Source organism: Burkholderia sp. Bp9031 (assembly GCF_003857965.1).
GTDB classification, from domain to species: Bacteria; Pseudomonadota; Gammaproteobacteria; order Burkholderiales; family Burkholderiaceae; genus Burkholderia; species Burkholderia ambifaria_A.
In genome coordinates this window covers 57,148-97,572 of sequence record NZ_QTPW01000029.1, presented here as the reverse complement: position 1 = coordinate 97,572, position 40,425 = coordinate 57,148, and the positions used below count along the sequence as shown (strand labels likewise).

The following is a 40,425-nucleotide window of genomic DNA, read 5'->3' as shown; positions in this document are numbered from 1 at the left end:
CATCAAGGACCCGACGCAGAACATCGTGTGGGTCACGCCGGAAGGCGGCGGCGGGCCGAATTACCCGAACATGTAACGCAAACGCATCCCCGCGCCCACGGGCGCGAACGAACCGGAGTGAGACGATGAGCAATGCAGCGAAGGAAGTCGTGGTGGTGAGCGGTGTCCGTACCGCGATCGGCGATTTCGGCGGGAGCCTGAAGGATTTCTCGCCGACCGATCTCGGTGCGAAGGTGGTCGCCGAAGTGCTGTCGCGCGCGAACGTGCCGGGCGATGCGGTCGGCCATGTCGTGTTCGGCCACGTCGTGAACACCGAGCCGAAGGACATGTATCTCGCGCGCGTCGCGGCGATCAACGGCGGCGTCGCGCAGCACACGCCGGCGCTGACCGTGAACCGTCTGTGCGGCTCGGGCCTGCAGGCGATCGTGTCGGCCGCGCAGACGATCATGCTCGGCGACGCCGACGTCGCGATCGGCGGCGGGTCGGAGAACATGAGCCGCGCACCGTACACCGTGCCGGCCGCGCGTTTCGGCCAGCGCATGGGCGATGCGAAGCTCGTCGACATGATGCTCGGCGCGCTGCACGACCCGTTCCAGACGATCCACATGGGCGTGACGGCCGAGAACGTCGCGCGCAAGTACGGCATTTCGCGTGACGCGCAGGATGCACTTGCACTCGAATCGCATCGTCGCGCGGCGCGCGCGATCGCCGAAGGCCGCTTCAAGGATCAGATCCTGCCGATCTCGATCCGCACGAAGAAGGGCGAGGTCGCGTTCGACACCGACGAGCATGTGCGTCACGACGCCGGCCCGGACGACTTCACGAAGCTGAAGCCGGTGTTCGTGAAGGAAGACGGCACGGTGACGGCCGGCAACGCGTCGGGGATCAACGATGCGGCCGCCGCGGTGCTGATGATGAGCGCGGATGCCGCGCGCGCGCAGGGCGTGAAGCCGCTCGCGCGTCTCGTCGCGTATGCGCATGCGGGCGTCGATCCGGCGTACATGGGCATCGGCCCGGTGCCGGCCACGCAGAAGGCGCTGGAGCGCGCGGGCCTGAAGATCACCGATCTCGACGTGATCGAGGCGAACGAGGCGTTCGCGGCCCAGGCGTGCGCGGTCACGCAGGAACTCGGCCTCGATCCGGCCAAGGTCAACCCGAACGGCTCGGGCATTTCGCTCGGTCACCCGATCGGCGCGACGGGCGCATTGATCACGGTCAAGGCGCTGTACGAGCTCAAGCGCATCGGCGGGCGTTACGCGCTCGTGACGATGTGCATCGGCGGCGGCCAGGGGATTGCGGCGATCTTCGAGAACATCTGATAATCGAACGTTCAGCACCCGAACACACACAGGAATCGTCATGGCTATCGAAACCGTCGGCGTCGTGGGCGCCGGAACCATGGGCAACGGCATTGCGCAGACCGCCGCCGTTGCAGGACTCAACGTCGTGATGATCGACGTCAGCGATGCGGCGCTCGACAAGGGCGTCGCCGCACTGAAGGGCAGCCTCGAGCGGCTCGTATCGAAGGAGAAGCTCGACGCCGGTGCGCGCGATGCCGCGCTCGCGCGCATCACGACGTCGACCGATTACGCGAAGCTCGCCGCGGTCGACATCGTGATCGAAGCCGCGACCGAGAACGTCGAGCTGAAGAGCCGCATCCTGAAGCAGATCGAATCGGTCGCGCGGCCCGACGCGATCATCGCGACCAACACGTCGTCGATCTCGATCACCTCGCTCGCGGCGCTGCTCGCCGATTCGTCGCGCTTCGTCGGCATGCACTTCTTCAACCCGGTGCCGCTGATGCCGCTCGTCGAGATCATCCGCGGGCTGCAGACGAGCGAAGCGACGGCGTCGGCGGTGCGCGCGCTGACCGAGCGTTTCGACAAGTCGCCGATCGGCGTGCGCAACGCGCCGGGCTTCGTCGTGAACCGGATCCTCGTGCCGATGATCAACGAAGCGTTCTTCGTGCTGGCCGAAGGCATCGCGTCGGCCGAGGAGATCGATGCGGGGATGAAGCTCGGCGCGAACCATCCGATCGGGCCGCTCGCGCTGGCCGATCTCGTCGGGCTCGATGTGTGCCTCGCAGTGATGGATGTGTTCCTGAAGGACTTCGGCGACACGAAGTATCGTGCGTGCCCGCTGCTGCGCGAGATGGTGTCGGCCGGGCGGCTGGGGCGCAAGACGGGGCGCGGGGTGTACGACTACAGCAAGTAAGCGGCGCATCGGTGCCTCTTCGCGCGGCCGCCTTCGGGCGGCCGCGTGCTTTGCACGGCCCGCTTGCGCATCCGGCACGGCCAGATCCCGCGGCAACGTCCGCTTGAACATCGCGAGCAGTGGCCGGGCCGTCTTCGGCGGCACGTGATCGCGTGCCGCACGGCCGCCGCGATCTGGCCGCCGCGGCCGTTCGACACGAGCAACGCGTGCCCTTCTGCAACGGGCGGTGCCGATCGCACGGTTCCGCTATGTGCGTCACCGGCGCAAGTTCGATCCGTCCATCGTCGACCGCCGATCCTGCGTGTCCGAGCCGGCTCGATGGCCGCCTGCGCCGTCGCGCGCCGGTTCTCTCGGTAGTTTCCCTCACATACCCCCGTCGGGATTTTCCCCTAGCGCACCCTCCCGCGCACCGCGTGCACCACATTGCGGCAATCATGGCGAAATCCCGCACAGCCGCGCCGGTATTGGCTTTCGTCACGGTCCTGCAGTGCACCGCCAGTCACGCTTTTCCGCACGTTTTCGATGCATTACCAAAGGTATGGAAAAGCGCACAGAAAATGTATCTGGAGCGACGAAATTGGATTGATACGCTGCAATCACTGCATCAGCGCCGTCAACCAAGCGAGCGCGCATCGAGCCCACGCAACAAACGTGGCAGTCGAAGGCGACTCGTGCGAAGTTCGCGGTTTCCATTACCAGCTAGTCGGGATGACAGAATGGCCCCAAATCTGACGTTTGCACCGGGCGATGTACTTCCCCCCGGAGCAATCCACACCGACGGTGCGCCGTCGATCGCCCGGTCGAGTACCGCGACCGGAACCGACATCCTGACCGTCAAGCACCTGTCGAAGATTTTCGGTCCGAAGCCCGAGCGAGCGATCGAGCTGATGAAGCGCGGCGTCGGGCGCAACGAGATCTTCGCCGAAACCGGCAACATGGTGGCGGTCGATGACGTGAGCCTGAGCGTGCGGGCCGGCGAGATCTTCGTGATCATGGGCCTGTCGGGCTCCGGCAAATCGACGCTGGTGCGCCTGCTCAACCGGCTGATCGAGCCGACGTCCGGGCAGGTCGTGCTCGAAGGCCGCGACATCGCACCGATGTCGACGCCGGAACTGCGCGATGTTCGGCGCCAGAAGATGGCGATGGTGTTCCAGTCGTTCGCACTGCTGCCGAACCGGACCGTGATCGACAACATCGCGTACGGTCTCGAGGTCGCGGGGATCAAGAAGGCGCAGCGTTACGAAGTGGCGCGTGCCGCGCTGGAGCGCGTCGGCCTGGGTTCGTACGAGAAGCTGCTGCCGAGCGAGTTGTCCGGCGGTATGCAGCAGCGCGTGGGGCTGGCCCGCGCACTGGCGGTGAATCCGTCGGTCCTGCTGATGGACGAGGCATTCTCCGCGCTCGATCCGCTGATCCGCTTCGAAATGCAGAACGAACTGCTGCGCCTGCAGAAGGAAGAGCAGCGCACGATCGTGTTCATTTCACACGATATCGAGGAAGCGGTGAAGATCGGCGGCCGCATCGGCATCATGAAGGACGGCTGCCTGATCCAGGTCGGCACGCCGGCCGAACTGATCCAGACGCCGGCGGATGCGTACGTGCAGGACTTCTTCCGCAACGTCGACGTGTCGCGCTTCCTGAAGGCATCCAGCATGATGACGAAGGTCGAGCGCGGGCTGCTGCGGTGCGATGCCGGGACGTCGTCCGACCGCTACCTGAACCAGCTGATCGACAGCGGCGCGGAGTGCGGTTACGTGTGCGACGAGGCCGGCCATTATCTGGGCTGCGTCACGGCCGCCACGCTGCACCGCTCCGGCACGCGGCCGATTCGCGAGGCCTTCCTGCATGACTTCAACGCGGTTTCGATCGATACGGATCTGCATCGGCTCGCGTCGATCGCGCTGACCCAGGAGCACGACGTGCCGGTGACGGACGCAGCGGGACAACTGGCGGGCGTCGTGTCCTGCCGGACGATACTCAAGCAGATGATGCAACGGAGGGCAGCATGAATTCGTCGGTAATCGGGAAGTTCGCGGAAAATTTCGTCAATTTCCTGTTTCTGCATTTCCGCGGTGGCTTCGACACCTTCTCGGCGGGGCTCGGCGCGGTCGTGAAGCTGCTCGAAGACGGCCTCGCCGCCGTGCCGTTCATCGCGATGGTCGTGATCCTGGTCGGACTCGCGCTGTGGCGTCGCGGCATCGTGTTCTCGATCTTCGTCGGCTTCGCGCTGCTCGTCATTCACTACATGGGCCTGTGGGCGCAGACGGTCTCGACCCTCGCGCTCGTCACCGCGGCGACGTTCTTCAGCCTGGTGATCGGCGTCCCGCTGGGGATCTGGGGCGCGCGCAACAACCGGATCGGCATGATCCTGCGCTCGCTGCTCGACTTCATGCAGACGATGCCCGCGTTCGTGTACCTGATCCCGGCCGTGATCCTGTTCGGCCTCGGACGCGTGCCGGCCGTGATCGCGACGATCGTGTTCGCGATGCCGCCCGTCGTGCGGCTGACGACGCTCGGCATCCGGCAGGTCCGCGAGGAACTGATCGAAGCCGGCCGCTCGTTCGGCAGCACCGACTGGCAGCTTCTGTGGAAGATCCAGCTGCCGAACGCGCTGCCGTCGATCATGGCCGGCGTGAACCAGACGATCATGATGGCGCTGTCGATGGTGGTGGTCGCGTCGATGATCGGCGCGGGCGGCCTCGGCGAGTACGTGCTGAGCGGCATCCAGCGCCTCGACATCGGGATCGGCTTCGAAGGCGGGCTGGGCGTCGTGCTGCTCGCGATCGTGCTGGATCGCCTGACGGAGAGCTTCGGCGTGAAGGCGAAGAAGAAAAAGGCGCGACCGGCCGCTCGTGCAGGCAAGGCCGGCCCGCGTGGTGCGGCACGTACCTGACGGAAAAGGCAGTCGAAGGCAGTTGAAGGAAGATGAAGCGCCGCGGCCACGGTGCCGCGGCGGAACCGGTGTAGCAGTGCGTGGAGACCAGAAACGCCGATCGAAGGCGTTCCTCATCCTTGAAAGACTCGCGTGATTAACAAGGAGTACTAGATGAATACCCATACGTTCAAGTCGCTTCTGGCGAAACTTGCGGTATCGACGGTGGTTGCCTGCGGCGCAGGTGTGGGCGTGGCATCGGCGGCCGAGCCGGTCAAGATCGCGGTGACCAACTGGGCCGACGTGCTCGCGGTGGCCAACGTCGCGAAGTACGTGCTCGAGACGCAACTCAAGCAGCCGGTGCAGTTCGTCCAGGCCGACATCGGCATCCAGTACCAGGGCGTCGCGCGCGGCGACCTCGACATCATGGTCGGCGGCTGGCTGCCGGTCACGCATGCGACGTACTACGCGAAGTACAAGAACGACCTCGACGACGTCGGCATCATCTACACCGGCGGCAAGAACGGCTGGGCGGTGCCGACCTACATTCCCGAATCGCAGCTGTCGTCGATCGCCGACCTGAACAAGCCGGAGGTCAAGAGCAAGCTGAACGGCACGATCCAGGGCATCGAGCCGGGCGGCGGCCTGATGCAGGCGTCCGAGAAGACCATCAAGGCCTACAACCTGGACGGCTACAACCTGCAGGCGTCGAGCGAGGCAGGCATGCTGGCGAGCGTGTCGCGTGCGTACCAGTCGAAGCAGTGGGTCGTGGCGACGGTGTGGAGCCCGCACTGGCTGTTCCAGAAGTGGCAGATGCGTTACCTGAAGGACCCGAAGGGCACGCTGGGCGGTGAAGAGCAGATCCACGCGTTCGCGTCGAAGAAGTTCGCGGGCAAGTTCCCGCGCGCCGACGTGTTCTTCAAGCACCTGAAGCTGACGCTGGCCGACGTCGAGGCGATCGAGTTCGAAGGGAACAGCACGAACGATTACGCAACGGCCGCGAAGAAGTTCGTCGATGCCCATCCGGAGAAGCTGAAGGCCTGGCTGCAGCAGTGAGGCTGCGCCCCGGTAGCGCGGACGACGCGATTGGCGCCGTTCGCGCGAACCGGCGGCGCATGTCGCGCGATGCCGGCGGCCGGGGCCGCAACGAGGGCGCCGGCCTCGCAGTGTGTGAGGTACACGCAGTCCATGCAGCACGTCATGATTCGCGTTGCGGAGTCACCAAGTGAACGAGAACGCCCGCTTTTTTTCTGAAACGCTCCAGAGCCGGGATCCGGTGATCGCATCGGAGATCGCGCTGGAACTGCGTCGCCAGCAGAGCCAGATCGAACTGATCGCGTCCGAAAACATCGCGTCGGCGGCGGTGCTGGAAGCACAGGGCACCGTGCTGACGAACAAGTACGCGGAAGGCTATCCGTCCCGGCGGTACTACGGCGGTTGCGACCATGTCGACCGGATCGAGTCGCTCGCGATCGACCGTGCGTGCGCCCTGTTCGACGCGGCGCATGCGAACGTCCAGCCGCACTCGGGCGCGCAGGCCAACGGCGCGGTGATGCTCGCGCTCGTCAAGCCCGGCGACACGGTGATGGGCATGTCCCTCGATGCGGGCGGCCATCTCACGCACGGCGCACGGCCCGCGCTGTCGGGGAAGTGGTTCAACGCGGTGCAGTACGGCGTGAGCCCGGACACGCTGCGCATCGATTACGACGACGTGCGCCGGCTCGCCGAGCAGCATCGCCCGAAACTGATCATCGCCGGCTACTCCGCGTATCCGCGCGCGCTCGATTTCGCCGCGTTCCGCGAGATCGCGGACAGCGTCGATGCGAAGCTGATGGTCGACATGGCGCACATCGCCGGCATCGTCGCGGCCGGTCGGCATCAGAACCCGGTGCCGTTCGCCGACGTGGTGACGTCGACCACGCACAAGACGCTGCGCGGCCCGCGCGGCGGCTTCATCCTGACGAATCAGGCCGAGGTCGCGAAGCAGATCGATTCGGCGGTATTTCCGGGGTTGCAGGGCGGCCCGCTGATGCATGTCGTCGCGGGAAAGGCGGTGGCGTTCGCCGAGGCGCTGCGCCCGGAGTTTACGCGCTATATCGACCAGGTGTTGCGCAACGCGCAGACACTCGCCGGCGTGCTGACGGGCGGCGGCCTCTCGCTCGTCACGGGTGGCACGGACAACCACCTGCTGCTGGTCGACCTGCGTTCGCGACGTGTTACCGGCATGCAGGCCGAGAAGGCGCTGGAGCGTGCCGGCATCACCTGCAACAAGAACGGGATTCCGTTCGATAGGGAGAATCCGATGGTCACGTCCGGCATCCGGCTTGGCACGCCGGCGGGCACCACGCGCGGCTTCGGACCCGCGCAGTTCGCGCAGATCGGGGAAATGATCGTCGAAGTGCTGGCGGCGCTCGAGCGCGATCCGGGCGGCGACGAAGCGGTCGAGCGGTCGGTGCGGACCCGCGTGCGCGACCTGTGCAGCCAGTTCCCCATTTATGCGCATGCGGAGGCGTTCGCCTGATCCCGGCATCGGGATGGCCTGGAATATCGTTTTGATTACGTAGTGAATCGATCGGCGTGGCTGCGCGACTGCCGCGACGCGCCGACGATGTTTTGTCGAATTGCCGGTTTCCCGCCCGACGGGCGGAACCTGGCGCACCCATCTGAATGAGGAATCAAAATGAGCTTCGAGGGCGTACACACACCGCTGGTCACCCCGTTCGACGCGGACGGCGAAATCGATCATGCCCTGCTGGGCCGCCACGCGGCCGATCTCGCGGGCCGCGTGTCCGGCCTCGGCATTGGCGGGACGACGGGCGAATACTATGCATTGAGCTTCGACGAACGCGTGCGCACGTTCGACACGGTCGCGGCCGCGGCCGGCGGCAAGACGTTCCTGACCGCGGGCATCAACGCGACGACGACGAAGGAGGTGCTGCGCCTCGGCCGCGAAGCGAAACGCGCGGGACTGAACGCGCTGCTGGTTGCCGCGCCGTACTACGCGCAGCCGACCCAGCAGGAACTGCTCGCGCATCTGCTCGCGGTCGACGACGCGCTCGACATGCCGATCATGCTGTACAACTTCCCGGCCCGCACCGGCACGGAAATCGGCGACGACATTCTCGAGACGCTGCTCGCGCGCAAGAACTTCGTCGCGATGAAGGAAAGCACCGGCGATATCGCGCATCTGCATCATCTGTCGACGCATTTCAGCGGCCGGCTCGTGTTGAGCTGCGGGATGGACGACCAGGCGCTCGAATTCTTCGCATGGGGCGCGCGCAGCTGGGTCGGCGGCGCGTCGAACTTCCTGCCGGAAGCGCACACCGACCTGTTCGACGCCTGCGTGAAGCGCGGCGATTTCGCGACCGGCCGCAAGCTGATGGCGCAACTGCTGCCGGTGCTCGAACTGCTCGAGCGCAGCGGCAAGTTCATTCAGTACGTGCGCTACGGCTGCGAGCTGGCCGGCCTGCCGGTCGGCGTCGCCCGCGCACCGCTCGGCGCGCTGTCGGACGACGAGCGCGATGCGTTCGCGAAGCTCGTGAAACCGCTGCTGCGCGACGCCCGGTAATCCATCATGAGCTCGAACCTGGAATTCGCGCGGTTTCCGGCGCCGGACGGGATGAACGGGTGGTGGGAGAGCCTGCCGCCGGCGCGGGAAGCGAAGACCGTCACATCCGACAGCCGGTTCGACTGGGTCGTCGTCGGGGGCGGCATCACCGGCCTGTGCGCGGCGCGCCGGCTGGCGGAGCTCGCGCCCGACGCGTCCATCGCGCTCGTCGAGGCCGACCGGATCGGCCGCACGACGGCCGGGCGCAATTCCGGATTCTTCGTCGACCTGCCGCACGACATCAGCAGCGAAAGCTACTCGCGCAGCATCGACGAGGATCGCGCCGACGTGCGGTTTCAGCGGCACGGCATCGACTACGTGCGTGACATCGTGCGGCGCTTCGGCATCGATTGCGACTGGCGCGACGACGGCAAATTCCACGCATCGGTGAACAAGAAGGGCGCCGCCGCGCTCGCGCATTTTGCCGATGGCCTGACCCGCATCGGCGAAGCGTTCGAATGGCTCGACCAGGCCGCGATCAAGGCCGTGACCGGCACCGACTTCTACACGGGCGCGCTGTTCACGCCCGGCTGCAGCACGGTGCAGCCGGCCGCGCTGATGCGCGGCCTGGCGGCGACGCAACCGGACAACGTGACGGTGTTCGAGCTCAGCCCGGTGACGCGGATCGAGCAGCGCGGCGACACGCGCGCGCTGCATTTCGCCGGCGGCACGATCGTCGCGAAGCAGGTGATCCTGTGCACGAACGCGTACGCGGCGACCTTCGGCATGCATTCGAACGGCCTGCTGCCGGTCTATACGTTCGCATCGCTCACGCGTCAGATGAACGCCGACGAAGTGGCGAAACTCGGCGGCGCGCGTTCGTGGTCGCTGATTCCGGCCGACCCGATGGGCACCACGGTGCGACGCCTGATCACCGATCGCATTTGCGTGCGCAACCATTTCGCGTTCCGGCCGGACGTGAAGGTGTCGCCGGCCGATCTCGCGAAGTCGCGGCAGTTGCATCAGCGCTCGTTCGAGCGCCGCTTCCCGATGCTCGGCGGCGTCGAGCTGGAATATACGTGGGGCGGGCCGCTGTGCCTGTCCGCCAACAACGGTGCGCTGTTCGGCAGGCGCGACGACGGCCTCTTCGAGGCGATCGGCTGCAACGGCCTCGGCCTGAGCCGCGGGTCGTCCTCCGGCAAGCTGATCGCCGAATACGCGCTCGGCGAATCGAACAGCCTCGTGCAGCAGTTGCTGAAGCAGCCGCATCCGCGTCCGCTGCCGGTTCGGCCGATCGTCGACCTGGCCGTGTCGGCGACGATCTGGGCCAAGGAGTTCTCGGCGGGTGCCGAGCTTTGATGATTGAGGAAACGACATGACGACCCATCAGGATTGGAAACAGAAGGCGAATGCGCTATCGCTCGACGGTCGCGCGTTCATCGCGGGGCAACGCAGCGCGGCGGCGTCGGGCGAGACGTTCGCCACGCTCAACCCCGCGTCCGGCAAGGTGCTCGCCGAAGTGGCGCGATGCAGCGAACGGGACGTCGAGCGGGCGGTTGCGGCCGCGCGCGACGCGTTCGAATCGGGTGTCTGGTCGAAGGCCGCGCCCGCGCACCGCAAGGCGGTGCTGCTGCGCGTCGCGCAACTGATCGACGAGCACGCGGAGGAACTTGCGCTGCTCGAGGCGCTGGAAGCAGGCAAGCCGATCGGTGAATGCCTGGGGCTCGATATTCCCGAGTCGGCCGCGTGCATTCGCTGGCATGCGGAGGTGACCGACAAGCGTTACGACGCGTTGTCGCCGTCCGGCGCGGGCGTCGTGAGCATGATCACGCGCGAGCCGATCGGTGTCGTCGGCGCTGTGCTGCCGTGGAATTTCCCGGCGCTGATGCTCGCGTGGAAAATCGGCCCGGCGCTGTCGGTCGGCAACAGCGTGGTCGTGAAGCCGGCGGAACAGACGTCGCTGTCGACGCTGCGGATCGCCGATCTCGCGCTCGAGGCCGGTGTGCCGCCGGGCGTGTTCAGCGTCGTCACCGGGTTCGGCGCCGAGGCCGGCGAGGCGATCGGCCGCCACCCGGACGTCGATCTCGTCGCGTTCACCGGCTCGACCGCGACCGGCAAGCGGTTCTTGCACTACTCGGCCGATACCAACCTGAAGCGCGTCGTGCTCGAGTGCGGCGGCAAGAATCCGCAGGTGATCCTGCCGGACGTCGCGAACCTCGATGCGGTGGCCGAACAGGCCGTCGCGGCCGCATTCTGGAACATGGGCGAGAACTGCAGCGCCGGTTCGCGGATTCTCGTTCCGGCGAGCCGCAAGGCGGAACTGCTGGAGAAGGTTCAGGCCGTGCTCGCCGGCTGGAAGACCGGCGATCCGCTCGACCCGGACGTGAAGCTCGGTGCGCTGATCGAGCAGAAGCACTACGAGAAGGTGCTCGGCCATATCGAGAAGGCGAAGGCGGAAGGCGCGCGCGTGGCGTGCGGCGGGCATGCGATCCTCGCGGAGACGGGCGGCTGGTTCGTCGAACCGACGATCTTCGATCAGGTGACGCCGGAGATGAGCATCGCGCGCGACGAGGTGTTCGGGCCGGTCGTGTGCTTCATCGAATACGACGACGTCGACGAGGCGGTGCGGATCGCGAACGATACGTGCTACGGGCTGGCCGCGTCGCTGTGGACCGACAACGTGAACAGCGCGCACAAGGTCGCCGCGCGGATTCGCGCGGGGACGGTCACGGTGAACTGCTTCGGCGAAGGCGACCTGTCGACGCCGTTCGGCGGCTTCAAGCAGTCGGGCTTCGGCGGGCGCGACAAGTCCGTCTACGCGCACGATCAATATTGCGAGCTGAAGACCACCTGGCTGAAGCTCGACTGAGCGCGCACGCCGCACGTGCCGCACGCCGGGCCCGCGCGGCCCGGCCGATGGCGTGCGCGCGGCGGCGCCGGCCGCTTCGCGCGTGCCGCGGATCGGCCGCGATGTGGCGCTGCACCATGCCGCACGAGCACGGCCGGAGCTCGATCGGCCGGCGCAGGCCGCGCCAGTTGCCCGTTGCGCGCGACGAACGACGATACGCGCGGCTACCTTGCCGTGACGGCACGGCGCGGCATGTGGTGCACTGCGCAAACGCGCGGCGCGGCGCGGGGTGGCGGCGCGGTCGACGGGCATGCCGATCCGCTGTTCGTCTTGCAGTCCCCCTCATCGCTTCCGATAATGGCGATGCGATGCACAATCGATCGACAATGGCGTCATCGTGACGCCGTTTCAGCGTTCAACGTTGCCAGCCTCCCGGCTGACTCGCAAGCTGCACGATTCGGATGACCGAAAGGTTTGCGATGACATGGCCCGCAGGCAGCCGGCGGGCTGCGGACAACGGGTTCGTCGGCGCCGCGTCCGACCCGCGTTTTGAGAGTGAAAGCCATGTTGAAGAAGCAATTGTTTGCAGACCGACTCCTCGCGCAGATGCCGTCGCTTCGGGCGCTGCGGTGTTTCGTGACGGCGGCGCGCTACGAGAGCTTCACCCAGGCGGCCGAGGTGCTGTGCGTGACGCAGGCCGCGATCAGCCGGCAGATCAAGGAGCTCGAGGATTCGCTCGACGTCGCGCTGTTCGAGCGGACCGGCAGGCATATCGCGCTGACGGATGCGGGGCGGATTCTCTACAACGCGTCGTACCTGTCGATCATGAACATCGCCGAGGCGGCGGAGGCGGTACGCCGCACCGACAAGCATGCGCTGATGATCTGCGTGTCGCACACGTTCTCGGCGCTGTGGCTGTCGTCGCGGCTGCCGGCGTTTCGCGAGCAGTTTCCGGATATCCGGCTGCACGTGATCGTCACCGAGCACTTCATGGAGCTCGACGGGCTCATCGAGCCCGACATCATCATCACGAAGAACCCGCCGCGCGAGCCCGAGTTCGAAGTCGAGCCGCTGTTTCACGACATCGTGTATCCGGTGTGCAGCCCGTCGTTTCACGAACGCCATTTTCATCGCCGGTCGCTGAAGCCGCTGGACCTGCTGTCGTGCCCGACCCTGAACCTGTCGATGCTCGGTCGCGCGCAGGTGTGCGAGCACGTCGACTGGCGCGTGTGGCGCAACTGGTTCCAGCAAAGCGACGGCACCGACACGCTGACCGAGAGCAAGTATCTGGAAAGCAACGACTACCGGCTGCTCGTCGCGCAGGCCGAGGCCGGCGAGGGTACGCTGCTGGGCTGGCATCACCTTGTGCACCGGCAGATCGACCAGGGCATCCTGATGCGGCCGGTGCAGGACGTGCTGGTGTTTCGCGATCGCCATCACTATCTGATCACGCACCGGAATGCGCAGCCGCGCCCGGAATACCAGCTGTTCCGGCAGTGGCTGAACGACGAGGTCGGCGTGATGATGCGCGGCTGGCTCGATGCGGGCGTCGAGATCGAGGGATAGTGCGCTCGACGCCGGAGAGCCGGTGCGGCTGCCGGTCGCGTCATAGCGGATGACGAACGGCCAAGGGGCCGGACGTGCTGCAACGGAGTTGTCGGATTCGCGTGGAGCAGGCATATTGTGCGGGCGATCGGGGCCGGGCCATGCCCGAGCGCGTCGGAAATCAGAACAAACGCACGCACCACTCCACGGGGTTTGCATCATGACCGACTCATTCGATCGCAGGCGCTTCCTCAAGACGGCTTTCGGTTCGGCACTCGGCATCAGCGGCCTGGGCGCGCTGCCCGGTTGCGGCGGCGACACGGTGACGCCGGATCCGCTCGCGCCGGTGTCCGACGCGCAGATCGCGGCGGCGGTCGCGCAACTCGATCCATTCGTGAACGCGCTGCTGCGCAGTTCTGGCGTGCCCGGCATCGCGGTGGCCGTCGTGCACGGCGGCAACACGCTGTTCGCGAAGGGATACGGCGTCTGCAGCACAGTCACCGGCGAGCCCGTCGATGCGGACACGATTTTCCAGCTGGCATCGGTATCGAAGTCGATCGGCGCGACGGTCGTCGCGACCCAGGTCGGCAAGGGGCTCGTGAGCTGGGACACGCGGATGCAGCAACTGATGCCGTCGTTCGCGCTGTCCGACCCGTCGGTCACGCAATCGCTGACGGTCGGCGACCTGTACGCGCATCGTTCCGGCCTGCCCGAGCATGTCGGCGATCAGCTCGAGGAGCTCGGCTTCGATCAGGCGACGATCTTCAACCGGCTGCGCGACATTCCGCTCGACGGCTATCGCAGCCATTACGCGTACACGAACATCGGGCTCACGGCCGCGGCGATCGGCGTGGCCGACGCGGCCGGCATCGATTGGGCGACGCTGTCGGAGCAGGCGGTCTATGCGCCGCTCGGCATGACGCGCACGAGCTCGCGATATGCGGACTACCAGGCGAGCACGAATCATGCAATCGGGCACGTGCCGGCAAACGGCGCGTTCGTTCCCGTCGCCACGCCGCGCGATGCGGACCTGCAGTCGCCCGCCGGCGGTGTGAGCTCGTCGGTCAACGATCTGGCGAAATGGATGTCGATGGTGCTGGCCAACGGACGGGCCGGCACGACGCAGCTGATCCCTGCCGCCGCGTTGCAGCCCGCGTTGTCGCAGCAGATGCTGATCCGCCCGGCCAGCGCGGATGGCGCCGCCGCGTATTACGGCTACGGCTTCAACGTCGGGACGACCGCCGACGGCGGGCGGCCGATGGTCAGCCATTCCGGCGGGTTCCTGCTGGGCGCCAGTACCTTCTTCGTGATCGTGCCGTCGCTCGACATCGGCATCGTCGCGCTGGTCAACACCTGGCCGGTCGGCGTGCCGGAGGCGATCGGCTTCGCGTTCGTCGACCTGGTCCAGTACGGCGCGCAGCGTCGCGACTGGGCGGCCTTCGCGAAAGAGCAGACTGCATCGCTGACCGCGCCGTCCGGCTCGCTGGCCCGCGCGGCCGCGCCCGTGTCGCCGGCACCGCCGCAAGCGCTGAGCGCGTACGCGGGTACCTACGGCAACGATTACTACGGGCCGCTGACGATGAGCGTCGTGAACGGCGCCCTGGTGCTGACGATCGGCGCGGGCAATGTGCAGTTCGCGTGCACGCATTGGGACGGCGACACGTTCGCGCTGAGCCCGTCGGGCGAAATGGCGCCGCCCGGTTCGAGATACGCGCTCACGTTCGCCGGCACGCCGCCCGTCCGGGTGACGGCCGAACTGTTCAACGACGGCGGACTGAACGTCTTTACCCGCTGAAGTGGCCGTGCCGGCGCCGTTGTCGGCTCAGTAGGCCGTGTCGCTGCCGCCCCGGTCGGTGACGATCGCCACCCCCGAGCGCGTGCCGAGCCGCGTCGCGCCGGCCTCGAGCATCGCGAGCGCGGTCGCGCGGTCGCGCACGTCGCCCGATGCCTTCACGCCGAGCGTCGGGCCGACCGTGCGGCGCATCAGTGCGACGTCCGCGAGCGTCGCGCCGCCGTGGAAGCCGGTCGACGTCTTCACGAACGCGACGCCGAGCTCGCGGCACATCTCGCACACGCGCACCTTCTCGTCGTCGGTCAGCAATCCCGTTTCGAGAATTACCTTGAGCGGTGCCGGCCAGCTCGCGCGCGGCGAGCGGCACGTTCACCGAATTCACGCAGACAGAATAGAAGCGATGCTCGGCCGCCTGGCGGCAGAGTTCGCGGATCTGCGCGTCGCTCGCGTCGGGCGCGAGCAGTGTGTGATCGATGGTTTGGGCGAGTTGGTCGTTGGAAAACGGCATGTGTCAGGACTCCACAAATCGTGTGCCGAAGCAGCATGCCCGCGCGTATCGCAGTCATGCGTAAGCGCGGATCAGCGCGTCGAGATTGCGTCGCGCGAGCGGCGTGAGCGGCGCGAATTCCGCCGATTGAAACAGCGGGTCCTGCCCGCGCAGATGGCCGAGCGCCTGCTTGCGCCCGGCACGGAATGCCGCCGACGGCGCATCGGGATCCTGCGCCCACTCGCGTGCGATCGCGCGATCGTATTCGCGAAGCCGATCGGGCGCGGCCGCGAGAATCGCGAGATCGGCATCGAGAAAAATCCGCCCCGCGCGCAGCACGTCCGGATCGGAGCCGAAGGCGTCGGGCAGCCGGTGCGACTTCGTCGCGAGCACCAGCGCGTGTGCGATGGACACCTGCACCGCGTGCGCGTGCCGCCACGATTCGGTGCAGTGCGAATCCACGATCTGCGCGAGCCATCGCGCACTGCACGCTTCGTTCTCCGCATAGTCCGGCAGCGTCGTCGCGTAGACGATGTCGTGCGCCCAGACGGCGAGCTCGATCGCCGGCCACAGCGGTTCGGCGCGATAGGGCGCGAGATGCCCGAACAGATCGGCCAGGTGCGCGAGCGTGTGATAGAAGCGCTGCGGCTCGCCATACGCGCGCTCGACGAGCGGCCAGACGGCGGCCGTGCCGAAGCATGCGTCGCAGGAGGCACGCAACATGCGCGCGCTATCGGCAGTCAGGTCATTCATGTCGGCGATCGGCTCGGTCGGGCGATGCGCGCAGCATAGCAAACGCGCCGACGCGGCGGACGATGCGTTCGTCGACGCGCCGCTTCCGCGCTCAATGCGACGACACGTAAACCGCATCCTCGAATGCCGCCGGAATCGCGAACTGCGCGCGCATGCGCTTCGTCTCCTGCGCGGGCGTCAACCCGAACAGCCGCTTGAATTCCCGGCTGAACTGCGACGGGCTCGTATAGCCGACTGCATAACCGGCCGCCTCCGCCGTCAGGTCCTGGCGCACCATCAGCAGACGCGCCTGATGCAGCCGCGTCGACTTCAGGTACTGCATCGGCGACACCTGCGTGATCGCCTTGAAGTGGCTATGGAAGCTCGGCACGCTCATGCCGGCTTCGCCGGCCAGTTGCGTCACGTCGAGCGATTGCGCGTAGTCGGCGTGGATCAGGCGCAGCGAACGGCCGATCCGGCCGAACTGTCCACGCATCGCCAGCGCGTTTCTCATCGCGCTGCCCTGCGCGCCGGTGAGCACGCGGAAATACAGTTCGCGCAGCAGGCCGGGGCCCAGCACCACCGCTTCGAGCGGCCGATGCATCGCCTCGACGAAACGCAGCACGGTCGCCTGCATCGCGTCGTCCATCGGCGTCGACATCATGCTCCTCGGCGCCTGCACGGGCTCCGCGAGCCCTTCACGGTCGATCTGCGCGGCGAGTTCGGCGGCCATCGGGAAATCGAGGTGCAGATACAGCGCGAGCAGCGGGTGTGGGCCGGCCGCTCGATGACGCGCACGCCGCGCTCGATCGCCGATTACGACGCGATCTTCGATCCGATCCGCCAGGCGCGCGAGGAGAAAAGCGGCCGACAATTGGGCGATCCCGCCAAGGCCGCGCGCGCGATGCTCGCGGTCATTGCGGCGCGCCGCCCGCCGGCCCATCTGTTGCTCGGCAGCGATGCGCTTCGGCTCGTGCGCGCCAAATGGTCGGCGCTGGAAGACGACATGCGCGCGTGGGAAGCGGTGACCGTGTCGACGGACGCCTGAACCGACGCGTGATCACACGCGAGTCACGAGGCGCCGGCAGGTTCGTTACTCGCGCGCAGTGAATCGTGGCTCGATCGGACGATCAGGCTTCGGGATGCGAGCAGACCGCTTCGATGTTGTGCCCGTCCGGACCGATGACGAACGCGGCATAGTAGTTCGCGTGATACTGCGGGCGCAGGCCGGGTGCGCCGTTGTCCTTGCCGCCCGCTGCCAGCGCTGCCCGGTGGAACGCATCGACCTGCGCGCGCGTGTCGGCTGCGAATGCGAGGTGGAGACGGGCCGGTTTCTCGTCGGTCTGGAACAGGCACAGCGTCGGCTTGCCCGGCGCGCCGAGTTCGACGCCATAGGTCGGCACGCCTTCTGCGAGGACCGCTACGCCGAGCGGTTCGAGTGCGCGGAGAAAGAACGCCTTGCTCGCTGCATAGTCGCTGACGCCGAATTTGACGTGGTCGAACATGAGTGTTCCTGAAGTAAGTGGGCTGCGCGGCCGATCCGACGCGATATAGCCGCACATCGCCGTCGCCCGCAGAGTGCCGATGCATGCCGGCATGTCATTGGCTTCATGACATGTTCGCAGTTTTCCGCTACAACGGGGAAGTGCCGAGTCGACCGACGCGATGTGCCGCCGCGCCGCAGTTCGTCACCGACACCCGCCCCCGGGCGATCGGCCGGCACGCGATGTTCACCTACCCCAAAGGAGCCTGCAGCCATGCCTTACATCACCACGAAGGACAACGTCGACATCTTCTACAAGGATTGGGGCCCGAAGGATGCACAGCCGATCATGTTCCACCATGGCTGGCCGCTGTCCTCCGACGACTGGGATGCCCAGATGCTGTTCTTCGTCCAGAAGGGCTACCGCGTGATCGCGCACGACCGCCGCGGCCACGGCCGGTCGGCGCAGGTTTCCGACGGCCATGACATGGATCACTACGCGGCGGACGCGTTCGCGGTGGCCGAAGCGCTCGACCTGCGCCACGCGGTCCATATCGGTCACTCGACCGGCGGCGGCGAAGTCGCGCGCTACGTGGCGCGGCACGGCGAGCCGGCCGGCCGCGTCGCGAAGGCGGTGCTGGTCAGCGCGGTGCCGCCGCTGATGCTGAAGACCGACGCGAACCCGGAAGGCCTGCCGCTCGAAGTCTTCGACGGCTTCCGCAAGGCGCTCGCCGACAATCGCGCGCAGTTCTTCCTGGACGTGCCGTCCGGCCCGTTCTACGGCTTCAACCGGCCCGGCGCGGTGGTGCACCAGGGCGTGATCCAGAACTGGTGGCGCCAGGGCATGATCGGCAGCGCGAAGGCGCACTACGAAGGCATCAAGGCCTTCTCGGAGACGGACCAGACCGAAGACCTGCGGTCGATCTCGGTGCCGACGCTCGTGCTGCACGGCGAAGACGACCAGATCGTGCCGATCGCGGATTCCGCGCTGAAGTCGGTCAAGCTGCTGAAAAACGGCGCGCTGAAGACGTATCCGGGCTATTCGCACGGGATGCTGACGATCAACGCGGACGCGCTGAACGCCGACCTGCTGGCTTTCGTGCAGGCATAACGCGATCGGTGCATGCCCGCTTTCGCGGGCTGCGCCGTGCTGGCCGGCCACGCCGGCCGGCCCCATCCCCCTTCGCTGGCGTGTTTGACCGGTTATGCAGAACGATGCTGCCGGCACGAAATCGCGAAGTCGCCACGACGCAGTGCAGCGCGTCCCGCTCGCTGCCGTCGATTCCCCCTTCGATGCGCCGCAGGATTGCGGCCGCCGCCCGCCGCGGCGGGCCGGTATCCGAATTCGCGCGTCACCGGCGCATGCGCGTGCCGATTACCGGCGAAACGCATGTCCACTCACTGTGGATGCAACCCCACCTCGATTCCGGATCGTATGAATTAAGATGCAGCCGGCACTTCGGGGTGTCCGGGGATGGACGACAGAGGCAGTACGCAAGCCGCCGTTCGTACCGGAAGCAAAGGCCGTCCGCGCGATCGAACAGGGCTAGGCTCGACGAAAGCGCGGCATTCCACATCTATTGAATGGCACTGCTTATCAATATGTGCGGCAGGGTTGACCTGCTGCTCAGGCAAGTACGTGCCGTCAATCCAGAACAAGAGGATTGTGATGAAACCCGTAACCTGGGCGGTCATGGCCGTCGTTCTCGCGTTGACCGCATGCGGCGGCGACGACGTCTCGACGAAGAGCGATGCGTCGCAGTCGACGCCGACCCATCCCGGATCGCCTTCCGGACCCTCGTCGCCCGGCGGCGGCTCGAATGGCGGCCCGACGGGCGGGGGCACGTCGCAGCCGCAGGCCGGCTGGTCGGCGGCCGTCGCAGTGGACGGCAAGGGGCCGGAGGGCGACCCCAGCGTGACGATCGACGCGAGCGGCAATGCGCTCGCAACCTGGATGACCAACGGCCCGGCCGGCGCGAACGGCAATGAAATGTGGGGCGCGCGCTATGTCCCGGGCTCGGGCTGGGGCAGCGCGACGCGGCTCGACACGAGCGATGGTTCGCATTCGATGAACAGCCTGACCGGCGTTCAGCCGCAACTGGTCGGCAACGCGAGCGGACAGGCGGTCGCGTTCTGGACCGAATGGACGCCGGGCCCCAACACGTACGCCCTGTGGGCGCGCCCGTACAGCCCGAATGGCGGATGGGGCACACCGGTCGCACTGGCGCCGGACATGGCCGGTTCGTCCTATACGGCCGGGATCGACAGCCAGGGCAACGCGCTCGTCGCATGGACGCAGTCGATCAGCCTGCTCGATACGCGCATCGCATGGACGCGCTATACGCCGGCGGGACAGTGGTCGCCGACGGCGTTGATCCAGATGCCGGTGCAGACCGGGCCGGGTGCGGTGACCGGCGATACCGACAACGTGAGGCCGATGATGTCGGTCCTGTCATCCGGCCGCGCGGTGCTCGCGTGGCGGCAGACCAACCATACGAAGTCGGCGCTGTGGACGGCCACGTACGACGCGACCAACGGCTGGACCGACGTCAACCAGGCCGTATCGAACACGAGCCTGTTTACGACGATCATCTCGCCGGTGGCCGGCATGGACGCGAAGGGCAACATCACGCTGCTCTGGGGGCAAATCGACGTGACGGGCGGGCAGATTCTCACGGCGACGATGTCGCAACGCTACGTATCCGGCACCGGGTGGCAGCCCGCACAGCCCGTGGCGCCGGCGATCGCGGAGCCGACAGGGTTCATCGCGACGCCGATGCTGACCGTCAACGAAAACGGCGTGGCCGCCGCGATGTGGGCGGAAGGGGGCGCCGTCCTGCAGGCGAGCGTGTCCGATGCCAGCGGCAACTGGGGGCCGCTGCAGCGGCTGACGGAACACCTGAACGGGGCGGCCGCGCAGTACCCGGCGCTGGTGGTCGACGCGGCGGGCAATGTGACGGCCGCATGGCAGGACACGGGCTTGCCGGGCGCGTCGGCCGTCATCGCGGCCAGCTATCGCAAAGGTGCGTGGGGCGCGTCGACGGTGGCGGCAGACAGTGCGTCATGGCCGGCACTGGCCGTCAACGCGACAGGGTCGATGGCGCTCGTCTGGCAATCGTATGTCGCGAGTATCGGCAGCCAGCTGCAGTCCAGTTTCTATACCCCGGGCTCGTGATCGCGTTGCGCGGAAAACCGAAGGAGAATCGATGAAGAAGACCTTGCATTGCACCGCACGGACCGCGCTGGGCGCCGCGGTTGCCGGCCTCGTGCTGTCCGCGTGCGGCACGACGCAGATGAACATGACCGACGTGCAGACGTCGACCGCGAAGACGCTCGGCCTCGCGTCGTCGGACGAAATCACGATCGCCAACGTGCAGTACGGGAAGAAGAACGGGCTCGGCGGCCAGCAGGTGAGTTACGACGCGACCACCGGCAAGGGGCGGCGGTTCACCTGCAACGTGTTCATGATTCCCGGCCTCACGCCGATCGACCGGCCGACGTACAACGACTGGGAATGCCATCCGCGCCGCTGACGCGTCGCGCCGAAGGCAGCGATGCCCGCCGCCGCATGTCGATCGACGGCGCGGCGGGCGATCCGGCGAATCCGCTGTCCGGCGCCGCATTTTGGTCCGATAATCGGCGAACCGATTCATCCTTCCCGTCGGCTCGAATAAGAACTGCCATGGATCAAGCGGATGCCATCCCCGTTTTCAAGTTTCGTACCACCGACTATCCGGTGCCGGACCGGTTCCACGTGTGGGTCAAGGACATGCTCTGCGACTACCGGCTGGACGACATCGGCGGCTACGGCACGTTCGACGCGGAAGCGACCGGTGCGGCGCTCGGCCCGCTGATCTTTTCGGGACGGCGCTGGCGCTCGCGCGCGCCGACCTACACGGTGCACCGGACGCCCCGGCGGATCCGGCTCGACGGCCAGGATTCGATCCGCTTCACGCTGCTGCTGGGCGGGCATCTCACGTGCCGCACCGGCGGGCCGGAACTGATCAAGCGCGCGGGCGACCTGTTCGTCTACGACGTCGCGCAGGTCAACGACTGCCGGGTCGAGGCCGGCGACGTGATCAGCCTGGTGGTGCCGCGCCATCTGCTGCCGGCCCATGCGGCGAACGCGCACGGGCAGACGCTGTCGAGCGGTGTCGGGCGGCTGCTGCGCGACCAGATGCTGTCGCTGTTCCGCAATCTGCCGGACCTGCGCACGCACGAGGTGCCGAGCATCGTGCAATCGTTGCTGCTGCTTCTGGCCGCGGCGGTCGCGCCGGGCGCGCAGGCATTCGACGACGCGCGCGGCCCGATCGACAACGCGCTGGTCGAGCGCGCGCGGCGCTATATCGACGCGCACCTGCTGGAACCCGACCTCACGCCCGACCGGATCTGCCGGGACATCGGCGTGTCGAGGGCGCGGCTCTATCAGCTGTTCGGGGAAGAGGGCGGCGTGATGCGGCAGATCACGCGCAGACGGTTGCGCCACGCGTACCACGTGCTCGGCGATCCGACGCGCCGACATCAGCGCATCGCGGAAATCGCATGGGCGCACGGCTTTCCGGACGAGAAATACTTCCATCGGCTGTTCAAGGCGGAGTTCGGCCATACGCCGAAGGAAACGCTCGCATGCGCGGCGGCGCCGGTCCTGCTGCCGGTCGGCGCGGACGGGGACAATCGCTGGGGAGACGGCGGGCGGCTGACGGGGTGGACGCTGCCGTTCGGGGTGCTCAACAACTGAGCCGACGGCGCGTGGCATGGCGATTCAACGCGCAAGCCGGTCCGCCCGGATGCGCGCGTCATGCATCGTTCGCGGCGCTGTCGCCCATCTCATCCATATCGCCCTCGATCGCGGCCATCAGGTCGTCGATGCCTACCATCAGCGCCCGTACCTGCCGCAGCGATTCATACTGATGCAGCACCGCGCGCCATGACGGCAGTTCCAGCAGCGCGTTCCAGACGGCGCACAGGCCGTGCGGATCGGCATCCGTGCGCTGCGCCAGCGCGCTCGCGTAGTCGAGGCTTGCCGGCGCCGACAGCAGCTGCATCCGGCTCGCGGCCCCCAGGAGGCGCGGCGTCGGGTCGGCCGATGCATCGCAGCAGTACAGTACCTCGTGCTGCAATGCCGCGTCGTCGGTCGTCAGCGCGCGCAGCGACGCGCCGTGCAGGCGCACCGCGCCTTCACGCGTGTCGAACGCATAGACGGTGTCCGGATCGGCTTGCGCGAGCAGGCTCAGGCCGCGCAGCAACCGCGGCAGATCGGTCGTCGCGGCATCCGCGGACGCCTTCGCCTCGACGAGGAAGCGGACGTGCCACGCGGCCGACGGATCGTCGCCGCGCGCGCGCTCGAGCAGCACCGCATCCCACTCGGTTTTCGCGCGGTCGTGCTTGGCCGGAATCGATGCCGGCACGCGCATCGACGTGACCACGCGATATGTGCGATGCGCATCGCTCGCATCGAGTTGCTCGGCCAATGCGTCGAGCGCCTGCGCGGCCAGCGCTTCGACGGCCGCACCGCGCTGTTGCGACGTGACGCCCTGCGCAACGGCGAGCGCGCTGCCTTCGAGCGGCCCCTGGCGTCCCCATAGCGTGCGGTACCGCTGGACATCGGGGTCCGGCGACAGGGCGTCGAGACGCTGCAGCCGCGCGAGCGCGGGGCTGTCCTTCAGTTTGACGATGTCCTGTTCGAACGCGGTGTCGGCCGCCATCTCCGGTTGCGCGAGCAGGTGCCGCAGCGTGGCATCGAGATCGTTCCACGACGCGCTGGCCGCGGCCGCGTGCAGCCGCGCGAGCGGCTCGCGTTGCCACGCCTGCGCATGCCGTTCGAGCCGGGCCGGATGCGCGATCGTGTTGACGGCCGAGCGCAGCGTGCGCCGATCCTGTTCGGCATGCGCGGCGAGCGACGCGTATTCGCGCACGGTCGCCGCGCCATGCCGCAGCACCGCCGCCTGGAACGCGGGGTCGCCCGATTGTGCGTCCATCGCGTCGCCGATCATGCGCGCGAGCGCGTCGACGAAACGGCGCTGCAATGCCGGGTCGGGTGCTCGGCCGTCCGCTTGCATCCGGCGCGCTTCCTCGATCACGATCGCGATGACGGTGGCCGGGTTCGCGGCGTCGGTCAGCGACGACGCGCGCACGAGCGGCGGCAGCCGGTAGCGGCGCTCGACGGTGCGCAGGACATCATCCAGCAGGGCGGGCAAGGGTGTCGGCGGCATGGCGAATGACGGAAATGAACGCGGCTTCGCGCGTGTGACGGCGATGTGCAACGGTATCACGCCGGGTCGGCAGAGGCAGGGCCGGGCGCCGCGCGTTCGCCGGGATTCGCGCGCGGGCCGCCCTGCCGCCGAGCCTCAGGCCGTCAGCGTCACCGACAGGCTGCCGAGCTCGCCGAAGCGCACGGTCAGCGCATCGCCGAGCGGCACGTCGATCGCGCCCGCATACGAGCCGGTCGTCACGATCTGGCCGGCGCGCGCGCCGTCGCCGCGCGATGCGAGGAAATTCACCAGCCACACGAGCGGCTTGAGCGGATCGCCATCCGGATGGCGGCCGTCGATCGTGCGGTTCAGCGCGCCCTCGAACGACAGCGCGAGCGTCTCGAGCGGCACGTTCAGCCCGTCGGGCACGACGGGGCCCACGCACAGCCCCTGGTTGAACTGCCCGTCGGCGAGCAGCTCGAACTTCGACGCGCGCGCAGGCTCCGCATAGCGGCAACCCAATACCTCGAGCACGACGCGCACTTCGCGGATCGCGCCGCGCACGTCGTTCTCGTCGTACGGCTGCGCACGGGCGGGCAGGTCGCGATCGAGCACGAACGCGATTTCCGGCTCGATCCGCACGATCGGGCCGCCGACGACGCGGTACGGCGCATCGGCTTCGCGGATCGTCGACGCGAAGATCGGCGCGACGATCACGCGGTCGGGCGGCGGCAGTGCGCATTTCCATCCGCCGATGGTTTCGCCGAGCAGGTCGGCGACGCGATGCTGGATCGCGAGCGCGGTGTCGGCGTTCTCTGGGCGGAAGGCGTCGGGCAGCAGCGGGCCGGGTACGCCGGCATGGCGGGCGGCGACGAGATGCTGGGCGGCGCCGTCCACGCGTTCGGTAGTCGTTGTCATGTCGGTTGAGCGAGTTGAAAGTGAGCCGGAAAAAAGGGGCCGGACGAAGGTCGCAAATCTGATGATAGCGCCTTCGGCGGCATGGCCGCTCGATTGCACGGCTCGGCCGCCCATCCGGTACCCCGGTTTCTCCGCGTGGCGCTTTGCCGCACGGCGCGCTTTCGGTGAATCTTGATCGCCGTCAATCTTCGAACCGGCCGCCGGCCGATGATGGGACATGGCCGTGCGCTACCGCGCGCGGCAACTCACCCCAGCGAGGTTCGCATGTACAAGAAGATCATGGTGGCCGTCGACGGCAGCGCTTCGTCGAAACAGGCGCTTGCCGAGGCGTTGAAGGTGGCGAAGGCGGGCGACACGCACGTCAGCGTCGTGTACGTGGTCGACAAGTCGGTGCTGTTCACGTACGCGGGCCGTTTCGACCCGCACGCGCTCATCGAGGAAATCCGCGATGAAGGGCGCAAGGTGCTGCGTGAAGCCGAACAGGTGATCGCGCAAGCCGGCGCGAAAGGCGAGGGCGAGCTCGTCGAAACCGAGAGCATCGGCGAGGACGTCGCGGAACGCCTGCAGCGTTATGTGAAGGAACACGCGATCGATCTCGCGGTGGTCGGCACGCACGGGCGGCGCGGGATCCGGCGCGTGGTGCTCGGAAGTGTTGCCGAGCGCTTCGTGCGCGGCTCGAAGTGTCCGGTGCTGCTGATTCGCGGCGGCGACGCCGACGTGTCGGCTTCCGCCGCGGCGGCCTGACGCGGCCGGCACGCGATGATACGTCGCCAGTACCGGATCGTCGTCGCGGCGATCGCCGTGTTCGTGTCGCTCGCCGGGATGATGGCTGTCGTGACCGGGCTGCTGTTCGGCGACACGGTCGCGCTGCGCGGCGGCGCGATCGCGTTGATCGTCGGCGTGGCCGGTTTCGTCGTGATGCTCAACCCGGGGCCGAAGGGCGAGGGTTGACGCGGGCAAGCCGCCTGTCTTCTTGACGCGGCGCGTACGGGCGCCCGCCAGTGACCGGCGGTGTCCCGTGATTGCTGCCCGCCGCGCGTGGCGGGCCGGTTGCCTGTTACGCGTTGCGCGTGACGTGCCGGTCGTGCCGGACGCCGACGCACCCGCATCGTCGGGCTTTGCCTGCACGTCCAGCCGTTTCAACGTTTCCTCCAGCTCGACGCTCGTCGGCTGAATTCTCCGCGCCTGAATTCTCCGCGCCTGCGCGAACGCAGCGCGCTTCATCCTGGCGGCCCGGCTTCCACAGTACGTCACCCTTGTGCGTCAGGGCAGGTCGCCCACGCCTCATGCGTGTCGCGGTCGTCGTCTTTCGCGAAGATCGCGATCGAGCGGTCGACAGGTATGCGCGTTCCACGTCCAGCGCGTCCAGCGCGTACGCGACGCAGCCGATGGCGGCGGCAATGCATGCGGTGAAAAAGCGTGATGTCACGAAAATGCGGTTCTTATATGTGAAGGTGTGATCGACCGATGGCCGGTAAACCATCGAATGCGTTGCGCAGTCTTTTATAAACAGCGTGCTGCGGGCCGGCGATTCCCCGATGGGGATCGCCGTTCATTCAATGCCGTTCGATGCGGATTGCACCCGACCGATCCACGGGGAAGCGGATGGGCAGGTGCAGCGAAACTGCCCGCCAGCCGCATGACAGACGGCGCCGCGCAATCCGCCCCCATTTCAAGGGCGTTGCGCACGGATGAACGATATCGTGATTTGTATCAAGCCGTGATATGTCGGTTCGCCAGACAATGGGTTCGACCACGGTGAGAAGGATGGAGCGGCCAAAATCCAATCGTCCTTTACAACCGGTATTTCACCTCCTTAAATAATCAGGGTCTGCCAAAAGACCGGAAAAACGAGATCCCCATGAGCCATTTCCTGGATAGATTGCGTTATTTCTCCACAACAAGGCCAACATTCTCCGACGGACACGGCGCCGTCACCGACGAGGACCGAAAATGGGAAGACGCCTATCGGCTGCGCTGGCAGCACGACAAGATCGTCCGCTCGACCCACGGGGTGAACTGCACGGGTTCATGCTCGTGGAAGGTCTACGTGAAAGGCGGGATCGTCACGTGGGAAACCCAGCAGACCGACTATCCGCGCACGCGCCCGGACATGCCGAACCACGAGCCGCGCGGCTGCTCGCGCGGCGCGTCGTACTCCTGGTATCTGTATAGCGCGAACCGTCTCAAGCATCCGATGGTGCGCAGCGCGCTGGTGAAGCTGTGGCGCGAACGCCGGCGCACGCTCGCGCCCGTCGATGCATGGCGCTCGATCGTCGAGGACGACGACGCGCGGCGTTCGTACCAGAGCCGGCGCGGGCTCGGCGGCTTCGTGCGCGCGAGCTGGGACGAGGTCAACGAGATCGTTGCGGCCGCAAACGTCTACACGGTCGAGCAGTACGGCCCCGATCGCGTGGTCGGCTTCTCGCCGATCCCGGCGATGTCAATGGTGTCGTATGCGGCAGGTTCGCGCTACCTGTCGCTGATCGGCGGCGTGTGCCTGAGCTTCTACGACTGGTACTGCGACCTGCCGCCCGCGTCGCCGCAGACCTGGGGCGAGCAGACCGACGTGCCGGAATCGGCCGACTGGTACAACTCGACGTTCATCATGATGTGGGGCTCCAATGTCCCGCAGACCCGCACGCCCGACGCGCACTTCCTCGTCGAGGCGCGCTATCGCGGCACCAAGGTCGTGTCGGTGTTCCCCGACTACTCGGAAGGCGCGAAGTTCGGCGACCTGTGGTTGCATCCGAAGCAGGGCACCGACGCGGCGCTCGCGCTCGCGATGGGTCACGTGATCCTCAAGGAATTTCACCTGGCCGGGAAGAGCGACTACTTCGTCGACTACTGCAAGCGCTACACCGACATGCCGTGCCTCGTGCGCCTGGTGCCGCACGGCGACGGCTATGTGCCCGAGCGCCTCGTGCGCGCGTCCGACTTCGACGATGCGCTCGACGAGGCCGAGCATCCGGACTGGAAGACCGTGGTGATCGACGACGCGACCGGCGAATTCGTCGTGCCGGTCGGTTCGGTGGGCTTCCGCTGGGGACAGCAGGCCAAGGACGGATCGAGCGACAAGGGCAAGTGGAACCTGCGCGGCGAGACGTCGAAGGGCGCGGCGCTGTCGCCGCGGCTGTCCTGCACGGCCGGGCACGACGATGTGGTCGACGTGCTGTTCCCGTACTTCGGCAACCAGCCGCACGCGCACTTCAACTCGACGAGCCACGGTTCCGAGTTGTCGCGCCGGATTGGCGTGCGGCGCGTCGCGACGCGCGACGGCGAGATGCTGGTAGCGACCGTCTACGACCTGTTCGTCGCGAACTACGGGCTCGACCAGGGGCTCGGCGGGCGCGACGTGGCCGCGAGCTACGACGACGATCTGCCGTACACGCCGGCGTGGCAGGAAGCGATCACCGGCGTGAAGCGCGCGGACGTGATCTCGGTCGCGCGGCAGTTCGCGGAGAACGCGCACAAGACCCAGGGCAAGTCGATGGTGATCATCGGCGCGGGGATCAACCACTGGTTCCACATGGACATGTCGTACCGCGCGATCATCAACATGCTGATCATGTGCGGCTGCGTCGGCAAGCCGGGCGGCGGCTGGTCGCATTACGTGGGCCAGGAGAAGCTGCGCCCGCAAACGGGCTGGACCGCGCTCGCGTTCGCGCTCGACTGGAACCGTCCGCCGCGGCACATGAATGCGACGTCGTTCTTCTACGCGCACACCGACCAGTGGCGCTACGACACGATGGACCCGAGCGCGCTGCTGTCGCCGCTCGCGGACAAGACGCAATTTCACGGCTCGCCGATCGACTACAACGTGCGTGCGGAACGGATGGGCTGGCTGCCGTCCGCGCCGCAGCTCGCGGTGAACCCGCTGAAGGTCGGCGCGAGCGTCGGCGATCCGGCGCAGGCCGGCGCGGACGTCGCGCGGCAGCTGAAGGCCGGCATGCTGCAGATGGCGTGCGAGGACCCGGACGCATCCGGCAATTTCCCGCGCAACCTGTTCGTGTGGCGCTCGAACCTGCTTGGCTCGTCGGGCAAGGGCCACGAGTATTTCCTGAAGCACCTGCTCGGCACGACCAACGGCGTGCAGGGCGACGATCTCGGCGCGACGGGCGGCACGCGCCCCGAGGAAGTGAAGTGGCACGACGAAGCGCCGCGCGGCAAGCTCGACCTGCTCGTCACGCTCGACTTCCGGATGTCGACCACCTGCATGTATTCGGACGTCGTGCTGCCGACCGCGACCTGGTACGAGAAGGACGACATGAACACGTCCGACATGCACCCGTTCATCCATCCGCTGTCGGCGGCGGTCGATCCCGCGTGGGAATCGAAGAGCGACTGGGAGATTTTCAAGGGGATCGCGAAGCGCTTCTCCGAGCTGTGCGACGGGCATCTCGGCGTCGAACGCGACGTCGTGCTCGCGCCGATCGCGCACGATACGCCGGGAGAGCTCGCGCAGCCGTTCGACGTGCAGGACTGGAAGCGCGGCGACTGCGAGCCGGTGCCGGGCCGCACGATGCCGGCCGTGATCGCGGTCGAGCGCGACTACCCCAACACCTACGCGCGCTTCACGTCGCTCGGCCCGCTGATGGACAAGCTCGGCAACGCGGGCAAGGGCATCGGCTGGGATACGAAGGACGAAGTCAAGCTGCTCGGCCAGCTCAACTACACGGTTGCCGACGGTGCCGCGCAAGGGCGCCCGCGCATCGACACCGCGCTCGACGCGGCCGAGGTGATCCTCGCGCTCGCGCCCGAGACCAACGGCGAAGTCGCGGTGAAGGCATGGCGGGCGCTGTCCGGCATCACCGGTATCGATCACACGCACCTGGCCGTCGCGCGCGAGGACGAGAAGATCCGTTTCCGCGACATCCAGGCGCAGCCGCGCAAGATTATCTCGTCGCCGACGTGGAGCGGGATCGAGTCCGAGCACGTGTCGTACAACGCCGGCTACGTGAACGTGCACGAGCTGGTGCCGTGGCGCACGCTCACGGGCCGTCAGCAGCTGTACCAGGACCATCCGTGGATGCGCGCGTTCGGCGAATCGCTGTGCGCGTACAAGCCGCCGATCGACACGGGCAGCTACGCGCACATGGTCGGCAAGCGCTCGAACGGCAATCCCGAGCGCGTGCTGAACTTCCTGACGCCGCACCAGAAGTGGGGGATCCACAGCACCTACACGGACAACCTGCTGATGCTGACGCTGTCGCGCGGCGGCCCGATCGTGTGGATGTCGGAGGACGACGCGAAGGCGATCGGCGCGGTCGATAACGACTGGATCGAGTGCTACAACTCGAACGGCGCGTTGTGCGCGCGGGCGGTGGTGAGCCAGCGGATCCCGTCCGGGATGGTGATGATGTACCACGCGCAGGAGAAGATCGTGAACACGCCGGGCTCCGAGATCACCGGCACGCGCGGCGGCATTCACAACTCGGTCACGCGCATCGCGCTGAAGCCGACCCACATGATCGGCGGCTATGCGCAGCTGTCGTACGGCTTCAACTACTACGGCACAGTCGGCTCGAATCGCGATGAGTTCCTGATCGTGCGGAAGATGAACAAGATCGACTGGCTCGACGGAGAAGAAACCGCGGTCGACCCCACCACGCAACACGCGGTTCGCGCTGGAGAAACGTCATGAAAATACGTGCACAGATCGCGATGGTGCTGAACCTCGACAAGTGCATCGGGTGCCATACCTGCTCGGTGACCTGCAAGAACGTGTGGACCAGCCGCGAAGGGATGGAATACGCGTGGTTCAACAACGTCGAGACCAAGCCGGGCATCGGCTATCCGAAGGACTGGGAGAACCAGGACCGCTGGCGCGGCGGCTGGCAGCGGCGTGCGGACGGCCGGATCGAGCCGCGCCTGGGCGGCAAGTGGCGGCTGCTCGCGCAGATTTTCGCGAACCCGCACCTGCCCGAGATCGACGATTACTACGAGCCGTTCACATTCGACTACGCGCACTTGCAGGAAGCCGGCAACACGCGCGCGATGCCGGTTGCGCGGCCGCGCTCGCTGATCAGCGGCCAGCGTCTCGAGAAGATCGAGTGGGGCCCGAACTGGGAGGAAATCCTCGGCGGCGAGTTCGAGAAGCGCGCGAAGGACTACAACTTCGAGAACGTGCAGAAGGAGATCTACGGGCAGTTCGAGAACACCTTCATGATGTACCTGCCGCGCCTCTGCGAGCACTGCCTGAATCCGGCGTGCGTCGCGTCGTGCCCGTCGGGCTCGATCTACAAGCGCGAGGAAGACGGCATCGTGCTGATCGACCAGGACAAGTGCCGCGGCTGGCGCATGTGCGTGTCGGGATGCCCGTACAAGAAGATCTACTACAACTGGCAGAGCGGCAAGGCGGAGAAGTGCATCTTCTGCTATCCGCGCATCGAGGCCGGCCAGCCGACCGTGTGTTCGGAAACCTGCGTGGGCCGCATCCGCTACCTCGGCGTGCTGCTGTACGACGCCGACCGGATCAGCGAGGCCGCAAGCGCGGAGAACGAGCAGGACCTGTACGAAGCGCAGCTGTCGCTGTTCCTCGATCCCGAGGATCCGGCGGTGATCGCGCAGGCCGAGCGCGATGGCGTGCCGGCTGCCTGGATCGACGCCGCGCGGCGCTCGCCGACCTACAAGATGGCGATCGACTGGAAGATCGCGTTTCCGCTGCATCCGGAATACCGGACGCTGCCGATGGTCTGGTACGTGCCGCCGCTGTCGCCGATCAACGCGGCCGCGAACAGCGGCGATCTCGGAATGAACGGCTACCTGCCGGACGTCGAATCGCTGCGCATTCCGCTGCGCTACCTGGCGAACCTGCTGACGGCCGGCGACGAGGCGCCCGTGAAGCTCGCGCTCGAACGGCTGCTCGCGATGCGCGCGTTCATGCGCGCGCGTCACGTCGACGGCATCGATGCGCGCGGCGTGCTCGACCAGGTCGGGCTGTCGCTCGCGCAGGTCGAGGAGATGTACCGCTATCTCGCGATCGCGAACTACGAGGATCGTTTCGTGATCCCGACGACGCATCGCGAGTATGCAGAGAACGCGTACGACCTGCGTGCGTCGTGCGGTTTCTCGTTCGGCAACGGCTGTTCCGACGGCCGTTCCGAGGGCAGCCTGTTCAGCCCGAAGAAGGGCGCGAAAGCCATTCCGATCCACGAGGCGTCCCGATGAGTACCGCACCCGATCCGACCTATGCGGCGTTCGCGGCGCTGCTCGACTATCCCGACGATTCACTCGTCGACGTGCTCGACTCGATCGAAGCCCACCTGCGCGAACGCGCGCGCGTGCCGAAGGCGGTGCGCGCGGGCCTCGACACGTTCTTCGCCTACGTGCGCGAGCGCGACCTGCTGACGCTGCAGGAGAACTACGTCGCGCTGTTCGACCGCGGTCGCGCGACGTCGCTGCATCTGTTCGAACACGTGCACGGCGAATCGCGCGACCGCGGGCAGGCGATGGTCGACCTGCTGCAGATGTACGAGCGGCATGGGCTGGCGCTGAACCCGGGCGAGCTGCCCGACTACCTGCCCGTGTTCCTCGAATACCTGTCGCGGCTGCCGGCGCCCGATGCGCGCAACCTGCTCGGCGAGACCGGCGAGATCCTGCGCGCGCTGGCCGGCCAGCTCGCGCAGCGCGGCAGCCATTACAGCTTCGTCGTCGGCGCGCTGCTGCCGATGGCCGGCGTCGCGCCGGTCGACGCACCGGCGGACGCGGACGACGACGTGGCCGCCGAGCGGCCGAGTGCCGACGACTACCGCGCGCTCGACGCGTCGTATGCGGACGAAGCCGTGCGCTTCGTCGGCGCAACGACGCCGGCCGAGCAGACGGTGCGGTTCCACGACAAGCGGCCGGCCCGCGGCGCGTAAGCGCGGGCCCAACTGGGGAAAGACATGAACGCTTACTTGCATCAGTTCCTGTTCGGGATCTACCCGTACATCTGCCTCGCGGTGTTGCTGGTCGGCAGCCTGATCCGCTTCGATCGCGAGCAATACACGTGGAAAAGCGATTCGTCGCAGCTGCTGCGCCACGGGATGCTGCGGCTCGGCAGCAACCTGTTCCACTGGGGCGTGCTGGTCGTCGTGCTCGGCCACTTCGGCGGCTTTCTTGCGCCGCACTGGCTCGTGTCGCCGTTCCTGTCGGCGTCCGGGCACCAGCTCGTCGCGATGGTCGCGGGTGGTGCGGCCGGCGTCGCGGCGATCATCGGGCTGACGATCCTGATCTGGCGCCGCCTCGGTGACCCGCGCATCCGCAAGAACAGCCGCAAGTCCGATATCCTGATCGTGCTGATGCTGTGGGTGCAGCTCGCGCTCGGGCTCGGCACCGTCGTGCTGTCGACGCGCCACATGGACGGCGTGATGTTCGAGCAGCTCACCGACTACGTGAAGGGCGTCGTCACGTTCCGGCCGGACATCGCGAGCCTGCTGGTCGGCGTGCCGCTGACGTACCGGCTGCACATCCTGCTCGGCTTCACGATCTTCCTCGTGTCGCCGTTCACGCGGATGGTGCATATCTGGAGCGGCATCGCATCGGTCGCGTACCTGATCCGCCCGTACCAGCTCGTGCGCAAGCGCTGAGGAGGCCGCATGAACGACGTTCTCTCCGAAGTCGCGCCGGCGCCGCTGACGATCAACGGCGTCGCGATCGACGACGCGGCCATCGCGGCCGAAGCCGAACATCATGGCGATGCGCGCGATCCACTCGATGCGGCGCGGCACGCGCTCGCGGTGCGCGAGCTGCTGCGGCAGCGTGCGGTGTCGCTCGCGCTGATCGACGAAGGCGCGCCGCTCGACGATGCCGCGGTCGACGCGTTGCTCGAGCGCGAACTGACGCACGTGCCCGAGCCGGATCGCGCCGATTGCGAGCGCTACTACGCGCAGCATCCGGCGCGCTTTCGCCGCAACGACATCGTCTATGCGAGCCACGTGCTGTTCGCGGTGACCGACCGCGTGCCGCTCGCGCCGCTGCGGCAGCGCGCGGAACGCGCGCTCGCCGACGTGGTCGCCGCGCCCGATACGTTCGAAGCGCTCGCGCGCGCATCGTCGAACTGCCCGTCGGCGCAAGTCGGCGGCAGCCTCGGGCAGCTGCTGCGCGGCGACACCGTGCCGGAATTCGAGGCCGCGCTGTTCGATACGGACGGGCTCGGCGTGCTGCCGAAACTCGTCAATACACGTTTCGGCTTTCACATCGTGCGCATCGAGCGCCGCGTGCCGGGCGACGCGGTGCCGTTCGACGAAGCCGCCGGCCAGATCGCCGCGTACCTGTCGGAACGCGTGCGGCAGCGGGCGATGCGGCAGTACGTGGCGATACTCGCGGGCGGCGCGCGCGTCGAAGGTGTGACCTTCGACGGCGCGAACGGGCCGCTGGTCCAATGAAACGAGGTTTGGCTCATGGCAACTCAACAAGGTAACGTCGGCCTGGCCGCGGACGCGCAGGCCATCCCGCTGCGCGCATGGTCGGTGCTGGCCGCGAGCACGCTCGCGTTCATGGTGTGCTTCGTCGTGTGGATGATGTTCGGCGTGCTCGGCGTGCAATTGCGCACCGACCTCGGCCTGAACAGCACCGAGTTCGGCCTGCTCACGTCGACGCCGGTGCTGACCGGCGCGCTGATGCGCTTGCCGCTCGGCACCTGGACCGACCGCTTCGGCGGCCGCATCGTGATGACGGTGCTGCTCGTCGTGTGCGCGATTCCCGTCTACATCGTCAGCTACGCGACGCAGCTCTGGCAGTTCCTGTTCATCGGGCTGTTCCTCGGCTGCGTCGGTGCGTCGTTCGCGGTCGGCACGCCGTATGTCGCGCGCTTTTTCCCGCCGAAGCGGCGCGGGCTCGCGATGGGCGTGTTCGGCGCGGGCACATGCGGCGCGGCAGTGAACCTGTTCGTCACGCCGCTGCTGCTGTCCGCGTACGGCTGGCGCTTCGTGCCGCGCGTCTACGCGATCGCGCTGCTCGTCACGGCCGTGATCTTCTGGTTCGCGTCCGCGCCCGATCCGGGCGCCGGCAAACGGGGCGGCTCGATGCTCGACGCGTTCAAGGTATTGCGCGACCCGCGCGTGTGGCGGCTCTGCCAGTACTACTCGATCACCTTCGGCGGCTTCACCGCGCTGTCGCTGTGGATTCCGCAGTACCTGAAGAGCGAATACGGGATGTCGCTCGTGATGGCGTCCGCGTTCGCGGCTGGCTTCTCGCTGCCGGGCTCGGTGCTGCGCGCGCTCGGCGGCGCGCTGTCCGATCGCTTCGGCGCGCACGCGGTCACGTGGTGGGGGTTGTGGATCGCGTGGATCACGCTGTTCCTGCTGTCGTATCCGGCGACCGACTTCGTGATCCACACGATCGACGGCACCGCGTCGCTGAACCTGGCGATGCCGGTGGCCGGCTTCGTCGCGCTGACCTTCGTGCTCGGTGCGGTGTTCGCGTTCGGGATGGCGTCGACCTTCAAGTACGTCGCCGACGATTTCCCGGACAACATGGGCGTCGTCACGGGCATCGTCGGGCTTGCGGGCGGCCTCGGCGGCTTCCTGCTGCCGATCCTGTTCGGCGTGCTGCTCGACCTGCTGCGCGTGCGCACCACCTGCTTCATGTTCCTGTACGGGATCGTGTGGGTGTCGCTGATCCTGATCTACCTGTCCGAAGTGCGGCGCACGCCGGTGACGGGCTGACGCGTTGCGATCGAGGTGAGGTGCGTGGGCGCGAGGCCGGCACGATCCGGTGTCGCGCTTCGTCGCTCGTCGCGCCCGGAACGTCGTGCGCGACGTATCCGGCCGCGCGCGCTTCTGTCAAACTGGCGCCCATGACACCGCGCCTCGCTTCATCGCCTTCCTCCGATTCCGCGCCCGCACCCGCGGGCTTTCCCGACGCCGACGAACTGGCCGCGCTGCGTGCGTGGTACGCGGGCATGACCGTGCGCCAGGCGGTCGAGCGCTATCTGCCCGATCGTCTCGGCGAAGGGCGGTCCGCGCGCGGCGTGATCGGCGGGATTCGGCGTCGCCTCGTGCGTGTTGCACGGCAGGCCGGGCGGCCGGATCTGGCCGAGCAGCTCGGTCATCCCGGCAGCGAGCGCATGCAGATCGCGAAGGCGGCGACCGATGCGATCGGCCTGCTGCGCCATGCGCGAGCGCCGGTGCCGCAGATCAGCGACGACGTCGGCCTGTGGCTGCCGGCGCGCGCGGTCGTTGCGCTGCGCGCGCACGGCATCGCGACGCTGGCCGACCTCACCGTGCGGATTCCGCGCCGGCGTCAGTGGTGGCGCGCGATCGCGGGGCTCGGTATGGCGAGCGCGCGGCATATCGAGGCGTTCTTTTCCGCACACCCCGAGCTGACCGAGCGGGCACGCGCGCTGATCGCCGCGACGCCGCGCAGCGGCATCGTGCCGTGGGAGCAGCTGAAGCTGCCGCACGAGGTCGACGGGTCGGCCGGCACGTTCCGCGCGCCGCGCGCGACCAGCACGCTCGACGCGGACAACGATTACGCGGCCGTGCACGCATGGCTGTCGCTGCACGAATCGGCCGCGACGCGCCGCGCGTACCGGAAGGAGGCCGAGCGGCTGATCCTGTGGGCGATCGTCGAGCGCGGACGCGCGCTGTCGTCGCTGACGACCGAGGACGCGGTCGCGTATCGCGCGTTTTTGCGTCATCCGACGCCGCATGAGCGCTGGGTCGGCCCCGTGCGGCCGCGCGGCGCGCCGGACTGGCGGCCGTTCTCCGGCGGGCTGTCCGCGCGCTCGGCCGCGTACACGCTGTCGGTCCTCGGCGCGCTGTTCCGCTGGCTGATCGAGCAGCGCTACCTGCTGGCGAATCCGTTTGCGGGCGTCAAGGTGCGCGACACGCGCGGCGCGAATGCGCTCGACACGTCGCATGCGTTCACCGAAGGCGAGTGGCTGCTCGTGCGCACGATCGCGGACGGGCTCGAGTTTCGCAAGGACAAGGCGTCCGGCGCGCCGCAATCCGGCTGGACGCCGGCCGCCGCGCAACGGCTGCGCTTCATCCTCGATTTCGGCTATGCGACCGGGCTGCGCGCGAGCGAGCTGGTCGGCGCGACGCTCGGCGACATCGACACGGACGCGCACGGCGACGCGTGGCTGAAGGTGATCGGCAAGGGCAGCAAGGCTGCGCGCGTCGCGCTGCCGCCGCTCGCGCGCACGGCGCTCGATCGTCATCTGGTCGCGCGGCGGTTGCCGGTGACGCCGGTGCGCTGGCGGCCGGATACGTCGCTGATTCCGAGCCTCGCGGAAGACGGCGCGGCCGGGATCACGAGCGTGCGGCTGTGGAAGGTGATGCAGCGGTTCTTCGTGCAGACGGCCGCACTCGTCGATGACGACAACCCGGCGCTCGCACAGAAGCTGCGGCAGGCGAGCCCGCACTGGATGCGCCATACGCACGCGACGCATGCGCTCGCGCGCGGCGCCGAGTTGACGACGGTGCGCGATAACCTGCGACATGCGTCGATCTCGACGACGTCGATTTATCTGCACGGGGATGACGTGAAGCGGGCGCGGCAGATGTCGAGTGCGTTTTCGGCTGACAAATGAGTAGCACGCGGAGCCGAGCGCACGAGCGGTTGCGCGGGGATCGAACGGAACGACACCGCATCGGTGACGGTCAGAACGGTTATTCGGTCACGGAGCAGGTGGATGGCATCGAGTCAGGGAACCGTTGATTTCATCGTCGAGCAGATGGCTGCGGCGGGCACGGTATCGGCCCGCAAGATGTTCGGCGAATATGGAATCTACTGCGACGGCAAAATGGTCGCGCTGGTTTGCGACGACCGACTGTTCGTCAAGCCGACCCCGGACGGGCGTGCGTTTCTCGGTGCGTGCGAAGAAGGTCCGCCGTATCCGACGGCGAAGCCGCATCTCGTCATTGGAGGAGACCGCTGGGACGACCGCGAATGGCTGTCGACGCTGATCCGGATCACCGCTGCGCAATTGCCGGTACCGATGAAGCGGAGCCGATAGCGGTCGGCGTATTCTGTGAACCATGCGCGCCAATACTGCGCCCCCTCGCTGGAGCACAAGAATGGAGACATCCGAACACCCGCAAGCCCCGCGATACGCGCGCCGCGCCTGGCACGCGCTCGTCGCGGCGCTATGCGTCGGCTGGAGCGCGCTGTCGTTCGGCGCGGACGGTGCGGACGGTGCGGCGGCGCTGCTCGACCGCTATCACAGCCTCGGCGAGCAGTTGAAGAACAACCCGTTCCACCGCCCGCTGTACCTCGAATCGTCCGAAGCGTCCACCTTGCTGAAGGGCGATATCTACGCAGTCGTCGACTATCCGTTCTCCGTCGTGAACGGCAAGCTCAACGACCCCGCGCAGGGCCCCGCGAACTGGTGCGCGGTGCTGATCCTGCACCTGAACACGAAGTACTGTCACGCATCGACCGGCGGCAACGGCCCGGTGCTCGACGTGAACCTCGGCCGCAAGATCGAGCAGAAGCTGTCGGATACCTATCGCGTGCAGTTCCGCTACCGCGTGGCCGCCGCGACGCCCGACTACTTCCAGGTCGACCTGACCGCCGACAGCGGCCCGATGGGCACGAAGGATTACCGGATCGCGCTGGAAGCCGTACCGGTGGGCGGATCGCGCACGTTCCTGCACCTGACGTATTCGTACGGCTTCGGCGCGGTAGGACGCATGGCGATGAAGACCTACCTCGCGACGGTCGGCAGCGACAAGGTCGGCTTCACGGCAGCCAGCGGCGCGTCGGCAGCGCAGCCGCAATACATCGGCGGCGTGCGCGGATTGCTGGAACGCAACACGATGCGCTACTACCTCGCGATCGACACCTATCTCGCGACGCTCGACAAACCGCTCGACCAGCGCCTCGCGCGCTGGTTCGACGCAACCGAGCAGTATCCTCAGCAACTGCACGAAGTCGAGCGGGGCGCGTATCTGCAGATGAAAGCGCAGGAGGTGCAGCGGCAGCAGACGGCGCGGTGACGCCGCCTGCTGCCTGCTGCTCGGCGTCGATCAGTTCGACGCGCCGCCGACCGTGCGAATGCTGTGCCACTGCCCCTGTTCGACGCGGAACAGCGTGTAGGGCGGCTTGATCAGGTCGCCGCGCTCGTCGAACGAGATCTTCCCCGTCACACCGGTGACCGACACGCCCGGCAGGCTCGCGACGACCTTGCTCCGGTCGACCGAATCGGCCTTGTGGATTGCCGCAATCATCGCGAGCGCCGCGTCGTACGCGAACGGCGCATACAGCTCGACGTCCTGGTTGAAGCGCGCCTTGTAGCGCTGCGCGAACGCGATGGCGGACGGCAGCTTGTCGAGCGCCGGCCCCGGTTCGAGATCCTGCGTGCCTTCGCCCGCGTTGCCGGCGATCTTCAGGAACGCATTGCTTTTCAGCGCGCCGGCGCCGAACAACTGCGCGCGGATGCCGAGCGAGCGCATCTGCTTGACGAGCATCGCGCCCTGTTCGTCGAGGCCGCCGAAGAACAGCAGGTCGACGTTGTTGCTCTTCATCGTCGTCAGGATGCCGCGGAAATCGACGGCCTTGTCGTTGGTGTATTCGCGGTCGACGACGCTGCCGTGCGCATCCTTCACGCCCTTCTCGAATGCGTCCGCGAGCCCCTGGCCGAACGCGGTGCGGTCGTCGATGATGCCGATCCGCTTCGCCTTCAACTGCTCGACCGCGAAGCGTCCGGCGACCACGCCGCCGACGCCGTCGTGCCCCATCGTTCGGAACACGTTCTTGAAGCCTTGCATCGTCAGCTGCGGATTGGTCGAGCCGGGCGTGATCATCGCGACGTTCGCCTGCTTGTAGACGGCCGACGCGGGAATGCTGCAGCCCGAGTTGTAGTGGCCGACCACGCCGACCACGCCATCGTCGACGAGCTTCTGCGCGACCTGGATCGCGATGCGCGGATCGGCCTGGTCGTCCTGCACGTCGAGCACGAAGCGCACGGGTTTGCCGCCGACGGTCGGATGCTTCGCGTTTTCCTCGTCGAGCGCGAGTTGCGCACCGTATTGCAGATCCTTGCCGACGCGCGCGACCGGCCCCGTCAGCGGGCCGGCGAAGCCGATCTTGATGGTTTCCGGGTCCGCGGCCTGCGCGGACGCAGCGACCGTGCCGATCGAGCAGACGGCCAGCCATGCCAGCCAGTTACGACGATTCATGATGCCTCCTTGCAGGGATGAAAATGGCGGCGCGCGTCAGAATCGCGCGGCCCGGTATGGAGCGAGGTCGAGCGGCGGTGCGCGCTGCGCGACGAGATCGGCGACGATCCGCCCGGTGATGCCGGCGAGCGTGACGCCGAGATGCTGGTGGCCGAATGCGTGGATCACGCGCTCGCTGTGCCGCGCGCGGCCGATCACGGGCACGCCGTCGGGCAGCGTCGGCCGAAAGCCGAGCCAGCTGCGCGTCGGCGTGCCGAGCGAGGGCAGCGCTTCGCGGGCGGAACGCGTGAGTAGCGCGACCAGCGAGCGGTTCATGCCGGCATCGAAGCCGCCGAGTTCGACCGTGCCGGCCGCGCGCAATCCTTCGTCGAGCGGCGTCATGTAGAACCCGCGCTCGGCCCAGCCGACCGGTCGCGTGACGATCTGTTCATGCGCGGCGAACTGCACGTGGTAGCCACGCTCGGTATCGAGCGGCACGGCGTCGCCGCACGCGGCGGCGAAGGCGCGCGAGCGGGCGCCGGCCGCAATCACCACATGATCGAAGCTGTGCGCCGCACCGCCCGCATGCAGGGTCACGCCGTCGCCGACGAGCTCGATCCGTTCGACTTGCGCGCGTTCGAGCGTCGCGCCGCCGGTGGCGAGGTGCGCGAACAATTCGCCGAGAAACCCGCACGGATCGGAGAAATGCCAGC

The 40,425-nt window shown here is 67.4% G+C and carries 33 protein-coding genes and 3 pseudogenes (1 of these 36 only partly in view); 28 read left to right on the top strand and 8 right to left on the bottom strand.

From position 1 onward, the window contains the following. From DIE15_RS38215 to DIE15_RS28930, 12 genes are all read left to right on the top strand, one after another. Positions 1 to 76, top strand: a 76-nt coding sequence (locus DIE15_RS38215) for a 4Fe-4S dicluster domain-containing protein (RefSeq protein ID WP_133168007.1), incomplete at its 5' end; no start/stop codon positions are given. 49 nt (positions 77 to 125) lie between these two features. Next, complete coding sequence (gene bktB / locus DIE15_RS28980; RefSeq protein ID WP_124834942.1) at positions 126 to 1,319, top strand: beta-ketothiolase BktB; 1,194 nt, start codon at positions 126 to 128, stop codon at positions 1,317 to 1,319. Next, on the top strand, positions 1,294 to 2,214 hold the full coding sequence (locus tag DIE15_RS28975) for a 3-hydroxybutyryl-CoA dehydrogenase (RefSeq protein ID WP_175825265.1): 921 nt from the start codon (positions 1,294 to 1,296) through the stop codon (positions 2,212 to 2,214). The genes bktB and DIE15_RS28975 overlap by 26 nt, the downstream gene beginning before the upstream one ends. Positions 2,215 to 2,930: 716 nt before the next feature. Then, complete coding sequence (locus DIE15_RS28970; protein WP_057927713.1) at positions 2,931 to 4,220, top strand: glycine betaine/L-proline ABC transporter ATP-binding protein; 1,290 nt, start codon at positions 2,931 to 2,933, stop codon at positions 4,218 to 4,220. Beyond that, the gene (locus DIE15_RS28965) at positions 4,217 to 5,104 is read left to right on the top strand and encodes a proline/glycine betaine ABC transporter permease (RefSeq protein WP_124834940.1); all 888 of its coding nucleotides are present in this window, start codon (positions 4,217 to 4,219) and stop codon (positions 5,102 to 5,104) included. Before DIE15_RS28970 ends, DIE15_RS28965 begins: the two co-directional genes overlap by 4 nt. A 153-nt stretch (positions 5,105 to 5,257) precedes the next feature. Continuing rightward, on the top strand, positions 5,258 to 6,139 hold the full coding sequence (locus DIE15_RS28960; protein WP_124834939.1) for a glycine betaine ABC transporter substrate-binding protein: 882 nt from the start codon (positions 5,258 to 5,260) through the stop codon (positions 6,137 to 6,139). A 169-nt stretch (positions 6,140 to 6,308) separates the two neighbouring features. Continuing rightward, positions 6,309 to 7,604, top strand: a complete 1,296-nt coding sequence (gene glyA / locus DIE15_RS28955) for a serine hydroxymethyltransferase (protein ID WP_124834938.1) — start codon at positions 6,309 to 6,311, stop codon at positions 7,602 to 7,604. Between the two features lie 159 nt (positions 7,605 to 7,763). Beyond that, complete coding sequence (locus DIE15_RS28950) at positions 7,764 to 8,651, top strand: dihydrodipicolinate synthase family protein (RefSeq protein ID WP_057927717.1); 888 nt, start codon at positions 7,764 to 7,766, stop codon at positions 8,649 to 8,651. 6 nt (positions 8,652 to 8,657) lie between these two features. Next, on the top strand, positions 8,658 to 9,989 hold the full coding sequence (locus DIE15_RS28945) for an FAD-binding oxidoreductase (RefSeq protein WP_124834937.1): 1,332 nt from the start codon (positions 8,658 to 8,660) through the stop codon (positions 9,987 to 9,989). Between the two features lie 16 nt (positions 9,990 to 10,005). Further along, complete coding sequence (locus tag DIE15_RS28940; protein WP_124834936.1) at positions 10,006 to 11,499, top strand: aldehyde dehydrogenase; 1,494 nt, start codon at positions 10,006 to 10,008, stop codon at positions 11,497 to 11,499. A 543-nt stretch (positions 11,500 to 12,042) separates the two neighbouring features. Then, positions 12,043 to 13,044 (top strand): LysR substrate-binding domain-containing protein, encoded by a 1,002-nt coding sequence (locus tag DIE15_RS28935; RefSeq protein ID WP_057927720.1) that lies wholly within the window; start codon positions 12,043 to 12,045, stop codon positions 13,042 to 13,044. Between the two features lie 199 nt (positions 13,045 to 13,243). Continuing rightward, positions 13,244 to 14,818 (top strand): serine hydrolase, encoded by a 1,575-nt coding sequence (locus tag DIE15_RS28930; protein ID WP_124834935.1) that lies wholly within the window; start codon positions 13,244 to 13,246, stop codon positions 14,816 to 14,818. A gap of 27 nt (positions 14,819 to 14,845) precedes the next feature. Here the strand turns inward: DIE15_RS28930 and deoC are convergent. From deoC to DIE15_RS28915, 3 genes and pseudogenes are all read right to left on the bottom strand, one after another. After that, a pseudogene (gene deoC / locus DIE15_RS28925) lies at positions 14,846 to 15,323 on the bottom strand (deoxyribose-phosphate aldolase). Between the two features lie 54 nt (positions 15,324 to 15,377). Then, a complete protein-coding gene (locus DIE15_RS28920) occupies positions 15,378 to 16,055 on the bottom strand; it encodes a hypothetical protein (RefSeq protein ID WP_124834934.1) in 678 nt (225 codons plus the stop codon). 91 nt (positions 16,056 to 16,146) lie between these two features. Further along, positions 16,147 to 16,818, bottom strand: a pseudogene (locus DIE15_RS28915) (helix-turn-helix domain-containing protein); the annotation flags it as partial. On the opposite strand from DIE15_RS28915, the pseudogene DIE15_RS28910 reads away from it, so the two are divergent. Then, positions 16,807 to 17,082: pseudogene (locus tag DIE15_RS28910) on the top strand (short-chain dehydrogenase/reductase); the annotation flags it as partial. The pseudogenes DIE15_RS28915 and DIE15_RS28910 overlap by 12 nt on opposite strands. 82 nt (positions 17,083 to 17,164) lie before the next feature. On the opposite strand, the gene DIE15_RS28905 reads toward DIE15_RS28910, so the two are convergent. Continuing rightward, the gene (locus DIE15_RS28905; RefSeq protein ID WP_057927725.1) at positions 17,165 to 17,539 is read right to left on the bottom strand and encodes a VOC family protein; all 375 of its coding nucleotides are present in this window, start codon (positions 17,537 to 17,539) and stop codon (positions 17,165 to 17,167) included. A 252-nt stretch (positions 17,540 to 17,791) separates the two neighbouring features. Here DIE15_RS28905 and DIE15_RS28900 point away from each other — a divergent pair, with 252 nt between their 5' ends. The 4 genes from DIE15_RS28900 (at position 17,792) to DIE15_RS28885 (ending at position 22,255) form a co-directional block, all read left to right on the top strand. After that, the gene (locus tag DIE15_RS28900) at positions 17,792 to 18,628 is read left to right on the top strand and encodes an alpha/beta fold hydrolase (RefSeq protein WP_124834933.1); all 837 of its coding nucleotides are present in this window, start codon (positions 17,792 to 17,794) and stop codon (positions 18,626 to 18,628) included. A gap of 558 nt (positions 18,629 to 19,186) precedes the next feature. Beyond that, positions 19,187 to 20,692: a hypothetical protein gene (locus DIE15_RS28895; protein WP_124834932.1), complete on the top strand. Its 1,506-nt coding sequence runs from the start codon at positions 19,187 to 19,189 to the stop codon at positions 20,690 to 20,692. A 31-nt stretch (positions 20,693 to 20,723) separates the two neighbouring features. Next, positions 20,724 to 21,050: a hypothetical protein gene (locus DIE15_RS28890; RefSeq protein ID WP_057927728.1), complete on the top strand. Its 327-nt coding sequence runs from the start codon at positions 20,724 to 20,726 to the stop codon at positions 21,048 to 21,050. A gap of 149 nt (positions 21,051 to 21,199) precedes the next feature. Next, positions 21,200 to 22,255 carry a helix-turn-helix domain-containing protein gene (locus tag DIE15_RS28885; RefSeq protein WP_124834931.1) on the top strand — a complete coding sequence of 352 codons (1,056 nt, stop codon included), beginning with the start codon at positions 21,200 to 21,202 and terminating at the stop codon, positions 22,253 to 22,255. A gap of 58 nt (positions 22,256 to 22,313) precedes the next feature. Here DIE15_RS28885 and DIE15_RS28880 read toward each other — a convergent pair whose 3' ends face one another. Beyond that, positions 22,314 to 23,729: a hypothetical protein gene (locus tag DIE15_RS28880; protein WP_057927730.1), complete on the bottom strand. Its 1,416-nt coding sequence runs from the start codon at positions 23,727 to 23,729 to the stop codon at positions 22,314 to 22,316. Between the two features lie 135 nt (positions 23,730 to 23,864). Then, positions 23,865 to 24,626, bottom strand: coding sequence for a 2-keto-4-pentenoate hydratase (locus DIE15_RS28875; RefSeq protein ID WP_124834930.1), 762 nt, complete (start codon positions 24,624 to 24,626; stop codon positions 23,865 to 23,867). A 264-nt stretch (positions 24,627 to 24,890) separates the two neighbouring features. Here DIE15_RS28875 and DIE15_RS28870 point away from each other — a divergent pair, with 264 nt between their 5' ends. The 11 genes from DIE15_RS28870 to DIE15_RS28815 all read left to right on the top strand — a co-directional run bounded on the left by DIE15_RS28870 (position 24,891) and on the right by DIE15_RS28815 (position 38,551). Continuing rightward, complete coding sequence (locus tag DIE15_RS28870) at positions 24,891 to 25,370, top strand: universal stress protein (RefSeq protein WP_057927732.1); 480 nt, start codon at positions 24,891 to 24,893, stop codon at positions 25,368 to 25,370. A 15-nt stretch (positions 25,371 to 25,385) separates the two neighbouring features. Continuing rightward, complete coding sequence (locus DIE15_RS28865) at positions 25,386 to 25,577, top strand: DUF2964 family protein (protein WP_124834929.1); 192 nt, start codon at positions 25,386 to 25,388, stop codon at positions 25,575 to 25,577. A gap of 910 nt (positions 25,578 to 26,487) precedes the next feature. After that, on the top strand, positions 26,488 to 30,270 hold the full coding sequence (locus DIE15_RS28855) for a nitrate reductase subunit alpha (RefSeq protein WP_124834928.1): 3,783 nt from the start codon (positions 26,488 to 26,490) through the stop codon (positions 30,268 to 30,270). Beyond that, positions 30,267 to 31,796 (top strand): nitrate reductase subunit beta, encoded by a 1,530-nt coding sequence (narH, locus tag DIE15_RS28850; RefSeq protein ID WP_124834927.1) that lies wholly within the window; start codon positions 30,267 to 30,269, stop codon positions 31,794 to 31,796. Before DIE15_RS28855 ends, narH begins: the two co-directional genes overlap by 4 nt. Further along, positions 31,793 to 32,488, top strand: a complete 696-nt coding sequence (gene narJ / locus DIE15_RS28845; protein ID WP_124834926.1) for a nitrate reductase molybdenum cofactor assembly chaperone — start codon at positions 31,793 to 31,795, stop codon at positions 32,486 to 32,488. The genes narH and narJ overlap by 4 nt, the downstream gene beginning before the upstream one ends. Positions 32,489 to 32,512: 24 nt before the next feature. Continuing rightward, positions 32,513 to 33,196 carry a respiratory nitrate reductase subunit gamma gene (gene narI, locus DIE15_RS28840; protein ID WP_057927738.1) on the top strand — a complete coding sequence of 228 codons (684 nt, stop codon included), beginning with the start codon at positions 32,513 to 32,515 and terminating at the stop codon, positions 33,194 to 33,196. A gap of 9 nt (positions 33,197 to 33,205) precedes the next feature. After that, positions 33,206 to 33,994, top strand: coding sequence for a peptidylprolyl isomerase (locus DIE15_RS28835; protein WP_057927739.1), 789 nt, complete (start codon positions 33,206 to 33,208; stop codon positions 33,992 to 33,994). A gap of 15 nt (positions 33,995 to 34,009) precedes the next feature. Then, the gene (locus DIE15_RS28830; RefSeq protein ID WP_124834925.1) at positions 34,010 to 35,275 is read left to right on the top strand and encodes a nitrate/nitrite transporter; all 1,266 of its coding nucleotides are present in this window, start codon (positions 34,010 to 34,012) and stop codon (positions 35,273 to 35,275) included. Between the two features lie 131 nt (positions 35,276 to 35,406). After that, the gene (locus DIE15_RS28825) at positions 35,407 to 37,143 is read left to right on the top strand and encodes a site-specific integrase (protein ID WP_124834924.1); all 1,737 of its coding nucleotides are present in this window, start codon (positions 35,407 to 35,409) and stop codon (positions 37,141 to 37,143) included. A gap of 102 nt (positions 37,144 to 37,245) precedes the next feature. Next, entirely contained in the window at positions 37,246 to 37,569 is a 324-nt protein-coding gene (locus DIE15_RS28820; protein WP_124834923.1) for a TfoX/Sxy family protein, read from the top strand. A gap of 61 nt (positions 37,570 to 37,630) precedes the next feature. Next, positions 37,631 to 38,551, top strand: a complete 921-nt coding sequence (locus DIE15_RS28815; RefSeq protein ID WP_124834922.1) for a hypothetical protein — start codon at positions 37,631 to 37,633, stop codon at positions 38,549 to 38,551. 30 nt (positions 38,552 to 38,581) lie between these two features. Here the strand turns inward: DIE15_RS28815 and DIE15_RS28810 are convergent, their stop codons facing one another. Both DIE15_RS28810 and DIE15_RS28805 read right to left on the bottom strand, forming a co-directional pair. Beyond that, positions 38,582 to 39,733 carry a branched-chain amino acid ABC transporter substrate-binding protein gene (locus tag DIE15_RS28810; protein WP_124834921.1) on the bottom strand — a complete coding sequence of 384 codons (1,152 nt, stop codon included), beginning with the start codon at positions 39,731 to 39,733 and terminating at the stop codon, positions 38,582 to 38,584. Between the two features lie 36 nt (positions 39,734 to 39,769). Beyond that, positions 39,770 to 40,425, bottom strand: the 3' portion of a protein-coding gene (locus DIE15_RS28805; RefSeq protein ID WP_124834920.1) for an FAD-binding oxidoreductase. It continues 574 nt past the right edge of the window; the window shows 656 of its 1,230 coding nt (coding positions 575-1,230); the start codon falls outside the window, past its right edge — the gene reads right to left on this strand; the stop codon is at positions 39,770 to 39,772.

Bases quoted from the DNA above. Each gene is read 5' to 3' on its own strand.
- DIE15_RS28905 (WP_057927725.1), bottom strand. From the start codon at position 17,539: ATGTTCGACCACGTCAAATTCGGCGTCAGCGACTATGCAGCGAGCAAG.
- DIE15_RS28890 (WP_057927728.1), top strand. From the start codon at position 20,724: ATGAAGAAGACCTTGCATTGCACCGCACGGACCGCGCTGGGCGCCGCG.
- narI (WP_057927738.1), top strand. From the start codon at position 32,513: ATGAACGCTTACTTGCATCAGTTCCTGTTCGGGATCTACCCGTACATC.
- DIE15_RS28880 (WP_057927730.1), bottom strand. From the start codon at position 23,729: ATGCCGCCGACACCCTTGCCCGCCCTGCTGGATGATGTCCTGCGCACC.
- DIE15_RS28970 (WP_057927713.1), top strand. From the start codon at position 2,931: ATGGCCCCAAATCTGACGTTTGCACCGGGCGATGTACTTCCCCCCGGA.
- DIE15_RS28950 (WP_057927717.1), top strand. From the start codon at position 7,764: ATGAGCTTCGAGGGCGTACACACACCGCTGGTCACCCCGTTCGACGCG.
- DIE15_RS28855 (WP_124834928.1), top strand. From the start codon at position 26,488: ATGAGCCATTTCCTGGATAGATTGCGTTATTTCTCCACAACAAGGCCA.
- DIE15_RS28940 (WP_124834936.1), top strand. From the start codon at position 10,006: ATGACGACCCATCAGGATTGGAAACAGAAGGCGAATGCGCTATCGCTC.
- DIE15_RS28825 (WP_124834924.1), top strand. From the start codon at position 35,407: ATGACACCGCGCCTCGCTTCATCGCCTTCCTCCGATTCCGCGCCCGCA.
- DIE15_RS28870 (WP_057927732.1), top strand. From the start codon at position 24,891: ATGTACAAGAAGATCATGGTGGCCGTCGACGGCAGCGCTTCGTCGAAA.
- DIE15_RS28820 (WP_124834923.1), top strand. From the start codon at position 37,246: ATGGCATCGAGTCAGGGAACCGTTGATTTCATCGTCGAGCAGATGGCT.
- DIE15_RS28935 (WP_057927720.1), top strand. From the start codon at position 12,043: ATGTTGAAGAAGCAATTGTTTGCAGACCGACTCCTCGCGCAGATGCCG.
- DIE15_RS28960 (WP_124834939.1), top strand. From the start codon at position 5,258: ATGAATACCCATACGTTCAAGTCGCTTCTGGCGAAACTTGCGGTATCG.
- narH (WP_124834927.1), top strand. From the start codon at position 30,267: ATGAAAATACGTGCACAGATCGCGATGGTGCTGAACCTCGACAAGTGC.
- DIE15_RS28810 (WP_124834921.1), bottom strand. From the start codon at position 39,733: ATGAATCGTCGTAACTGGCTGGCATGGCTGGCCGTCTGCTCGATCGGC.
- DIE15_RS28895 (WP_124834932.1), top strand. From the start codon at position 19,187: ATGAAACCCGTAACCTGGGCGGTCATGGCCGTCGTTCTCGCGTTGACC.
- DIE15_RS28815 (WP_124834922.1), top strand. From the start codon at position 37,631: ATGGAGACATCCGAACACCCGCAAGCCCCGCGATACGCGCGCCGCGCC.
- DIE15_RS28835 (WP_057927739.1), top strand. From the start codon at position 33,206: ATGAACGACGTTCTCTCCGAAGTCGCGCCGGCGCCGCTGACGATCAAC.
- DIE15_RS28945 (WP_124834937.1), top strand. From the start codon at position 8,658: ATGAGCTCGAACCTGGAATTCGCGCGGTTTCCGGCGCCGGACGGGATG.
- DIE15_RS28930 (WP_124834935.1), top strand. From the start codon at position 13,244: ATGACCGACTCATTCGATCGCAGGCGCTTCCTCAAGACGGCTTTCGGT.
- narJ (WP_124834926.1), top strand. From the start codon at position 31,793: ATGAGTACCGCACCCGATCCGACCTATGCGGCGTTCGCGGCGCTGCTC.
- DIE15_RS28965 (WP_124834940.1), top strand. From the start codon at position 4,217: ATGAATTCGTCGGTAATCGGGAAGTTCGCGGAAAATTTCGTCAATTTC.
- DIE15_RS28885 (WP_124834931.1), top strand. From the start codon at position 21,200: ATGGATCAAGCGGATGCCATCCCCGTTTTCAAGTTTCGTACCACCGAC.
- DIE15_RS28920 (WP_124834934.1), bottom strand. From the start codon at position 16,055: ATGAATGACCTGACTGCCGATAGCGCGCGCATGTTGCGTGCCTCCTGC.
- DIE15_RS28900 (WP_124834933.1), top strand. From the start codon at position 17,792: ATGCCTTACATCACCACGAAGGACAACGTCGACATCTTCTACAAGGAT.
- DIE15_RS28865 (WP_124834929.1), top strand. From the start codon at position 25,386: ATGATACGTCGCCAGTACCGGATCGTCGTCGCGGCGATCGCCGTGTTC.
- DIE15_RS28875 (WP_124834930.1), bottom strand. From the start codon at position 24,626: ATGACAACGACTACCGAACGCGTGGACGGCGCCGCCCAGCATCTCGTC.
- DIE15_RS28830 (WP_124834925.1), top strand. From the start codon at position 34,010: ATGGCAACTCAACAAGGTAACGTCGGCCTGGCCGCGGACGCGCAGGCC.
- bktB (WP_124834942.1), top strand. From the start codon at position 126: ATGAGCAATGCAGCGAAGGAAGTCGTGGTGGTGAGCGGTGTCCGTACC.